53 protein-coding genes (2 of these 53 running past the window's edge) are annotated in these 57,671 nt (G+C 64.6%); 39 read left to right on the forward strand and 14 right to left on the reverse strand.

What is annotated here, in order from left to right; genetic code table 11:
• Positions 1–270, reverse strand: partial view of an Lrp/AsnC family transcriptional regulator gene (locus tag CH273_RS23095; RefSeq protein ID WP_032397594.1) — the 5' portion only. It extends 222 nt beyond the left edge of the window; only the first 270 of its 492 coding nucleotides appear in the window; it begins with the start codon at positions 268–270; its stop codon lies beyond the left edge, outside the window.
• A gap of 171 nt (positions 271–441) precedes the next feature.
• On the opposite strand from CH273_RS23095, the gene CH273_RS23100 reads away from it, so the two are divergent.
• The 3 genes from CH273_RS23100 to CH273_RS23110 are packed head-to-tail and all read left to right on the forward strand — an operon-like array spanning position 442 to position 2,351.
• Positions 442–1,014 carry an antibiotic biosynthesis monooxygenase gene (locus CH273_RS23100; protein WP_032397593.1) on the forward strand — a complete coding sequence of 191 codons (573 nt, stop codon included), beginning with the start codon at positions 442–444 and terminating at the stop codon, positions 1,012–1,014.
• A gap of 25 nt (positions 1,015–1,039) precedes the next feature.
• Positions 1,040–1,810, forward strand: a complete 771-nt coding sequence (locus CH273_RS23105) for a tyrosine-protein phosphatase (RefSeq protein ID WP_032397592.1) — start codon at positions 1,040–1,042, stop codon at positions 1,808–1,810.
• A gap of 16 nt (positions 1,811–1,826) precedes the next feature.
• Positions 1,827–2,351 (forward strand): peroxiredoxin, encoded by a 525-nt coding sequence (locus CH273_RS23110; protein ID WP_032397591.1) that lies wholly within the window; start codon positions 1,827–1,829, stop codon positions 2,349–2,351.
• 13 nt (positions 2,352–2,364) lie between these two features.
• Here CH273_RS23110 and CH273_RS28305 read toward each other — a convergent pair whose 3' ends face one another.
• A complete protein-coding gene (locus tag CH273_RS28305) occupies positions 2,365–2,487 on the reverse strand; it encodes a hypothetical protein (RefSeq protein WP_254923930.1) in 123 nt (40 codons plus the stop codon).
• Between the two features lie 82 nt (positions 2,488–2,569).
• Here CH273_RS28305 and CH273_RS23115 point away from each other — a divergent pair, with 82 nt between their 5' ends.
• Positions 2,570–3,697 (forward strand): class I SAM-dependent methyltransferase, encoded by a 1,128-nt coding sequence (locus tag CH273_RS23115; RefSeq protein WP_032397590.1) that lies wholly within the window; start codon positions 2,570–2,572, stop codon positions 3,695–3,697.
• A 4-nt stretch (positions 3,698–3,701) separates the two neighbouring features.
• Here CH273_RS23115 and CH273_RS23120 read toward each other — a convergent pair whose 3' ends face one another.
• Positions 3,702–4,127 (reverse strand): hypothetical protein, encoded by a 426-nt coding sequence (locus tag CH273_RS23120; RefSeq protein WP_032397589.1) that lies wholly within the window; start codon positions 4,125–4,127, stop codon positions 3,702–3,704.
• A gap of 197 nt (positions 4,128–4,324) precedes the next feature.
• Here CH273_RS23120 and CH273_RS23125 point away from each other — a divergent pair, with 197 nt between their 5' ends.
• Positions 4,325–5,173 carry a Bax inhibitor-1/YccA family protein gene (locus CH273_RS23125; protein ID WP_032397588.1) on the forward strand — a complete coding sequence of 283 codons (849 nt, stop codon included), beginning with the start codon at positions 4,325–4,327 and terminating at the stop codon, positions 5,171–5,173.
• A 67-nt stretch (positions 5,174–5,240) separates the two neighbouring features.
• Here the strand turns inward: CH273_RS23125 and CH273_RS23130 are convergent, their stop codons facing one another.
• Positions 5,241–6,461 carry an acetyl-CoA C-acetyltransferase gene (locus CH273_RS23130; protein WP_032397587.1) on the reverse strand — a complete coding sequence of 407 codons (1,221 nt, stop codon included), beginning with the start codon at positions 6,459–6,461 and terminating at the stop codon, positions 5,241–5,243.
• A gap of 71 nt (positions 6,462–6,532) precedes the next feature.
• On the reverse strand, positions 6,533–7,546 hold the full coding sequence (locus tag CH273_RS23135; protein WP_032397586.1) for an SGNH/GDSL hydrolase family protein: 1,014 nt from the start codon (positions 7,544–7,546) through the stop codon (positions 6,533–6,535).
• 96 nt (positions 7,547–7,642) lie between these two features.
• On the opposite strand from CH273_RS23135, the gene CH273_RS23140 reads away from it, so the two are divergent.
• The gene (locus CH273_RS23140; RefSeq protein ID WP_032397585.1) at positions 7,643–9,028 is read left to right on the forward strand and encodes a cystathionine beta-synthase; all 1,386 of its coding nucleotides are present in this window, start codon (positions 7,643–7,645) and stop codon (positions 9,026–9,028) included.
• A gap of 53 nt (positions 9,029–9,081) precedes the next feature.
• On the opposite strand, the gene CH273_RS23145 is transcribed toward CH273_RS23140, so the two are convergent.
• Positions 9,082–10,254, reverse strand: a complete 1,173-nt coding sequence (locus CH273_RS23145; RefSeq protein WP_032397584.1) for an acyl-CoA dehydrogenase family protein — start codon at positions 10,252–10,254, stop codon at positions 9,082–9,084.
• A gap of 81 nt (positions 10,255–10,335) precedes the next feature.
• Between CH273_RS23145 and CH273_RS23150 the strand changes: the two genes are divergently transcribed.
• From CH273_RS23150 to CH273_RS23205, 12 genes are all read left to right on the forward strand, one after another.
• Positions 10,336–11,508 carry a cystathionine gamma-synthase gene (locus CH273_RS23150; protein WP_032397583.1) on the forward strand — a complete coding sequence of 391 codons (1,173 nt, stop codon included), beginning with the start codon at positions 10,336–10,338 and terminating at the stop codon, positions 11,506–11,508.
• Entirely contained in the window at positions 11,505–12,281 is a 777-nt protein-coding gene (locus CH273_RS23155) for a glutamate racemase (RefSeq protein ID WP_032397582.1), read from the forward strand. The genes CH273_RS23150 and CH273_RS23155 overlap by 4 nt, the downstream gene beginning before the upstream one ends.
• Positions 12,282–12,356: 75 nt before the next feature.
• Positions 12,357–13,589, forward strand: a complete 1,233-nt coding sequence (locus CH273_RS23160) for an MFS transporter (protein WP_032397581.1) — start codon at positions 12,357–12,359, stop codon at positions 13,587–13,589.
• Positions 13,590–13,788: 199 nt separating this feature from the next.
• Positions 13,789–15,060, forward strand: a complete 1,272-nt coding sequence (gene mdo, locus CH273_RS23165; protein ID WP_032376592.1) for an NDMA-dependent methanol dehydrogenase — start codon at positions 13,789–13,791, stop codon at positions 15,058–15,060.
• Between the two features lie 82 nt (positions 15,061–15,142).
• Positions 15,143–16,180, forward strand: coding sequence for a MadB family AAA-type ATPase (locus CH273_RS23170; RefSeq protein WP_032397580.1), 1,038 nt, complete (start codon positions 15,143–15,145; stop codon positions 16,178–16,180).
• A complete protein-coding gene (madC, locus tag CH273_RS23175) occupies positions 16,177–17,694 on the forward strand; it encodes a MadC family VWA domain-containing protein (RefSeq protein ID WP_032397579.1) in 1,518 nt (505 codons plus the stop codon). Before CH273_RS23170 ends, madC begins: the two co-directional genes overlap by 4 nt.
• A gap of 197 nt (positions 17,695–17,891) precedes the next feature.
• The gene (locus CH273_RS23180; protein ID WP_052050417.1) at positions 17,892–19,079 is read left to right on the forward strand and encodes an iron-containing alcohol dehydrogenase; all 1,188 of its coding nucleotides are present in this window, start codon (positions 17,892–17,894) and stop codon (positions 19,077–19,079) included.
• On the forward strand, positions 19,076–20,464 hold the full coding sequence (locus CH273_RS23185; RefSeq protein ID WP_032397577.1) for a MadS family sensor histidine kinase: 1,389 nt from the start codon (positions 19,076–19,078) through the stop codon (positions 20,462–20,464). The genes CH273_RS23180 and CH273_RS23185 overlap by 4 nt, the downstream gene beginning before the upstream one ends.
• Positions 20,461–21,141 carry a MadR family response regulator transcription factor gene (locus tag CH273_RS23190; RefSeq protein WP_303396071.1) on the forward strand — a complete coding sequence of 227 codons (681 nt, stop codon included), beginning with the start codon at positions 20,461–20,463 and terminating at the stop codon, positions 21,139–21,141. Before CH273_RS23185 ends, CH273_RS23190 begins: the two co-directional genes overlap by 4 nt.
• A gap of 120 nt (positions 21,142–21,261) precedes the next feature.
• Positions 21,262–23,442 carry a molybdopterin-containing oxidoreductase family protein gene (locus tag CH273_RS23195; RefSeq protein ID WP_082322638.1) on the forward strand — a complete coding sequence of 727 codons (2,181 nt, stop codon included), beginning with the start codon at positions 21,262–21,264 and terminating at the stop codon, positions 23,440–23,442.
• Positions 23,443–23,478: 36 nt separating this feature from the next.
• Positions 23,479–23,793, forward strand: coding sequence for a ferredoxin (fdxA, locus tag CH273_RS27980; protein ID WP_032397576.1), 315 nt, complete (start codon positions 23,479–23,481; stop codon positions 23,791–23,793).
• Complete coding sequence (locus CH273_RS23205) at positions 23,790–24,779, forward strand: NAD(P)/FAD-dependent oxidoreductase (protein ID WP_032397575.1); 990 nt, start codon at positions 23,790–23,792, stop codon at positions 24,777–24,779. The genes fdxA and CH273_RS23205 overlap by 4 nt, the downstream gene beginning before the upstream one ends.
• 18 nt (positions 24,780–24,797) lie before the next feature.
• On the opposite strand, the gene CH273_RS23210 is transcribed toward CH273_RS23205, so the two are convergent.
• On the reverse strand, positions 24,798–25,823 hold the full coding sequence (locus CH273_RS23210) for an AraC-like ligand-binding domain-containing protein (protein WP_082322636.1): 1,026 nt from the start codon (positions 25,821–25,823) through the stop codon (positions 24,798–24,800).
• A gap of 247 nt (positions 25,824–26,070) precedes the next feature.
• Here CH273_RS23210 and CH273_RS23215 point away from each other — a divergent pair, with 247 nt between their 5' ends.
• The 8 genes from CH273_RS23215 to CH273_RS23245 all read left to right on the forward strand — a co-directional run bounded on the left by CH273_RS23215 (position 26,071) and on the right by CH273_RS23245 (position 34,833).
• The gene (locus CH273_RS23215; protein WP_052050208.1) at positions 26,071–26,631 is read left to right on the forward strand and encodes a molybdenum cofactor biosynthesis protein MoaE; all 561 of its coding nucleotides are present in this window, start codon (positions 26,071–26,073) and stop codon (positions 26,629–26,631) included.
• An 8-nt stretch (positions 26,632–26,639) separates the two neighbouring features.
• On the forward strand, positions 26,640–27,653 hold the full coding sequence (gene moaA, locus CH273_RS23220; protein ID WP_143546260.1) for a GTP 3',8-cyclase MoaA: 1,014 nt from the start codon (positions 26,640–26,642) through the stop codon (positions 27,651–27,653).
• An 18-nt stretch (positions 27,654–27,671) separates the two neighbouring features.
• Positions 27,672–27,914, forward strand: a complete 243-nt coding sequence (locus CH273_RS23225; protein WP_032397574.1) for a MoaD/ThiS family protein — start codon at positions 27,672–27,674, stop codon at positions 27,912–27,914.
• On the forward strand, positions 27,914–29,173 hold the full coding sequence (locus CH273_RS23230) for a molybdopterin molybdotransferase MoeA (protein ID WP_052050202.1): 1,260 nt from the start codon (positions 27,914–27,916) through the stop codon (positions 29,171–29,173). The genes CH273_RS23225 and CH273_RS23230 overlap by 1 nt, the downstream gene beginning before the upstream one ends.
• A 133-nt stretch (positions 29,174–29,306) precedes the next feature.
• Entirely contained in the window at positions 29,307–30,323 is a 1,017-nt protein-coding gene (locus tag CH273_RS23235; protein ID WP_082322633.1) for a helix-turn-helix domain-containing protein, read from the forward strand.
• Positions 30,324–30,474: 151 nt separating this feature from the next.
• Entirely contained in the window at positions 30,475–31,740 is a 1,266-nt protein-coding gene (locus CH273_RS23240; RefSeq protein WP_032398258.1) for an acyl-CoA dehydrogenase family protein, read from the forward strand.
• A 273-nt stretch (positions 31,741–32,013) separates the two neighbouring features.
• Complete coding sequence (locus tag CH273_RS27465) at positions 32,014–32,319, forward strand: hypothetical protein (protein WP_256991350.1); 306 nt, start codon at positions 32,014–32,016, stop codon at positions 32,317–32,319.
• Between the two features lie 105 nt (positions 32,320–32,424).
• Positions 32,425–34,833: an HNH endonuclease signature motif containing protein gene (locus CH273_RS23245; protein WP_094638071.1), complete on the forward strand. Its 2,409-nt coding sequence runs from the start codon at positions 32,425–32,427 to the stop codon at positions 34,831–34,833.
• 35 nt (positions 34,834–34,868) lie between these two features.
• On the opposite strand, the gene mftM is transcribed toward CH273_RS23245, so the two are convergent.
• Positions 34,869–35,696, reverse strand: coding sequence for a mycofactocin oligosaccharide methyltransferase MftM (gene mftM / locus CH273_RS23250; RefSeq protein ID WP_032398256.1), 828 nt, complete (start codon positions 35,694–35,696; stop codon positions 34,869–34,871).
• A gap of 291 nt (positions 35,697–35,987) precedes the next feature.
• Between mftM and mftA the strand changes: the two genes are divergently transcribed.
• Genes mftA through mftD (CH273_RS23275) form a run of 5 tightly spaced genes read left to right on the forward strand, consistent with a single transcriptional unit; the run spans position 35,988 to position 40,089 of the window.
• Entirely contained in the window at positions 35,988–36,101 is a 114-nt protein-coding gene (gene mftA, locus CH273_RS23255; RefSeq protein WP_080730438.1) for a mycofactocin precursor MftA, read from the forward strand.
• Between the two features lie 2 nt (positions 36,102–36,103).
• On the forward strand, positions 36,104–36,403 hold the full coding sequence (mftB, locus tag CH273_RS23260) for a mycofactocin biosynthesis chaperone MftB (RefSeq protein WP_032397573.1): 300 nt from the start codon (positions 36,104–36,106) through the stop codon (positions 36,401–36,403).
• Positions 36,404–36,437: 34 nt separating this feature from the next.
• Positions 36,438–37,670: a mycofactocin radical SAM maturase gene (gene mftC, locus CH273_RS23265; protein ID WP_032397572.1), complete on the forward strand. Its 1,233-nt coding sequence runs from the start codon at positions 36,438–36,440 to the stop codon at positions 37,668–37,670.
• On the forward strand, positions 37,670–38,848 hold the full coding sequence (mftD, locus tag CH273_RS23270; RefSeq protein WP_032397571.1) for a pre-mycofactocin synthase MftD: 1,179 nt from the start codon (positions 37,670–37,672) through the stop codon (positions 38,846–38,848). Before mftC ends, mftD (CH273_RS23270) begins: the two co-directional genes overlap by 1 nt.
• Before the next feature lie 8 nt (positions 38,849–38,856).
• On the forward strand, positions 38,857–40,089 hold the full coding sequence (gene mftD, locus CH273_RS23275; protein ID WP_032397570.1) for a pre-mycofactocin synthase MftD: 1,233 nt from the start codon (positions 38,857–38,859) through the stop codon (positions 40,087–40,089).
• A 43-nt stretch (positions 40,090–40,132) separates the two neighbouring features.
• Here mftD (CH273_RS23275) and CH273_RS28310 read toward each other — a convergent pair whose 3' ends face one another.
• Complete coding sequence (locus CH273_RS28310; protein WP_230596991.1) at positions 40,133–40,459, reverse strand: LuxR C-terminal-related transcriptional regulator; 327 nt, start codon at positions 40,457–40,459, stop codon at positions 40,133–40,135.
• A gap of 224 nt (positions 40,460–40,683) precedes the next feature.
• Here CH273_RS28310 and CH273_RS23285 point away from each other — a divergent pair, with 224 nt between their 5' ends.
• The gene (locus CH273_RS23285) at positions 40,684–44,457 is read left to right on the forward strand and encodes an nSTAND1 domain-containing NTPase (protein WP_032397569.1); all 3,774 of its coding nucleotides are present in this window, start codon (positions 40,684–40,686) and stop codon (positions 44,455–44,457) included.
• 27 nt (positions 44,458–44,484) lie between these two features.
• Positions 44,485–44,676 (forward strand): hypothetical protein, encoded by a 192-nt coding sequence (locus CH273_RS23290; protein WP_032397568.1) that lies wholly within the window; start codon positions 44,485–44,487, stop codon positions 44,674–44,676.
• A gap of 9 nt (positions 44,677–44,685) precedes the next feature.
• On the opposite strand, the gene CH273_RS23295 is transcribed toward CH273_RS23290, so the two are convergent.
• A complete protein-coding gene (locus CH273_RS23295; RefSeq protein WP_230596990.1) occupies positions 44,686–45,432 on the reverse strand; it encodes an IclR family transcriptional regulator in 747 nt (248 codons plus the stop codon).
• A gap of 2 nt (positions 45,433–45,434) precedes the next feature.
• Complete coding sequence (locus CH273_RS23300; protein ID WP_032397566.1) at positions 45,435–46,943, reverse strand: APC family permease; 1,509 nt, start codon at positions 46,941–46,943, stop codon at positions 45,435–45,437.
• A 250-nt stretch (positions 46,944–47,193) separates the two neighbouring features.
• Between CH273_RS23300 and CH273_RS23305 the strand changes: the two genes are divergently transcribed.
• Both CH273_RS23305 and CH273_RS23310 read left to right on the forward strand, forming a co-directional pair.
• Positions 47,194–48,771 carry a flavin monoamine oxidase family protein gene (locus CH273_RS23305; protein ID WP_032397565.1) on the forward strand — a complete coding sequence of 526 codons (1,578 nt, stop codon included), beginning with the start codon at positions 47,194–47,196 and terminating at the stop codon, positions 48,769–48,771.
• A gap of 32 nt (positions 48,772–48,803) precedes the next feature.
• Positions 48,804–49,454 carry a Rid family hydrolase gene (locus CH273_RS23310; protein ID WP_032397564.1) on the forward strand — a complete coding sequence of 217 codons (651 nt, stop codon included), beginning with the start codon at positions 48,804–48,806 and terminating at the stop codon, positions 49,452–49,454.
• Between the two features lie 62 nt (positions 49,455–49,516).
• Here CH273_RS23310 and CH273_RS23315 read toward each other — a convergent pair whose 3' ends face one another.
• The 3 genes from CH273_RS23315 to CH273_RS23325 all read right to left on the reverse strand — a co-directional run bounded on the left by CH273_RS23315 (position 49,517) and on the right by CH273_RS23325 (position 52,654).
• Positions 49,517–50,248 carry an aspartate/glutamate racemase family protein gene (locus tag CH273_RS23315; RefSeq protein WP_032397563.1) on the reverse strand — a complete coding sequence of 244 codons (732 nt, stop codon included), beginning with the start codon at positions 50,246–50,248 and terminating at the stop codon, positions 49,517–49,519.
• A 10-nt stretch (positions 50,249–50,258) separates the two neighbouring features.
• Entirely contained in the window at positions 50,259–51,812 is a 1,554-nt protein-coding gene (locus CH273_RS23320; RefSeq protein ID WP_032398254.1) for an NCS1 family nucleobase:cation symporter-1, read from the reverse strand.
• 125 nt (positions 51,813–51,937) lie between these two features.
• Positions 51,938–52,654, reverse strand: coding sequence for a GntR family transcriptional regulator (locus tag CH273_RS23325; protein ID WP_032398253.1), 717 nt, complete (start codon positions 52,652–52,654; stop codon positions 51,938–51,940).
• A 70-nt stretch (positions 52,655–52,724) separates the two neighbouring features.
• Between CH273_RS23325 and mftE the strand changes: the two genes are divergently transcribed.
• From mftE to CH273_RS23345, 4 genes are all read left to right on the forward strand, one after another.
• Positions 52,725–53,411 carry a mycofactocin biosynthesis peptidyl-dipeptidase MftE gene (gene mftE, locus CH273_RS23330; RefSeq protein WP_032397562.1) on the forward strand — a complete coding sequence of 229 codons (687 nt, stop codon included), beginning with the start codon at positions 52,725–52,727 and terminating at the stop codon, positions 53,409–53,411.
• A gap of 125 nt (positions 53,412–53,536) precedes the next feature.
• On the forward strand, positions 53,537–54,934 hold the full coding sequence (mftF, locus tag CH273_RS23335) for a mycofactocin biosynthesis glycosyltransferase MftF (protein WP_032398252.1): 1,398 nt from the start codon (positions 53,537–53,539) through the stop codon (positions 54,932–54,934).
• A gap of 33 nt (positions 54,935–54,967) precedes the next feature.
• Positions 54,968–56,461 (forward strand): mycofactocin dehydrogenase MftG, encoded by a 1,494-nt coding sequence (mftG, locus tag CH273_RS23340; protein ID WP_032397561.1) that lies wholly within the window; start codon positions 54,968–54,970, stop codon positions 56,459–56,461.
• Between the two features lie 297 nt (positions 56,462–56,758).
• A protein-coding gene (locus CH273_RS23345) for a sigma-54-dependent transcriptional regulator family protein (protein WP_032397560.1) crosses the window boundary here: on the forward strand, positions 56,759–57,671 show its 5' portion. 383 nt of this gene lie beyond the right edge of the window; 913 of the gene's 1,296 nt are visible here — the first part of the coding sequence; its start codon is at positions 56,759–56,761; the stop codon falls past the right edge of the window.

The raw sequence follows: 57,671 nt of genomic DNA on the forward strand, positions 1-57,671 counted from the left end.
CAGATCGTCGGCGACGGCGCGCCAGGAATCCTGCCGAATGGACAATGCCACATACGCCGACGCGCCGAACCCCGCTTTCTCGTAGGCGATGCGTGCGGTGAATCCTTCGATGACCCCTTCGTCGACGAGACGGTCGACGCGCACGTAGGCGTGTGCTCGCGAGATGTGGGTGGCCTCGGCCAGGGCGCGCATGGACATTCGGCCGTCACGGCTGAGCTCGGTGACGATACGTCGGTCCACATCGTCGAGCTCGTATTCCTTCTGTGCCATCCGTCCACTCCAGCCGGTTCGTCAGGGGTCTGTGTGGACGAATTGTCACATTATTTCCAGCATCGAGCCATCGATCTCTGATTCGGCTCCCGATTTGAATGTCGGTCCATATGGCCGCACTCTGTGTAGAACACATCGATCCGCGACGAACACGCGCAGGAGGGGTACCGCATGACCACGACCGACACGCTCGATCACGTCACGACCTCGGTCGCGCGACGCGTTCGTCAGGGATACGAAGCCGACTTCGTGGAGTGGACCGATCGCGGGATGGATCTCGTCCGAACCTTTCCCGGTTTTCTCGGTGGCGGTTGGCTGCGCAGTTCCGGCGATTCCAACGACTACCACGTGGTGTATCGCTTCGAGACACACGCCGACCTCGACGCCTGGCTGCGCTCGGATGTCAGGCGCACCTGGCTCGGCACCGGCCGTCCCATCGCCGACGACGTTGCGACACATCGACTCTCCGGTGTGGAGGGATGGTTCGAGCCGCAGTCCAACCTCACCGACGCCGTCCGGGTGATCGGTGGTCCGCCGCCGCGGTGGAAGCAGGCGGTCTCGATCGGGGTTGCCTTCTACGCCGTCAGTCTGCTCGTCAACATCGTTGTGACGCCACACCTGACCGACCTGAACGTGGCCCTGCGTACCGCGCTGGTAGTGCTGATGTGCACGCCGCTGATGGTGTACGTGGTGATGCCGTTCGTCACTGCCCGGCTGCGTCGCTGGCTGGTACCGCGCTCGTAGCCTCGCTTTCGATAGGGTCGAACCCATGCCCGATGCCCCGGTACACGATCAATTCGCCCTCGACGGTGCCTGGAACTTCCGTGATCTCGGCGGTGCGCGCACCACGGACGGGGCGACGGTTCGGCCTGGATTGTTCTATCGCGCTTCCGAATTGAGCGCGCTGTCCGAGAGCGGTCAGCGTTCTGTCGGTGACCTCGGGATCCGCACGGTGTTCGATTTTCGTAGCGGTTCGGAGATCGATCGCAGTGGCGCGGACCGAGTTCCGCCGGGCGTCGAGTCGATCTCGGTTCCCTTCGAGATCGTTCGAGGAGTGCGCGCCCCCCACGAAGCTCCCATGCAGGACGAGCGGAGCCAAGTCGAGTACATGATGCGGGCGTACGCGTCCTTCTCGGCTCTCGACGGGGCATCGCACGCGATCAAGCGGGTGGTCGACGCGATCGTCGAGGGGCGCGGTGGCGTCCTGGTGCACTGCGCAGCGGGCAAGGATCGGGCCGGGTGGACCGTCGCGACGGTGTTGCGGGCGGCCGGTGTCAGCGAGGACGACATCGTCGCGGACTACCTACGCAGCAACGACGGGATCGAGCCCCTACTCGCTCACGTGCGCCGAACCTGGGTGGGGGCGGCCGACACGGAGGTCCGACCCACCGAGGCGATACTGGGAGTTCGCGCGTCCTACCTGGAGCACGGGCTGGACGTCATGAAGTCGACACACGGATCGTTCGACGGGTACCTGACGCACCTGGGTATCGATCGGGACCTCCGGCATCGCCTGACCGCCGCCCTCGTGAACGACTGAGCGGTAGCCTCGCCCCATGCGTATCGGACATACCGCCCCGGATTTCGAGCTACCGGACCATTCCGGGGAACTGCGTGCGCTGACCGACCTGACTGCGTCGGGCCCGGTCGTTCTGTTCTTCTACCCGGCGGCCAACAGCCCCATCTGCACGGCCGAAGCGTGTCATTTCAGGGACTTGGGCACGGAATTCGAGAGATTCGGCGCGCAACGTGTCGGCATCAGTACCGACACCCGAGATCGCAACCAGCATTTCGCGCTGCAGAGGTCGTTCGACTATCCGTTGCTGTCCGACTCCGACGGTGCGGTGGCCGAGCAGTTCGGAGTGCGACGAGGCGGGTGGTTCACCCGGCGGCGTCGGCTTCGTGAGCTCGAACGCGGGCGGGCGCATGCAGCCAACCGTGGGTACCTGCGGCAGCTACTGTCCGTGAAGCGGACGACATTCGTGATCGATCGGAACCGAGTGGTGCGGATGGTGGTGCAGAGCGAACGCGGTCACGTACATGCGACCAAGGCGTTGGAGTACCTGCGCTACCTGTCGTGAAGGGCTGTTCTCGTTATTCGTTCGCGCCGCTGAACAGGGCGGTGTAGACGGCAGGCTTCGATGTTTCGGCGTGCGCATCGGTCGATGCGTCGTCGGGATGGCTGAAGAGCGCCTCGTTCTTGTCCTTGTGTTCCATTCCCCGAGCATGCCCCTGATTCGTGGCAATAGCCACTCGCCGCGCGGGCTGTCCGGGCTCGGCCGGGTGGGATACTGCTCGAGTGCCCGATGAATCCCTGTTCGACGCCCTTCGTCGCGAGCCCGACGCCGAGGCACCCAACCTTCATGCCGTCGACGCAGCGGACCGCCTCGTCCTCGATACCGTCGACGAACTGACCGGAATCGACAGGACCAGGCCGATCGCGGTGATCGGCGACCGGTACGGAGCCCTGACCCTCGGGGCCGCCTCTGTCGGGTTCTCCGCGATACGCGTGCATCAGGACGCCGTCACCGGAGTGCGCGCGCTCGAGCTGAACGCCGCGCGGGTCTCGATGGCCGGGACTTACACCCAGCACGCGCTCGGTGCCGAACTGCTCGACGGTGTCGGCGTGGTGCTGATGCAGTTGCCGCGAGGTCTGGCCGAACTCACCGAGATCGCCGAGCACATCGCCGCACACGCATCGTCGGACGTTCTCGTCCTCGCGGGGGGACGAGACAAGCACATGACCCCGGCGATGAACGACGTCCTGCGGAAGTCGTTCGAGACGGTGACGGCCGGCCGCGGACGACAGAAGGCCCGAGTGCTCACCGCACGCGGGGCGGTGGCGTCGGGAATGACGTATCCGGTGAGCAAGAGGATTGCCGACCTGGACTTGACGGTGGTGGCGCACGGGGCAGTGTTCGCGGGTGCGGGCCTCGACATCGGGACCAGGTATCTGCTCGAGTTCGTTCCGAAGATGCTCCCGCGAGCTCGGGTTGCCGTCGACTTGGGCTGTGGCACAGGAATTCTCGCCACCGAGCTGGCGCGCACCAGGCCCGACCTCGAGGTGATCGCCACCGACCGCTCGTCCGCAGCGATTGCGTCGGCGGCGGCCACGGCCGAGGCCAACGGGACGCGTGTGTCGGTGCTCGCCGACGATGCGATGTCCACGGTCGAATCGGAGTCGGTCGATCTGGTGGTGTGCAACCCGCCGTTCCACGAGGGTGCTGCGGTGCACACGGGCGGCGCGAGCAAGTTGTTTGCGGCGGCGGGCCGCGTGCTGAGGCCGGGAGGACAACTGTGGACGGTGTTCAACACCCATCTGAACTATCGGCGCGAACTGGCCGACGCCGTCGGCCCCACCGACCTGATGGGGCGCAACGGCAAGTTCACCGTTGCTCGCTCGGTGCGTCCGAGCGAGCAACGGTAGACGGTCAGGTGACCGGACCGCCGTCTTCGGGAGCTCCGTCGATCTGTCCTCGGTTGCGTCCGAGGTCCTCGACGAGAGTGCCTTCGACTATTTCGGCCTGACGCTGGCCTTCTGCGTAATCGACGTCCGGATCCTCGTCGGATTCCTCGATGACGTGGTCGACCAGTTCCTCGGTCAACTCGTCGTCGGGGGTCTCGGTGATCGGGCGGTCGAGATCGTCTTCGACGGCGATGTCGGGTTCTTCCTCGCTGAGCTTGAGGTCCAGACTCTCGCCCTCGGCTGCTTCGCGAGCAGTGGTGCCGAAGCTGTTGGCCTCGCTCCAGTGATCGGGGGGATCGACCACGGTGTCACCGTCGTCGTTGCGCACCTCGTCGGAGTCGACGCTCTCGCTGGGGTCCAAGGTCTGGTCGGGTCCGTCTTCGATTGCCATTTCCTCATAGTGCCCGTTTCGATTCGGTGTCACACACGCCGTCGTCTCCGCGTGTCGAGCCCCCACCCGGTAGAGTCCGATTTGTCCGTCGTAGAAGTTCTCCTCCTGGGAACTTTTGTCCGGATGTCAGACGTTCTACTGATGACCGACGGGGAGATCCCCGGTGGGGATCAGAACTTACGAAGGGAAGAGACACGGTGCGCACCTCCAGCAACCCGGTGTTCCGCAACCTGCCCAAGCAGCAGGGCGGCGGCTACGCCACATTCGGATCTGCGACGGCTGGAGCCTCGCAGGCCGCCACCTTCGGCCAGCATCCCGGAACGCAGGCCGACCCGTACACCACCCAGCCCGCACAGCGGGCCATGACCATCGACGACGTGGTCACCAAGACCGGCATCACCCTCGGTGTGCTGAGCGTCACGGCGATCATCTCGTACCTGCTGGTCTCCAACAACACCGCGTTGGCCGCTCCGTTCGTCATCGGCGGTGGCTTGATCGGCTTCGGCCTGGTCATGTTCGCGACCTTCGGTCGCAAGATGGACAACAAGGCCATCGTCCTCGCCTACGCCGCAGCGGAAGGCGTGTTCCTCGGCGCACTGTCGCTGATGTTCACCGGTGTCGCGTTCGGTGGGGTCGGCGGATCGGCCCTCATCGGTCAGGCCGTCCTCGGCACGTTCGGCGTGTTCTTCGGCATGCTGATCGTCTACAAAACCGGCGCGATTCGCGTCACCCCGCGCCTGACCCGCATGGTCGTCGGTGCCCTCATCGGTGTCGTCGTCCTCATGCTCGGAAACCTCGTCGCCAGCTTCTTCATGGAGGACGGTTTCGGTCTTCGTTCCGGCGGACCGCTGGCCATCATCTTCAGCCTCGTCTGCATCGGCATCGCCGCGTTCAGCTTCCTGCTCGACTTCGACCAGGCCGATCAGCTGATCCGCGCACAGGCACCGGAGAAGGCAGCCTGGGGCGTCGCCCTCGGTCTGACCATCACGTTGGTCTGGCTGTACGTCGAGATCCTGCGACTGCTGAGCTACTTCCAGAACGACTAGTACTCACGAGAAAAGCCCCGCCACTCCTTCGGGAGAGGCGGGGCTTTTCTCGTTGTGCTGTCTCGGATCAGCTGAGACGTTCCAGCACCATGGCCATGCCCATGCCGCCGCCGACGCACATGGTCTCGACGCCGAACGTCTTGTCGTGTGTCGTCAGGTTGTTGAGCAGCGTGGTGGTGATGCGTGCACCGGTCATACCGAACGGGTGCCCGATGGCGATGGCACCGCCGGAGACGTTGAGCTTGTCCTCTTCGATGCCGAGGTCGCGTGCCGATCCCAGGACCTGCACCGCGAAGGCCTCGTTGATCTCGAACAGGTCGATGTCGGAGATCGACATGCCCGCGATCTTCAGCGCCTTGCGGGTGGCCTCGATCGGTCCGAGGCCCATGATCTCGGGAGAGGTGCCGGTGACGCCGGTGGAGACGATGCGCGCCAGCGGGGTCAGGCCCAGTTCCTTGGCCTTGGTGTCGCTCATGATGACGAGCGCTGCTGCGCCGTCGTTCAGCGGGCAGGCGTTGCCGGCAGTGATCGTGCCGTTGGGTCGGAAGACCGGCTTGAGCTGGCTGATCTTCTCGTACGTGGTGCCGGCGCGAGGGCCGTCGTCGGTGCTGACCACGGTGCCGTCGGCGAGGGTCACCGGGGTGATCTCCCGCTCGAAGAATCCGGCGTTGATGGCCTCTTCGGCGCGGTTCTGGCTGCGCACGCCCCAGTGGTCCTGGTCCTCGCGGGTGATGCCGGTCAGAAGCGCGACGTTCTCGGCCGTCTGGCCCATCGCGATGTACGCGTCGGGCAGTTCGCCGTTCTCGCGGGGGTCGGTCCAGCTGTCCGCGCCCTCTTCCTGTGCCTTCTTGGTACGGGCCTCGGCGTCGGCGAAGATCGGGTTGTGGCTCTCGGGGAGCGAGTCGGAGCTGCCGTGAACGAAGCTGGACACGCTCTCGACACCGGCCGAGATGAACACGTCACCTTCGCCCGCCTTGATCGCGTGCAGCGCCATGCGGGTGGTCTGCAGCGAGGACGAACAGTATCGCGTGATCGTCGTTCCGGGCAGGGAGTCGTAGCCTAGCTGAACCGCGACGATGCGAGCGAGGTTGTTGCCCTGCATGCCGCCGGGCAGTCCGCAGCCCAGAAGCAGGTCGTCGATGTCCTTCGGGTCGAGCGAGGGCACCTTGGCCAGCGCAGCGGCGACCATCTGAGCGGTGAGGTCGTCGGGGCGAATGTCCTTGAGCGACCCCTTCATCGCCCTGCCGATCGGTGAGCGCGCGGTGGCGACGATGACTGCCTCTGGCATGAGATCTCCTTCGAATCGATACTGCGTACCTGCTTTGCTACCGCCGGGTAGGCGATATCTCCTGACCGAACTTACAACCCCGCCGAATCGGCGCTGCCGCGACGTACGAGATCCTCCGACGCAGTGGTGATCTCGGCGTCGAGTTCTGCTGTTCGCCGGCGCAGAAATCGGTCGAGGGCTGCGGTGGCACGGGGGATCGGCTTGCGCGATTCGACGGCAGCAGACACCGTCGGCAGTTCGGGCAGCGGACCACCGTGCCACACGCCGAGGGCGGAGGCGAGCACCGGCAGAATCTGCTGTGCGGCAAGCTCGTAGCCGGCCGCCGATGGATGGAAGCGGTCCGCCGAGAACATGGTGTCGGGGGCCGCCAGGAACTCGGGAGCCAGCAGATCGGCCAGGGCCACCGGATGCCCGCCCGCGCTGAGCGAGCGGGCAGTCTGGGCGTGGGCGAGGCGGCGACCCCAATTGCGGACGACGGTACGCAGCGGCTGCGGAATGGCCGTTACGACACCGAGATCGGGGCACGTACCCACGGCGACGACGCAGCCCTTGGCGGTGAGCCGCTCCACCGCGTCGCCCAGTCGGGCCGCCGAAGCCGGAATGGAGAACTTCTTGGTGACGTCGTTGGCACCGATGAAGATGACCGCGGCGTCGGGAGGGGGACCTGCGACGAACATGGCGTCGACCTGGCCTTCGAGTCCCTTGGATGTGGCACCGGCAATTGCCTTGGTGCTCAAGCGAATTCGTTGGCCTGTTTCCTCCGCCAATCCTCTGGCCAGCAGAACGCCGGGAACCTCGTCGGCGACGGTGCAGCCGACGCCTGCCGCGGTGGAGTCGCCGAAGATCATCAGATGAATATCTGCTGAACTTCCCAATCGCCACCGTTCCGGGGCCACGCAGCCCGCTGTGTAGACGCCGTCCGCCTCCGGTGGTTTGGCCGTGGTGCGCCCGATGACGCCACGCGCCGCAGCGGCCTGCGCCATCAGATGTCGGTACGCGGCCCAGGACGCCGTCCCTGCTCCCGAGCCTGCCAGCACTGTCGCGGCGCTCGCTTTCGCAGCGGTACGCCATCCGCTCGCCGTCACAGATCGATCCCTCTCCTCATGCCTTCCTCACCATCGTATGCGGGTGTCGACGGCCGTGACCGAGAGTCGAATACCTGCATCTGGGAAGATGGAGCAATGCGCATCGCACAGCACATCACCGAACTCATCGGCAACACCCCGTTGGTGAAGTTGTCCACCGTCATCGGCGACGGCGCCGGCACTGTCGCGGCCAAGATCGAATACCTCAACCCGGGTGGTTCGTCCAAGGACCGCATCGCCGTCAAGATGATCGACGCGGCCGAGGCGTCCGGCGAACTGAAGCCCGGCGGCACCATCGTCGAACCCACGTCCGGCAACACCGGCGTCGGTCTCGCACTGGTCGCGCAGCAGCGTGGCTACAAGTGTGTGTTCGTGTGCCCCGACAAGGTCGGTGAGGACAAGCGCAACGTGCTGCGCGCGTACGGAGCCGAGGTCGTCGTCTGCCCCACGGCCGTCGCGCCCGAGGACCCCAACAGCTACTACAGCGTCTCGGATCGACTCGTTCGCGAGATCGAGGGAGCCTGGAAGCCCAACCAGTACTCCAACCCGGCGGGCCCGGCCAGCCACTACGAGACCACCGGTCCCGAGATCTGGGCCGACACCGACGGCAAGATCACCCACTTCGTCGCAGGCGTCGGCACCGGCGGCACCATCTCCGGCACCGGCAAGTACCTCAAGGAGGTCTCCGGCGGCAAGGTCAAGGTCATCGGCGTCGACCCCGAGGGCTCGGTGTACTCCGGAGGTACGGGCCGCCCGTACCTCGTCGAGGGCGTCGGCGAGGACTTCTGGCCGACCGCCTACGACCCGTCCATCCCGGACGAGATCATCGCGGTCTCCGATGCCGATTCGTTCGACATGACCCGTCGCCTCGCACGGGAGGAGGGCCTGCTGGTCGGGGGCTCGTGCGGCATGGCTGCTGTCGCTGCTATCCAGGTCGCCGAGCGTGAAGGTCCCGACGCGCTGGTCGTCGTGCTGCTGCCCGACGGCGGACGCGGCTACCTGGCCAAGATCTTCAATGATTCCTGGATGTCCTCGTACGGATTCCTGCGTTCACGCCTGGACGGCACCACCGAGGAGACCTCCGTCGGTGCAGTGCTGCGCGGCAAGTCCGGCGCGCTCCCGGACCTGGTGCACACCCACCCGTCGGAAACCGTGCGTGACGCCATCGAGATCCTGCGCGAGTACGGCGTCTCGCAGATGCCCGTGGTCGGTGCCGAGCCGCCCGTCATGGCAGGCGAGGTTGCCGGCAGCGTCACCGAGCGCGACCTGCTGAGCGCCGTGTTCGAGGGACGGGCCGCGTTGGCCGACCCCGTCGCCAAGCACATGAGCGCGCCGTTCCCGCTGATCGGTGCCGGAGAGACTGTCTCCGACGCCACCAAGGCACTCGGCGAATCCGATGCGCTGATGGTCGTCGAGGAAGGCAAGCCCGTCGGCGTCATCACCCGCCACGATCTGCTCGGATTTCTCAGCAAGGGCGCATAGCGGCAGTGGTGCGGTCGAGCGCCCCAGGAGGCACTCGACCGCACCACTGCGCGTCAGCGCACCGCGCTGGTGCCGGTGAGCGCCTGTCCGATCACGAGCTGATGAACCTCGGACGTGCCCTCGTAGGTGAGGACCGATTCGAGGTTGTTGGCGTGTCGGAGCACCGGGTATTCCAGCGTGATTCCGTTGGCGGCCAGGATCGTTCGGCATTCACGAGCAATCTTGATCGCTTCGCGCACGTTGTTGAGCTTGCCGAGGGACACTCGCTCACCCGGTAGCTGACCCTTGTCCTTCAGTCGGCCCAGGTGCAGCGCGAGCAGCTGACCCTTGCCGAGTTCGAGGGCCATGTTGGCGAGCTTGGCCTGGGTGAGTTGGTACCCGGCCAGCGGCTTGTCGAACACCGCGCGGGTCTTCGAGTACTCGATCGCCGACTCGATGCAATCCCGCGCCGCGCCCATGGCACCGAAGACGATGCCGAAGCGGGCCTCGTTCAGGCAACTCAACGGGCCGCTCAGGCCGCGGGCTTCGGGCAGCATCGCGTCGGCAGGAAGCCGGACGTCGTCGAACACCAACTCGCCGGTTATCGACGCGCGGAGCGAGAGCTTCTTCTTGACCGTGTTGGCGGTGAATCCGGGGGTGTCCGTGGGGACGACGAAACCCCTGACCTTGTCGTCGGTCTGGGCCCATACGACGGCGACGTCGGCGACCGGCCCGTTGGTGATCCACATCTTGCTGCCGTTGAGGATCCAGTCGTCACCGTCGCGCTTGGCGCGGGTGAGCATGCCTCCTGGGTTCGATCCGAAGTCGGCCTCGGTGAGCCCGAAGCAACCGATCAGCGATCCCTCTGCCATGCCCGGTAGCCATTGCTGCTTCTGCTCCTCGGAGCCGTACTTCCAGATGGCGAACATCGCGAGTGAGCCCTGCACCGAGACCAGCGATCGAATGCCGGAGTCGATCGCCTCGAGCTCGAGGCAGGCCAGGCCGTACGCCGTCGCGGAGGTTCCGGCGCAGCCGTAGCCCTCGAGATGCATGCCCAGCAACCCGAGCGAGCCCAGTTCCTTGGCCAGTTCACGGGCCGGCACAGTGCCGTCGTCGAACCAGTCGGCGATGTGTGGACGGATGCGCTCGTTGCCGAACTTGCGGACGGTGTCTCGGATCTGACGCTCTTCGTCGTCGAGGAGTGAATCGATCGCGAACAGTTCGTCGACGCTCTGGGAGTTGGCCACGGTGCCTCTTTCCGCTGGGGGTTGTCTTCGCAGGTTACCCACGACCCCGCCGGGCGACGCAGGCCGATTAGGGTGGAGGGCATGAGTGAGCAGCGCAGCAAGGCAGACAACACCTCCTGGCAGGGCTTTTCCACGAAGGCGGTGCACGCAGGCTACGAGCCGGATCCGCTGACCGGCGCGGTGAACGTGCCGATCTACGCCAGCTCCACCTTCGCTCAGGACGGCGTCGGCGGTATGCGCAGCGGTTTCGAGTACGCGCGCACCGGCAACCCGACGCGTCGGCCGCTCGAAGCCAACCTGGCGGCCATCGAGTCCGGCACCTACGGGCGCGCGTTCTCCTCGGGCATGGCGGCGACGGACTGCCTGCTCCGCTCGGCTCTTCGCCCCGGTGACCACCTCGTCATCCCCAACGACGCCTACGGCGGCACGTACCGATTGATCGACAAGGTCTTCACCCAGTGGGGCATCGAGTACTCGGTGGCTGCGGTGTCGGATGTCGACGAGGTCCGCGCGGCGATGCGCCCGAACACCAAGCTGGTCTGGGTCGAGACGCCCACCAACCCGTTGCTCAACGTCGGTGACATCGAGGCGCTCTCGGGCGTCGCGCACGAGGGCGGGGCCAAGCTGGTCGTCGACAACACGTTCGCGTCCCCGTACCTGCAGCAGCCCCTGAGCCTCGGTGCCGACGTGGTGCTGCACTCGACCACCAAGTACATCGGCGGACACTCCGATGTCGTCGGCGGCGCACTGGTGACCGACAGTGAAGAGCTCGATACGGCGTTCGCGTTCCTGCAGAACGGCGCGGGCGGTGTTCCGGGACCGTTCGACGCGTTCCTGACCTTGCGCGGCATCAAGACTCTCGCGCTGCGGATGGAGCGACACAGCGACAACGCCGAGAAGATCGTGGAATTCCTCGAGGGGCATCCGGCCATTTCGCAGGTCATCTATCCCGGACTCGAATCGCACCCGTCTCATGCGGTCGCGGCGAAGCAGATGCGACGGTTCGGCGGCATGGTGTCGGTGCGGCTGGCCGGCGGCAAGCAGGCTGCACTCGACTTCTGCGCGAAGACCGAGATCTTCACCCTGGCGGAGTCCTTGGGCGGCGTCGAGTCGCTGATCGAACATCCCGGCGCGATGACCCACGCTTCGACGGCCGGTTCGTTGCTCGAGGTACCCGACGATCTCGTGCGGCTGTCGGTCGGTATCGAGGACGGCGCCGACCTGGTCGGCGACGTCGAGCAAGCATTGGCATGATCGTCGCACTGATCGACTCGGGCCTGGGGATGCTCCCTACGGCTGCGCGGCTTCGCCAGGTGCGTCCCGAGCTCGATCTGGTGCTGATGATGGATCCCGACAACGCTCCCTGGGGACCCAAACCGGATCGGTGGGTGATCGACCGGGTGGTCGCCACCGCCGAGCACGCCGTCGATCTCGGTGCCGAGGTGGTCGTGCTTCCGTGCAACACCGCCAGCGTGACGGCGCTGAGCCACGTTCGGGCCGCGCTCGGTGCCACGATCCCGGTGGTGGGTACCGTCCCGGCGATCAAACCCGCTGCGGCGCAGAGTGATCGGATTGCGATCTGGGCAACGGCAGCAACGACGGCCAGTGCCTATCAAGCGCGGTTGATCGAGGAGTTCGCCTCGCATCGGACGGTGACGAGCGTGGCCTGCCACGGTCTGGCGGATTCGATCGACCGCGGAGACGAGCGGGGGATCAGCGCTGCGATCGCCGCCGCCGTGGCTGCCACTCCCGACGACGTCCAGTCGGTCGTGCTGGGGTGCACGCACTACCCGCTGGTGCGGGGCGAGATCGTTGCGCAGCTGCCCACCGAGGTGACGATGTTCGACAGCGCCGAGGCCGTGGCCAATCAGACCGTCCGACGCGTCGACGAGGTCGGCTCGAGCGGTTCGGGTACCGGCCGCGTCTCGGTGTGGCTCAGCGGAATCGAGGGCGGGTTGCCTGCGAGCGCGCAGCGGTATCCCGAAGGAAAGCTGCTACTCGACGACCTGCGAGCAGAGCAGCACTGACCCGTCGGGGAATGCAGGACGCTCTCGAGCGTTGTCTTTCACTGAGCTAACGGTCACTGCGGTGAAGGGAAACACATGGTCGGCGTCGAAGTGCGCGGTAGCGCCGGAAGGACTGCGGCGAGGATGCCGCATCGATACGCCTTCTGGGTGGTGGGCGTTGCCTTCATCGTGCTGATGGCGTCGTCGGCAGCACCGTCTCCGCTGTATCCGGTGTACCAGCAGTCGTGGGGATTCAGCGCGATCACACTCACGCTCATCTTCGCCGTCTACGCGGTGGCGCTCCTGGCGACGCTGCTCACCGTCGGCAGCCTGTCGGACCACATCGGTCGTAAGCCGATTCTGATTGCGTCGCTGCTGATGCTCGTGGTGAGCCTGGTGCTGTTCATCGTCTCCGACAGCGTGCCGCTCCTCATCGCCGCTCGCGTGGTGCAGGGGATTGCTGCAGGCGCGGCCACGGGTGCGATGAGTGCGGCCATCATCGATCTTCAGCCCGACGTGTCCACCGGGCCGCTGCTCAACAGCGTGGCACCTTCGTTCGGACTGGCGGCAGGGGCGCTCGGTGCCGGGTTGCTGGTGCAGTTGGCTCCGGCACCGGAGATCCTCGTGTTCGTTCTGTTGATCGGCGCGGCGCTCGTCCTCGCGGTGGCGCTGCTGTTCGTCCCCGAGACATCGGCGTTGCGCGGCTTCGATTCCCGACGCCACCTCGCGTCGACCCTGCTGCCGAGAATGTCGATCCCGAAGTCGGTGCGGGCACCGTTCCTTCTCATCGCTCCCGCCCTGTTCGCCACGTGGTCTCTCGGTGGTTTCCACCTCTCGCTCGGTCCGTCCATCATCGGCACTGTCTTCGGTGTCGACAACCACATCGTGGGCGGATTGGAGATCTTCGCACTGTTCGGCTCCGGTTCGATAGCAGCTGCCGTGGTGCGCAACGGATTTCCTCGCAGGGTGATGATGATCGGCGCTTCCGTGCTCGCGATCGGTGTGGCGCTGACCTTGGTATCGGTCGAGATCGGCTCGATCGGGCTGTACTTCGTCGGGGCTGTCATCGCCGGGTCGGGTTGGGGAGCAACTTTTCTCGGCGCAATGCGCACGCTCGGTGCCCTGGTTCCCGCAGCGGAGCGAGGCGGGGTGTTCGCCACGACGTTCGTCATCAGCTACCTCGCCTTCAGCGTGCCCGCCGTGGTCGCCGGTCTGTCGGTGCATCGGCTGGGGTTGAGCACGACGGTGGAGGTGTACGGCGCGTTCGTCATCGCGATGGCGTTGTTCTCGGTTCTCGGATTCTCGCTGGCGCAGCGCCGAGATCGGTAGTGCGCCAGAGTCTGTGGTTCTTCCTCTGCCGAGGGTGAGCGAGTACTCCTACCCGATCGGGTAGTTCGGTCGGGTCGTTGGCAGGGTTCCCGCCTCGAGGTGTTCCCAACGCGGTGTGCGGCGGTGGAGTGTGGTCATCAGTGAGACGCCGATCACAGCAGAAGGCGTCTTGTCACTCACACTCACCGAGGAGACACCGATGGTTATCGAGCTCAATCAGATCTGGGAATTCCCCATCAAGGAGTTTCATCCGCTGCCGCGCGCCAAGCTGGGAGTCGGTGCCCACGACATGATCGGTGTCGAGGCCAAGGAACTCGGGTTCAAGCGCTCGCTGCTCGTCACGACCGGTCTGCGCGGTTCCGGAATCATCGAGGAACTGATCGGCAAGATCGAGTACCAGGGCGTCGAGGTGGTCCTCTACGACAAGGTCGAGTCCAATCCCAAGGACTACAACGTCATGGACGGTGCCGCGCTGTACCAGAAGGAGAAGTGCGACAGCGTCATCTCCGTCGGTGGTGGTTCGAGCCACGACGCGGCCAAGGGCATTCGCGTCGTCGTCGCGCACGACGGACGCAACATCAACGAGTTCGAGGGATTCTCCAAGTCCACCAACAAGCAGAATCCACCCCACATCGCCGTATCGACCACTGCAGGAACGGGTTCGGAGACGTCCTGGGCCTACGTCATCACCGACACCTCGGACATGGAGAAGCCGCACAAGTGGCTGGCTTTCGACGAAGCGTCGACACCGACTCTGGCACTGGACGATCCGCTGCTCTACTACACCTGCCCGCAGCAGTGGACCGCGTTCTGCGGCTTCGACGTTCTCGCCCACGGTGCCGAGCCGTACGTCTCGCGTCTCGATTTCGCGCCGTCGCTCGGCAACGCCATCTACTCGATCGGCCTGGTGTCCAAGCACCTTCGTGAAGCGGTGTACGACCCGGGCAACCTGAAGGCTCGCGAGGGCATGATGAACGCCCAGTACATCGCCACGCAGGCGTTCAACTCCGGCGGACTCGGTGTCATCCACTCGATCTCGCACGCGATAAGCGCGTTCTACGACAGCGCTCACGGCCTCAACAACGCCATCGCGCTGCCGCGCGTGTGGGAGTACAACCTGCCCTCACGCTACGAGCGTTACGCCGAGATCGCCGTGGCCATGGGCGTCGATACCAAGAACATGACCACCGTGCAGGCGGCCGATGCTGCCGTCGAAGCCGCCATCAGGCTCGCCAAGGACGTCGGAATTCCCGACAACTTCGGCTCCATCCGTTCGGCGACGTACGACAAGAACCGGATGAACACCGGCAAGTACGCGGGCAAGGGCGACGTGATCAAGGGCGACGAGAAGTCGGTGCTGAAGATCTCCGAGCACATCCAGGAGGACTGGTGCACACCGGGCAACCCCCGTGAGGTGACCGTGGAATCGATGATCCCCGTCGTCTCGCACGCGATCAACGAGTCGTACTGATGCTGCGCAGTGGTGCGGTTATGTGCCCAGGGCGGCGCATGACCGCACCACTGCGGCTCCGCCGCACCACGAAGGGAAACACATGACCTCGCTGTCGACAGTGCGTAGCGACGACACCGGCACCGTTCGATTCACCGACGCCGCCGATCTGCAACGCGCGCTCGGTGAGCAGGACTACATCGCCGACGACGACCTCGCCACCGTGGTACATCTGGCGACAGAACTCGATCGCCCACTGTTGCTCGAAGGCCCTGCGGGCGTGGGCAAGACCGAGTTGGCCAAGTCTCTCGCTGCGGCGAGCGGACGGAAGCTGGTTCGGTTGCAGTGCTACGAGGGCCTCGACGACAACCGAGCCCTCTACGAGTGGGACTACGCCAAGCAACTGCTGCACGTGCAGATGCTGCGCGAACACATCGGCGCGCTCACCCAGCACGTCACCGATATCGACGATGCCTCGAAGTTGCTCGCCGCCAAGGACTTCGGCCTGTACTCCGAGCCCTTCCTCGCCGTACGCCCATTGCTCGAATCGGTGCTGTCCGAGGAGCCGGTGGTGCTGCTGGTCGACGAGGTCGATCGCACCGAGGAGTCGATGGAGGCACTGTTGCTCGAAGTGCTCGCCGAGAAGCAGGTCACTATCCCCGAGGTCGGCACCTTCACGGCGCGCAGCGATCCGTGGGTGATATTGACCTCCAACGACACTCGTGAGCTGTCCTCGGCGCTCAAGCGACGCTGCCTGCACTTCCATCTCGATTACCCGACGGCTGCGCGGGAGCGCGAGATCGTCACCGCTCGTGCGCCCGAGGTGCCCGCGCACATCGTGGCCGAGATCGTCGATTTGGCAACCGAACTGCGCGAACTACCGCTGCGCAAGAGCCCGTCGATCTCGGAAGTGATCGACGCGGCTCGTATCGCGTCGGTTCTCGGACACTCCGAGGACACCCGCAAGTATCTGCTCGCCGCGCTGGTCAAGTACTCCTCGGACATGAAGATCGCCTTGGCCGGGCCGGTCGCCGAAACAACCTCTGCCGCAACGTCACTGGGAACGATCGTCAACACGACCGCGACGGCCTTTCGCGGACACGGTGGACGCGACAAGGGCGGCATCGGAATACGACGATGACCGGGCACGAATCGTTCTCGGCATCGGTGGTGCTCGACGTGCTGGCCGCTGTCTTCGGGCGGACGCTGCGGCGCTTCGGAGTAGCGGCGTCGCCGGCCGAGGTGATCGAGGTACGACGCGTCCTCGGTCTCCTCGGGGGCCGGGACCTCACGATTCTGCGTGCGGCCCTGCGCGCGACGTGCGCCAAGTACGACCACGAACAGCACGGCTTCGATCTCGCGTTCGAGTCGATGTTCGAGGCCGCCATCGACAGTGCCGTGGACGAGCATCGATCGCCGTTGGGTGCGCAGGTCGCCGGCGGACTTCCGACGGACCTCGAGGTGGGAGCGGACCAGGAGGCCGCCAAGTACGCCGAGTACAACGAACGGGCCGTGGAGATCGGGGATCTGCTCGACGCGCCCGAAGCCGACAAGGGCTTCAACCCGCACAAGGACGACGACGACATCAGCCTCTCGTCCGAGGATCATGATCTGTCGATCGACACCGACGGCGACATGGGCCGTCGCGGGGTCACCTACACCGTCGACCTGGAGCGGTCCGGATCGACGGCGGCAGGGGAGTTGGCGTCGAGTACCAGCGGAGCGGTTGCGGGACAGCTGAATTGGGAAGATCCGGCGAGCGTGCTGGCGTGGTTCGACGCCTACGATCCGCGGAGCGTCTACGGCGACGGCGGTGATTCGGGTCCACTGAGTGCCGCGATGCTGGATCGGATCACCGATGCCGTCGAGGCTTTCGTCGCGGCATTGGGTGAGCTGACCGGAACCATGCCCTCACCGATACCGATCGACGGTGCGGCGCAGGTGATCGGCAGGCACGCCGAGATCGAGCGCGCGAGTCACGAACTACTGCGGCACATGCGCGGCACCCCGCGCCCTCGGCCGCGCGAGCACTCGCGCGGGCCACTGGACATGAGGCGCACCGTCCGGTCGAGTCTGCGAACCGACGGAATTCCGTTTCGCTTGGTGACGAAGACACCGGTACCGGACAAGGTCCGACTCCTCGTGCTCGCCGACGTTTCGCTGTCGGTTCGGCCGATCACAGCGTTCACCCTGCGACTGGCACAGGCCATGCATGCGCGCGCGCACCGATGCACGGTGATGGGGTTCGTCGATGCTCCGGTGGACGTGACGACCACCTTGCTCGCCAGTACGGGGGACGGCGCGCTGGCGGCGGTGCTCGCGGATGCGCGTCTGGACCTCGAAGCCAGTAGCGACTACGGCAGCATGTTCGCCGCTCTGTTGGACTCGCATGCCGACGTGCTGAACAAGCGCACCGCGGTGATCATCGTCGGCGACGGCCGGTGCAACGGCCGCCCGTCGGGACTCGATGCGCTGGAAAGGATTCGGTCCAAGGTGCACCGCGTCGCGTGGATCACCCCCGAGGCGCGCCGCTACTGGGCTCAGGCTGCGTGTTCGATGGAGGACTACGAGCAGGTCTGCGACCGGGTCGTGGTGGCAAGGGACGGGGACCAGCTGACGGCGCAGGCGGCCGAACTGGGGCACGCGCTGTCCTGAGCAGCGTCCGACCCTGACCGTCGGGGTTCGGGTACCTACCCGATCGGGTAGGTGGGAACCTGGTCCGGTGCTGGTGGGATTCGACGGGCCCCCCTCGTAGGGTTGTAACCTGAATCACATGCCCGGATGTCTCGGGCCGATGGACAGCGAGGGTGTGAACGGTGGACCAGGCAGCTACTGCGAACGTAGGCAAGGCGCTGCACGACCTCGATGATCGACGCAGCCGCCCGGAGGCACCGCGCGTGCTCAAGTTCCATGCCCCGGAGATCGTGTTCGGTCAGGATTCGTTGGGTGAAGTGGCGCACGCGACGCTTCGGCTGGGCGGAGTGCGTCCGCTCGTGGTCACCGATGCCGGTCTTTTCGACAGCGGGTGGGCGGGTCAGCTGATCGATCTGCTCACTGCACAGGGCCTGTTTCCCCAGGTGTGGAGCGAGCTGACGCCCAATCCCAAGGATGTCGAGATCGAAGCCGGGTATGCGGTCTACACCGAGTCGGTCTGCGATGTGCTGGTGGCCATCGGCGGGGGATCGGTGATGGATGCGGCCAAAGGCATTGCGATCCTGGCCGGTAACGGCGGCAGAATCCTCGACTACGAAGGTGTCGATCAGGCCACGCGCCCGATTCCACCCTTGGTCATGGTGCCGACGACGTCCGGTACGGGTGCCGACGTGTCCCAGTTCTGCATCGTCACCGATACGGCGCGCTCGACGAAGATCACCATTCTCGGCAGAGCTCTGGTCCCCGATATCACCGTGATCGACCCGCGGCTGCTCACCACGATGCCCGAATGGCTCAACGCAGCAACGGGTTTGGATGCCCTGACTCACGGTATCGAGGCCTTCGTCTCGCTCGGACACAACCAACTCACCGATCACCATGCGCTACGGGCCATCACCATGGTGATGTCGCAGCTGGCACGCACCATCGACGAACCCGCCGACATGGTTGCACGCGGATCGATGGCCCAGGCGAGCCTCGAAGCCGGCCTGGCTTTCACCAACGCGATCCTCGGTGCAACGCACGCGATGAGCCATCAGGTGGGTGGACTGCTCGACCTGCCGCACGGAGTGATCAACGGCGTACTGCTGCCTCATGTCATCCGCTTCAATGCAGCCGAGGATCCGCTGCCGTACGTGGCCATCGCGACGAGCCTCGGACTTCCCGAGGGCAGAGCCCGGCCGGAGGAGGCCGCGATGGCCGTGGCAGACCGCGTCGACCGCCTCGCGCGACAGGTCGGTGTCCCGTCCGGCCTCGCACAGATCGGAGTCAGTGAGTTGGATCTCGATGTGTTGGCCACCAACGCTCTGCACGATGCCTGCATGTCCACCAATCCGCGCTCGGCGACGCACCTCGAGATGGTCGAGCTGTTCCGGAGTGCGCTGTGACGTCGGGACCCGATGTGACGTCGGGCCCCGATCTGTCGCTGCTGACGGGACTGCGCTCGGGCAAGAACACGTTCTATCCCCAGTATCGCGGCGCGGCCGAACGGCTCGAACGCGTCGTCTATGCGCTGGAGCTGATTTCGCGGGCTCTGGTGCGGACGGTCGACGGCCCCGAGACGCTGGTGTGCGCGGTCGCGGAAGCCGCTCGTGCCCATCTGAGCGCGCAGTGGGTCGTGTTCGCGCTCGCCGACGGTGCGCTCCCCGATGCCGGTCCCCGGCGGCTGGTGCTCGGACCGGACGCGACGCCGTTCCTGGTCGACAACGTCGAGGGTCCGCCGCTGCCGGACGACGTCATCGACTGCCTTGAGTCGATTCGAACGGATACGTGCGGTGACGGGCAGAGCCCGGTCATCTCGGCCCATCACGCATTCGTGCCGATCGCGTTCGACGGTGGCGTCGTCGGCGCGTTCGCGGCGTGGACCGGCGACCACCGGGTGCTCGACGCGACCGACGCGGCTGTGTTGAGCATTCTGGCGAGTCAAACGGCTGTGGCACTGCAGAATTCGGCTCTGTTCCAGAGTCGTCGACAGTTGCTCGAACGCACCGAGAATGCGTACGCGCAGGCCCACCGCACAGCAGCGGATCTGGCGGCCCGCAACGCCGAACTCGAGGTGACTCAGCGGCAGCTGGGCGCAGCGCATCGACATCAGGTGCTCGACGACGAACGCCATCGCATCGCCCGCGAACTGCACGACAGCGTGACGCAGGCGGTGTTGTCGGCGGGTATGCAGATCGAGGTGTGCCGCAGCGACATTCCGGCCGAGGAGCGCGGTGAACGGCTCGATCTGGCCAAGGAGTTGACGCGTCGAGCCGTCGAACAGTTGCGGTCTGCGATCTATGCGCTCAACCATCCGCAGGATGCCGATCGAACGTCCCTGCCCGAGATGCTCGAGCAACTGTCGGTGGTACACATGCCCGACGAGTTGCAGGTGTCGTTGCGAGTGGAGGGAACTCCGGTCGAGCTGAGCAGCGAATGCGAGCACGCTCTGCTGCGCATCGCCGGTGAGGCACTGTTCAACACCGCGGTGCACGCCCATGCGTCGCGGGCAATTCTGAGACTGACCTACTCGCCCGATCAGGTGCAGTTGTCGATCGCCGACGACGGGGACGGCGATCCGGCCCATCTGCGGATGATGCTGCATCTGTCCGAGTCCACCGACGTCGACGGCAGGCATCGAGGGTTGGCGAACATGGCGGCCCGGACCCGCGAGCACGGTGGCGTCTTCGAGATCAGGCGTGCCCGTACCGGAGGAGTGCGAGTGACCGTGCGAATCCCCCTCGGGAGCGATCCCCTCGGTATTACATCGGAGAAGGGCGACACCCTGTGAGCGTACCGACGATCCGCGACGGCCAAGGGCATGTGGCTGCACCCACGGTGCGCATCGTGCTGGTCGACGATCACGCGATCCTGCGCGAAGGGCTACGGTCGGTGCTCGAACGCGAGGCGGATCTGACGATCGTGGGGGAGGCGTCGACGCGGGAGGAGGGACTGGCCGTCGTCGCGCGGGTGGAGCCCGACATCGTGCTGATGGATCTCAAGCTGTCGGCCAGTTCGGATTACGAGGGTCTTGCCTTGTGTGCGCAGTTGGCGAAGGCGCACAACGGAATCGGACTGTTGGTGCTCACGACCTTCCTCGACGACCGGCTCGTGGTGGAGGCCGTGCATGCGGGTGCGCGGGGATACGTGGTCAAGGACGTCGACACCACCGAGTTGGTACGCGCGATCCGCGCCGTCTCGCGCGGCGAGAGTGCCTTCGACTCGCGGAGCGCCTCGGCTGTCGTTCGCTCTCTCAACGGCACACCGAGCAGCATCGAGCGCTTGACCGAGCGTGAACTCGAGGTCCTCAGGCTGCTCGCGACGGGCCTGTCCAACAACATGATCGGAGCGCGCCTGTTCATCTCGGCGACGACGGTGAAATTCCACGTCAGCAACATCATGCGCAAGCTCGCGGTATCCAGACGAGCCGAGGCCGTGTACGCGGCGAGTAAGCAAGGCTTGATCTGACTGCAGAGCCTTCGGGCGCAGAGTGCAAAGTAGACGGCGCTCGGTGTCCTGTCGAGAGCGTCTGGGCGGTGCAGGCTTCGGATAACACATACCAGTGATATCCATGCCGAGGAGCACCCCATGACGACTGTTCAAGAAGGCACACGCCAAGACGACGCTCCCGCAGACCGCCCCGCGGAGCTGACCGTTCTCGGAGCCTGCGGCCAGGACTGTCCGGATTCGTGCTCGATGGTGGTCACCGTCGCGGACGGTGTGGCGACCAGCGTCAGCGGTAGCAAGACCAACCCGTACACCAACGGTGGATTGTGCGTGAAGGTGGACAACTACCTGGACAAGGTCTACAGCCCCGATCGAGTCCTGTACCCGCTCAAGCGATCCGGACCCAAAGGCTCCGGTCGCTTCGAGCGAATCTCGTGGGACGAGGCCGTTGCGACCATCGCGGAGAAGTTCACCGCCATCGCCGAGGAATTCGGCCCGGAAGCGATCATGCCGTGCAACTACCTCGGCACCCAGGGGATCACGCAGGGGCTCAACGTCGGTGACGCATTCTTCAACCGTCTCGGGGCAACGGTTGCCGAGCGCACCTACTGCGATGCAGGGTCGTGCACTGCGTACGCGATGACGGTCGGCGATACGGCGGGAGTCGACCCGGAAAGCTTCGTCCATTCGAAGTTCATTCTGATCTGGGCGTCGAACATCATGAGCACCAACCTGCACCTGTGGCCGTATGTGGCCGAGGCCAAGAAGCGCGGGGCCAAGGTCGTCGTGATCGACCCGGTCAAAACGAGGACCGCTAAGGCTGCGAGTTGGTACATCCCGATCCGGCCGGGCACCGACGGCGCGCTCGCGCTGGCGATGATGCACGTCATCATCGACGAGGGGTTGACGGACGCGGACTACATCGAGCGTCACACCATCGGTTTCGACGAGCTGGCCGAGCGGGTGAAGCAGTACACCCCGCAGTGGGCATCGGAGGAGACGGGCATCCCCGTCGAGGACATCTACACCCTGGCGCGGGAATACGCGCAGAGCCAGCCGGCCGTGATTCGCATCGGTGTCGCGATCGAACGGAGCGCCGGTGGCGGGCAGAGCGTCCGAGCCATTTCCTGCCTGCCGTCGTTGGTGGGTGCCTGGCGCAAGCCAGGAGGAGGGATCCTGCAGCTACCCCTGTGGGCTTTCCCGGTGAACTGGCCCGAGTTCCTGCAGACGGATCTGCAGACGCCAGGCACGCGGGTGATCAACCTGTATCAACTCGGCGAAGCGCTGACCGGCGGGCTGAATCTGGACACGCCCCTCAAGGCCCTGATGGTCTACAACTCGAATCCGGTGGTGGTGTGCCCCGATCAGAAACGAATGATCGACGGGCTCAGCCGCGAGGATCTGTTCACCGTCGTCAGTGACCATTTCATCACCGACACAGCCGATTACGCGGACATCATCCTGCCGGCGACCACACAGCTCGAGCAGGACGACATCAACTTCTCGTGGGGGCACCTGTTCGTCACCTACAACAATCGGTCGATCGAGCCGATGGGAGAAGCGGTCCCCAACACCGAGCTCTTCCGGCGACTGGCCAAGGCCATGGGCTTCACCGAGCCGGTGTTCTCCCGAACCGACGAGGAACTCATAGCCCTGTCGTACGACTGGAATGCGCCTGCCATGGAGGGCATCTCGATCGACTCGCTCAAACAGCTCGGGTGGCAGCGGCTCAACCTTCCCGGTCCCGACGAGTACGCACCCCACGCCGAGGGCAATTTCCGGACGCCGTCCGGCAAGACCGAGTTCCTGTCCTCGGCAGCGGCGGGCGGCAACTTCGTTCTGCCCCTCTTCCGGCAGGGATCGAACGATCACCAGCCGGGCCAACCGGTGGATCCGCTTCCGCACTACATTGCGCCGCGCGAATCGTCTCGCACCAACCCCGAACTGGCGCAGAAGTATCCGCTCAACCTGCTGACGCCCAAGTCGCACGCCTACCTGAATTCGAGCTTCGGAAATCTCGACATGCATCGCAAGGTGCAGAAGGAGCCGACCCTGCTGATCAACCCAGCCGACGCCGAGCGGCGGGGTGTCGCCTCCGGTGATGTGGTTCGAGTGTTCAACGACCGCGGTGAGTTCACCGTCCTGGCCAAGCTGGACAAGTCGGTCATGGAGGGCGTGACGGTGTGCGCGATGGGCGCGTGGCGCAAGAACATGCTCTCCCTCTCGACCCCGGCCTCGCTCAACCCGACGGCATTCGCGGACCTCGGGAATGCCCCGACGTTCTCGGACACTCTGGTCGACGTGCGACCGCTCGACGCCTGACAACACCTTCCCTACTACGAGAACGAGGATTTCGAGATGGCCTACGTCGTCACCGAACCGTGCATCGACCTGCTGGACAAGGCATGCACCGAGGAGTGCCCCGTCGACTGCATCTACGAGGGTGCTCGGATGATGTACATCAATCCCGACGAGTGCGTCGACTGCGGCAAATGCATGCCCGCGTGCCCCAACGACGCGATCTTCTGGGAACACAAGATCCCGGACGAGCAGAAGCGGTTCGTCGACATCGCAGTGGAGTTCTGCGAGGATGCCGATGCGTCGGGTGGCGCGGAGGATCTCGGTCCGGTCGGACACGACCACCCGGCGATCGACGAAGTGGCGAAGAAGTGAGTGCCGCAACCGATTTCGAGTGTGACCTGATCATCGTCGGCGCGGGCCCGGCCGGCCTCTACGGTGCGTACTACGCGGGCTTTCGTGGGCTGACGGTCACCGTCGTCGACGCCCTACCGCATCCCGGTGGTCAGCTGGCCGCGCTGTACCCGGAGAAGAAGATCTTCGACGTCGCCGGCTTTCCGGCAATCAAGGCGCAGCATCTGGTCGACGCCTTGGTGGAGCAGGCCGAGCAGGCGAAACCGACGTATCTGATGGGACACGTCGCGACCGAGCTCGAAGAATCCGAGGAGGCCGTCCGGATCACGACGGACAAGGGTGTCACCGTCGTCGGGAAGGCGGTTCTCGTGGCAGCGGGGATCGGCAAATTCACGCCGAGACCGCTGCCGGCGGGTTCGGAGTTCCACGATCGTGGGCTTCGCTACTTCGTGCCGAGACTGAACGAGTTGGCCGGCGAACACGTGATGATCGTCGGGGGCGGTGATTCGGCGGTGGACTGGGCTCTGAGTTTGGAGCCGATCGCGAAGTCGGTGGTACTGGTGCACCGCCGCAACGAGTTCCGGGCTCATGCTCACAGCTTGGGACTGCTGGAGCGGTCGAGTGTCGATGTACTCACCCCGTACGAGGTCGAGGAGATCGCGGGTTCGGACGCCGTCGAATCGGTGACGATCGTCGACGGAGCCGGAACCGAACGCCGTCGACTCGCAGTGTCGAGTGTCGTTGCCGCACTGGGCTTCAAAGCGGCATTGGGTCCCATCGGGACGTGGGGTCTGGACAAGCACCAGCGCGATATCGCCGTCGACCGGACGATGCGGACCAATCGTCGGCGAGTATTCGCGGTGGGTGATGTTGCCGGACATCAGGACAAGGTCAAGCTGATCGCGGTCGGATTCGCCGAGGCCGCCACGGCGGTCAACCACATCGCACCACTCGTCGACGGTTCGGCACCGATCGTGCCGGGCCATTCGAGCGACTCGATCCACTGACTCGAGTCGCTCGTCGCGTCAGTACCTCTGTTCTCGGTCGGTCGGCCGTGTCGAGCGCGTCACCGCACGCGGGTCGTCCGACCGGGCACAGACGCTGGCGCGGTACTGCCGCGGACTCATGCCGTACTGCTCACGAAAGGCGCGGCTGAAGACGGCGAGGTCCGCGAAGCCCCATCTCCGGCTGATCTGCCCGAGCGACTTGTCCAGAGTGATGCTGCCGACGATCTCGCGGCGGCAGCGCTCGAGCCGTTTGGTTCTGATGGTGCGGGCCACCGTCGTGCCGCTCGAGGCGAACACACGATGCAACTGTCGCGTCGAGACCAACATCGCCGACGCCACCGAGGTGGGTGAGAGCTCGGTATCTGCGAGGTGGTCCTCGATGTACCGCTGCGCTGACCGAACCAGAGCTGCGCTGGGCGAGTCGACGGTCGAGTTCGTGGTGGTGTTGCGGGCGATCACGCTGACGAGATCGCCGACCTCGTCCGCTATCGCCTGCGCTCCGGTGATGTCCAGTGACGAGCGCGTCGAACTCAGATCGTGAAGAAACCGGCCCAGTAGCCCACTGAATCCGGCGGATCCGTCGAATGCCATCGCCGTCATGTCGCTGGACTCACGGGCGTCGAGCCGAAGCATGTGACGGGGCCAGGTGAAGACCTCCAGTTCCCATTGATCGTCGTCGGGGTGGCCGTCGATGATCCAGTCGAACGGGCGTGAGGTGTCGTAGATCGCGAAGTCGCCCCGCGTCAGAGTGCATTCGCGGCCGTCCTGCACGACGATGGCCGAGCCGCGTCTGATCATTCCGATCTGGACGTACTCGATGCGATCCCGATCGATCAACGAGTCGGTACGCGCGATGTGCTGCGTGGTGGATCTGACACTCGAAACCTGAAGGTGTGCAAGCGACATCGACCGGACGGCCCCGGTGAATCGGCTGTCGGCCACGTCCGCGACGTCCAGTGCGACGAAATGCTCGCTGAGCATGTCGCACCAGTCACTGCGGCTGGTCGTCCGAGTCGGGATCGAGAATCCGGATCTGGACAGCATGGGAACCCCTTTTCGTCGAAGCCCACCGTCGTCGGTCCTGGTGACCGTGTCGTCACTGCGATGCAGGAGCTTTGTTCGAGGTTAGCGCGCAATGTTTCCGGTTGATTCGCTGTTCGTAACATTGCCGGAAAGTCCGATCCGGACGGCGTGGCGAGGTCTCTGCAGGTCAACTAACGGTCGCTGGCGGTCAAATGCACTGCACCCCTCTGGACCAAGCTGGAACCGAATTCGACGAAAGGGGTGCACCATGGGCGACGTCGACACAGTCGTGCAGCTGTACGGGAACGACAGTGAATCCTGCGCAAGCGGGGTGCGAGTCGCAGTCACCTCCGACGCGTTGTCGGTCGAGGCGGCGACCGCCTGGGCCACCATGCCCCAGTGCGGGGCCGTTGTCACCTTCACCGGGGTTGTGCGCGAGTATTCGAGGGACTCCGCAGGTCGACGGACCGACGGGGTCGTGTCGATCGACTATCAGTCCTACGAGTCGGTCGCGCGCGGACGCCTGTTCGAGATTGCAGAGACGGCGCAACAGCGTTGGCCCGACATCGGCCGTATCGCCCTGCTGCACCGGACCGGATCCGTCGCGGTGGGTGAAGCGAGTGTCCTGGTCTGTGTGTCCGCGGGTCATCGCGTCGCCGCGTTTCTGGCTGCTCAGTTCTGCATCGACATCGTCAAGGCATCGGTTCCGGTGTGGAAGCTCGAACAGCGGGACGCCGCGCAATCCTGGGTGGAGACCGGTGTGCAGATCGAGAACGTCCACCATGCAGCCTCGCAGTGGTCGCCGCTCACCTGCGGTGCCGCCTCGTGAGGGATGTCGTGGCCGACGCGAGAGACGTTCGGGGCCGGCCACTTCGGGACCTGCGTATCTCCGTCACCGACCGGTGCAACTTCCGGTGCGTCTATTGCATGCCGCGGTCCGAATTCGGTCCCGACCACGAATTCTTGAAGACCGCGAAACTGCTGTCGTTCGAGGAGATCGACAGAGTCGCCCGAGCTGCTGCCGACATCGGTATTCGCAAGGTGCGCCTGACCGGTGGAGAACCGCTGCTGCGAACCGGAATTGTCTCCCTCGTCGAGCGACTGAGCGCCATCGACGGTATCGATCTGGCGATGACCACCAACGGTTCTCTGCTCGGCGCACATGCTGCGAAGTTGGTCGACGCGGGGTTGGGGCGGGTGACCGTCAGCCTCGATTCGACGGATCCGGCAACGTTCGCTCGCATGAGTGACACTCGGGTGCCCGTGCAGACGGTACTCGACGGTATCGACGCGGCGGTGGACGCGGGCATGTCTCCGGTGAAGGTCAATGTCGTGGTGCGTCGCGGGGTGAACGAGGATTCGATTCTGACTCTGGCGGAGCGGTTCAAGGGGACCGGCGTCGTGGTGCGCTTCATCGAGTACATGGACGTCGGTGCCACGAATCGGTGGGAATTGTCCCAGGTCATGGACGTGCAAGCGATCGTGGAGACGATCGGCCGCGTCCACCCGCTGGTGCGGGTCGAGGCGGTGTACGCCGGTGAGGTGGCGACTCGATATCGATACCTCGACGGCAGTGGAGAGATCGGCGTGATCGGGTCGGTGTCCGAGCCGTTCTGCGGAACGTGCACGCGCGCGAGGCTGTCTGCCGACGGCAAGGTGTACACCTGTCTGTTCTCGTCGACCGGAACGGACCTGCGCGCGTTGCTGCGCTCGGGGGCGTCGCAGGACGAACTCGTATCCCGCCTCACGGCGTTGTGGGTGCGACGGGACGATCGGTACTCGGAACTTCGAGCGGAAACGAACGAGGATCCGGTGCGAGATCGGATCGAAATGTCCTACATCGGTGGATGATCGAAGGGGGCTGATCGTATGGCCGAGTTGGTGATGTTCGCTGCGGCACGACAGATTGCTGGGGAGGCGTCGAACAGCATGTCGGGATCGACCGTCAGAGAGGTGCTCGATACTGCGGTCGAACGATACGGTGCGTCGTTCGCGGAGGTATTGGCGGTGTCGCGCATCTGGATGAATGGACGATCGCTGGCACGCGACGAGGATTCGCCGTGCTCCGACAGGGACGAGATCGCGGTCCTGCCTCCGATCTCCGGCGGATGATGTCGACGACAGTGGACAGCGTCCAGGTCCATCTCCGAACGGTGGACCAACACCGTTGCGCGATAAGAAAACTGGGAGCATCGGCGTCGGTGCGTTCGGTGCCGATCGGCAATGCGGTAGGGGCAACGCTCGCCGAGGATGTCGTTGCCGACCACGCGCTGCCGGCCTTCGACAATTCGGCGGTCGACGGATTCGCCGTTCGCGCTGCCGATGTCATCGGTCCGGAACATCTGCCCGTACGTCTGCTCGTCTCCGCGCGCAGTGTCGCAGGTGGACAACCGGCACCGCTGCACCTTCATCCGGGTGAGTCGGTACAGGTCATGACCGGTGCCGCAGTTCCGTACGGCGCAGACATGGTGATTCCGGTCGAGGGAACCAGCGGGTTCGTCGAGACATTCGGTATCGAGGAGGTGACGATCCACTCGGTCGGCTCGAAGAGCAACATCCGCAGTCGTGCCTCGGACTTCGAGGTCGGCGACGTCGCCGTCCGGGCAGGCACATCGGTCACGCCGGCACAGGTCGGTGTTCTGGCGGCGCTCGGTCGCACCCATGTGCTGATCGAGTCGGCTCCGATCGTGGCGGTGCTGTCGACAGGATCCGAGGTTCGGCCGGTCGGGACCGAACTCGCACGCGGCGAGTGTTACGACGCGAACTCGGCGATGATCGTCGCGGATCTGCTACGGTGCGGTGCCGACGTTCACCTCGAACCGGCCGTCGCCGACGACGTCGATGAGTGTCGGGCGGCACTGGCCCGATGCGCGGCGGTTGCCGACCTCGTCGTCACGACCGGTGGGATCAGCGCGGGCACCGAGGAGGTGATCCGGCTTGCGCTTGCAGACCAGGACGTCGAATTCGTCTCGGTTGCAGTCAAACCGGGCAAACCGCAGGGATGCGGAAAGGTCGAGGGAACTCCGATCGTCTGTCTGCCCGGAAACCCTGTCAGCGCGTTGATCTCGTACGAACTGTTCGTCCGGCCGATCATCGTTGCGGCACTACGAAACCCGCAAGCCGAGCGAACGATCAGAACGGTCAGGGTAGCGGGGGAGGCCGTTTCTGCCTCACCGGTACCCCGGGTCATGCTGGGCATCGTCGACGGTGAAGGGGCCAGAATCATCCGATCGCATTCTGTCGGTGCGCTCGCCGACGCCAACTGTGTGATCGTGATCCCGCCCTCCGACGGCGACCTCGGGCCGTCCGGTGAGTACCCCGCGTGGATGCTCGACTCTCTCGCCTCGTCGCGGCGAGGCACGTGCATCTGAAGATCCGAGAAATTCTCTCGGCGCACCACTCGTCGATGTGAGGAGAGTGCACGCATTTCGTAACGCAAACGCCTCGGATGGCTTACGCCAAGGGCCTACCGTTGGTGCACTCGAATCTATCGCGGAGTGCATCATGACGTCATTTTGGACAACCCGGGGACTCGGCCATGCCGATCAGATGAGCTACTGGGCCGACGTCCTGTGTCAGGCATTCACCCCACTGGCACCGTGGCGATCCCGCGATCACGTCGAACGCAGTTCGTCCCGGTCCGGACTGCCCGGGTGGGTGCGCTCTGCGGCTGTCGGAGGTGGCAATGCCGCGGAGATCGCCTCCTGCACCCAGCGAATCGACCACGGAAAGCGCGAAGTCGCCCGCGCGGACGAGGACGTCGTCTTCGTCAACCTCCAACTGGATGGGCACTGTACGACCACCCAGGACGGGCGGCAGTGCACCGTCTCCCGAGGCGAATTCGCCGTCGTCGATTCGACCCGCCCGTACCGCCTCGAGTTCGTCGAACCGGGCAACGACGAACTGTGGCGGGTCCTGTCGTTCCGGCTGCCACGGCCATTGCTGGCAGACGTCGTCGCACCGTCGGCGGGGACCACTGCTCGGCGCTTTTCGAGCTCGTCGGGCTCGGCTCGCTTGCTCGGCTCACTGATGGTCGAGACCTGGCGGAGCGATTCCTCACTGCACCCCACCGAGCGGCAGATGATCGGTGCCGCCCATGTCGATCTGCTCCGCGCGGTGCTGGGAGCAACGGCCGAGCGGGACACCGCGTGCTCGTTGCAGACCGACGAAGCACTCCGGGTGTCCGCGGTTCGGTTCATCGACTCCCGGCTTCCCTTCGGCCGAGTTCCCGCCACCGAGGCAGCCCGCCACGTAGGGGTATCGGTTCGCACTCTCCATGCACTGTTCGAGAGGGCGGGAACGACTTTCGGTGCCGTGGTACGTGAGCATCGAGTCGAGGCGTGTCGTCGTGAGCTTGCCGATTCGCGCGACGATCGGTCGATCGGAACGATCGCTGCAGCGTGGGGATTCTCGGATTCGGCGCAGCTGGCCAAGTCGTTTCGATCGCACTTCGGATGCAGTCCGGTCGAATACCGAGCGTCGGTGAAGACCAGGGAACTGCCGCAGCTGGTGCAGCGGTAGCGAAACGCTCTGTCCGAGTGTGCAGAACGGTACCGATCACGGCGCAGTCCGGTACAAGACCAGGACGACTCACCCGATGAAACTGGTGTGCAGGGCAGCGTCGCCCGATTCCGTTCTTCACCCCACCAGGACAGACATCGAGGAGTCCCACATGACCCTGAGTTTCAGGCTCAGCCCCGAGCAGATGGCCGTGCGCATGCAGGCGCGGCAAGTGGCAGACGAGATCCTGAGCGAAGTAGCAGCCGCCATTTCGCCCTTGCCCCGGCCGGAGGATCGCTTCTACGCATTGCAGCCGGTATACAAGCAGCTGGCCGGGCTCGGATTCGTCAAGGGACTGGTTCCCGATCAATACGGCGGCGCGTACTTCGACAACCTGACGTTCGCCCTTGCGGCCGAGGAACTCGCTCGGGTCGACATCAACACTCCGACAGCGTTGCTCGGCACCGGATTGGGACTGAATCCGATCATCAATTTCGGCACCGAGGAACAGAAGAACCGCTGGCTCCCGCTGTTCTGCGACGGCGAGCCTCGGCTGGCTGCGATCGCATACACCGAGGTGACCGGTGGGGCCAACTACGACTCGGAGGACCCGACCGTCGGAATTCGGACCTTCGCGCGACGCGAAGGCGACGAGTGGGTCATCAACGGCGCCAAGCACTACACCACCAATGCTTCGGGCTGGGACGGTCAGGGTGCCGACCTGATCAGCGTGGTGTGCCGCACCGATCCTGCGCTCCCGCCGTCGGAGTCGCTCGCGGTCATCGTCGTGGAGAAGGGGACGCCGGGGGTCGAGATCACCGACATGATCGACACCATCGGACACCGCGCCACCAACTCGCCGCGAGTCGAATTCCGCGACGTGCGAGTGCCGGTCGGCAACCTCATCGGTAAGCCGGGCGACGGGTTGGACATCGTCGCCACCGCCTTCTCCTGGACCTGCTCGTCCATCGCCGCCGCGTGCGTGGGCAGGATGAGGGCTGCATTCGACTACTCTCTGCAGTTCGCCAAGACCGACCACCGGTCCGGTCCGGTACCCGTCATCGAGTACCAGAACGCGGGATACATGTTGGTGGACATCAAGACTCGGATCGAGGCGGTCCGCTACTTCGCATGGAAGGCTGCCGATCACTTCGATCGCACCGGTGGACGCGACCGTGAATTGGCCAACGAAGCAAAGATATTCGCGTCCGAGACGGCCGTGCAGGTGGTGTACGACGCCATGCGTCTCGTCGGCGTCGATGCGTACACGAACCTGACCCCGATCGCTGCGATCATGGAAGACGTCCTCTGCTTCCCGGTGTACGACGGCGGAAACATGGGCGTTCGCCGGCGCAACGTCCACAATCTGCTCAAGGCAGACGGATTCGACTCCCTCGCCGCGGCAGAGAATCGACTGTCGGTACCCGAGACCGCCTAGGCCGATGGCGCTCGTGGTGTCAGGATCCGATCGATCCTGACACCACGAGCGGGCTCGCGCGCTGATCCGGCTCGTACTCACTGGCGAAAGTGCAACGAGACCAATGGATCTCGGTCGTTTGGCCGGATGATTCTAAGAATGTTGCGATGCTGACCGATTGTCGGGTCGTCACGGACCGTGAGGTAGTCGGGCACGTGCGGAATCACGTCTTCGACGCTGCGCTGGACGATATGGCCGCGGGTTTCGAGACGGAGAGATCTACGACATGTACGCATTCGGCTCGCGTACCCGGTACACCGGGCTGCTGACTTCTTGTTCTGCACGGCAGACGTGGTACCCGTCGGCAAGGATGTTCCACACGTCGACGTTTCCAGGGTCATCGCGCGGCGATTCAACGACCGTTACGGCGCAGTGTTGGAGAAACCGCACGCCCTTCTGACGTCGAGACATCTCCTATGGTCGGGCTCCACAAGGCCAGGGTATCGGCACTGCTCACTGTGGTCGGCACCGCACGACCGCGGCTCAGATCACGACATTCCGAGTTCGAGCTCGGCTGATTTGTGCTGGTCGGGGTGGTGAGCACGAGCTGCCGAGTCTGCGCTTTCGTTTCTTGTCGGTGGCCCGGGTTAGTCTTCTTTCAGTTCGAACGCACGTTCTGAAATGTTGCTCACCGGGGGGTGAAAGATGGGTGCTGTACCGATCGTGTCACTGGAGGCGTTGACCGCTGCTGCGCGTGCGGAGAATCGGCAGGCGGCCCGCAAGATCACCGCCTGTTACGAGGTTCATCGGAGCTGGATCACCCTCGACGCCGAACACAAGCATTACAGCCGGTACGGGCGCACCGAAATGGCAGTAGCGTTGGGGTGCTCGGCGACGGTCGCCGAATCGTATATCTCGGTCGGCGTCGCCTTGCACACGCGATTGCCCCTGCTGCGGAAAGCATTCGAGGGCGGGGAGGTCGACCTGCCGCGGGTGCGCACGGTGTGCCGGATCCTCGACAACCTCTCCGACGACATCGTCACCTCCGTCGAAGCCGAGGTCGTCGAGGCGGCCCACCGGTTGTCACCGGGTCCGCTCGAGAAGGAGATCTGGGACATCCTGTTCCGGGTCGCCCCGGAAGAAGCAGCGGCACTGCGGGAGTTCGCGAAGAGGTTCCGGACCGTCACCTACACCCCGGCCGGGGAACTGGCGCGGATCCGGGCGGAGTTGACCGCTCCGGAAGCTGCCGCTGCGTGGCAGTTGCTCGAGGAGATGGCCGACACCTTGTGCCCGAAAGATCCGCGTGGGAAGAAGGAACGCTTGTGTGATGCGTTCATGGCCCGGATGCACGGTGAACCCCGCTTGGCGTGCCTGTGCCGACGGGAGGACTGCCCCAAGGCGGGTGCGGTGTTGCCCGATCGGCGGGTGCCGTTGACGATGGTCACCGTCGACATAGCCACCCTGATCGGGTTGCTTGCGAACCCTGCGTATCTGGCCGGGCACGGTTCCATCGATCCTGATCTCGCTCGGGAGTTGGCGCGCAGCAGTCAGTGGCAGATCCTGCTCACCGAAGCGGTCACCCTCGCCGAGAAACTCGGGCTGGCTGTGCAGAACCCGGAGACCGGGGAATGGGAACGAACACCGAAAACCCGAGCTCGGGAACAGGACTCAGGGTCGGGAGCGACAGCGGACACGGACACTGACACGGACACGGACTCAGGGACGAACACTGCGTCGGGAAGACGCGCTACCGAGACCCACCGCCGCACCGACAGCAACCCAGAACCCGAGATCGACGCCGAGTCGGAACCCGAGACCGAGACCGAGGCGGAACCCGAGTCCGAGACCGAGTCCTGCTTGACCACAGGTGCTTCCGTCGACGTCGTCACCGATGCGACCACTGCCCCGGAGGTGGAACCGGCGAACGGATCCGTCACCGCTGCATCGCCCACACCCTCGCCATCTCCGACCAGCACGCCGGTAACGAACACGACCACCTCGCCCTCACTCTCACCTTCGCCCTCGCCGACCACCGTGACAGCCACCGCATCAGCACCGCCGGCGACAACTGCAGAATCTGCCTCCGACCAAAGGGCAGATCCCGACCGTGACTCCGATCCAGCACCATCGCCGGAGTTGGGCACTGCACCGGACCGAACCGAAACAGGCTCTGCTCCACAGCGACCCGAGCGAACCGGGACGGTCCCGCCGACACCAGTATCACCACCGACAACAAGCCCCACGCCAGGAACAGTTATCCCGCCGGAACCGGGGACGGCGACATCACCGATTTCGAAGCACGATCAAACGGAGAATCATCAGACGGAGGATCCCGCGGGGGACACCTCTGCCCGTTCAGCGGCCGATCCAGCTCTTTCCGAGACCGGGGCAGGCGCGGACGGGCAACGGCGGACGCAATCACTGGCCTCCGCCGCAGCGCTGTTCTGTACCCACACTCCTGTCGGCCGGGGCACACGGCACAGCTCTGCCCTCGACCTGCCCTTCGCAATCCGGCCCAACAACCGCACGATCCACATATCGGTAACCCGCACATCCGGCGGCCTCTATCTCGGCACCGCATCCCTTGCTGCCGCACTCGAAGCCGCCATCGCCGCCGACACCACCCTCGGAAAGTCGGTACCCCGCGACCCCCTGACCGACCGGGCCCTGATCTACCGCCCCGATGCCCTCACCGCCGCAGCCGTCCGCCTTCGCGACAAACACTGCCGCTTCCCCGGCTGCCACCGCCCCGCCGCCCGCTGCCAACTCGACCACGTGAACCCGTTCGACCACAGCAACCCCCTCGGCGGAGGCTGGACCACGGTCAACAATCTGCAGTGCCTGTGCGACTACCACCACTGCGTCAAAACCGCCGGCTACTGGAAAGCCGTCATGCTCCCCGGCGGAGCGATCCTGTGGACCTCGACCTCGAAGACCACCCGAATCACCCTGCCCGCCAACAGCACCGCCGTCCCGATCCTCGGAAACGACCTCAGACCACACATCCCCACCCAACCGAGAAGATCCGGCATCATCGCCTACCCCGACCTACCGGACAACCATGAGTCGATAACAGAACCGACCGCCGAAGACACCGGCGAGCCGCCGTTCTAGGTGTGCTGGGGTAACGCCTCGGATGCGAAACCTGTTCAGGTGAACTGGCGTGCCCTGGTCTTGTCGATCACGAGCCACCCGCCGTGGTGCTCCGAGGTCTCGAACATCGAACCCGTCGACCGACCCAGTTCCACCAGCGATGATTCGTCGAACGTGCGAACGTGTCCGTGGCAGGCGGTGGTCTCGGTCTCGAAGGGCACTGCAACAACGACACGGGTGCGCGCGATGCGTAATGCCTCTCTCACGATGCGAGATCCTGTCTCTGCGTCGACGTGTTCGAGGAGATGCAGTGCAGTCACCGTGTCGACGCTGCTGTCTGCGACGGGAACGTTCGCAGCGTCGCACACCACGGTGTCGAGTGTGATCCCGAGATGCGGGGCCACGACGGCGAGCAACCGCATGGTGCCGGCGGAGAGGTCCGTCGCGGTCACCGAGTGCCCCTTCATTGCCAGTCGGAGCGGAAAGAAGCCGAAACACGATCCCATATCGAGCACCGATCCGACGATCAGGTTTTCTGCGTGATCGTGGACGGGAGCGAAATCGGCAGTGCCGGATAGTAGTTCGTCCAGCGAATTGCGATAGTAGGTGGCCCAGGCGTCGACCGGATCGGCGACGGTGGTGCGGACGATCCCGACCAACACCAACTCGAATTCCCGCTGAGAAAGACCCACATGACGTGCCTGTGCGGTCACGATCGGAACGAGGCGCTCACCGATCTGGGCCGACGTCAGGCCATGACAGACCTGCACGGTCGATCCGGTTCGGACCGCGTCGAACTCGAGTCCATGCAGGTGTCGGACCACCACGTTCTCGTGCGCCCAGACTCCATCGGGGCTCGGTGCGAGTGCATCCAGTTCGGTCATCGATGTCATTTCTGTTCGTCGCACGTCCACTCGGCGTGGCCGCCCCTCCGGTGAGGTCGAGCGTTCCACACATCGGTCGACGAATCGGCCACTCCCTGTCAGGTCGGGCCGCTCGGACGATGCTGGCCCCGCACGCCGGACGGGACGATACCTACCCATATGGACGGTTGATCGCGACGGCCGACCAGTTCTGCTCTCACGCCGCTTCCGAGTCGTGATCGGCCGCTAGCGTGGTGATCCGAGACACAACCAATCGGATTGTGACCGAGCATATTTCGCAGGAGGTTCCAGATGTCGAAGAAGAACGAGAACGCTGTGGTCGGTACGGCCGTGGTCGAATCCGATCTCGTCGAGGAGTCGTTGGTCGAGGAAGTGTCGATCGACGGCATGTGCGGCGTGTACTGATCATGACCACTGCAGTGCGCGACGACCTCGATGCGGTCGGGCTGGATCTGGATTCGCGTTGGGTGTTGCATCCACAGGTGGCGTTGCGTCCGGAGTCTTTCGGGGCTCTGCTCTATCACTTCGGAACTCGCAAGCTCTCGTTTCTGAAGAACCGCACGATCGTGGCGATCATCACCTCGTTTCCCGATCATCCGGACATGCGGTCGGCGATCGAGGCCGCAGGGATCACCGAAGAGCAGTCGGCCCCATACGTGAAGGCCCTCGCAACGTTGGCCGACTCGAGCATGATCACTCGCCCGTAGAGCCTGACCCATTAGTAGAAGAGGACTTCCGCCCATGACCTCCACCCTCGAAAGGCCCGCTCCGGTAGGCAAATTGGTCGACCAGTTCGAACTCGGACTCGACGCGCCGATCTGCTTGACCTGGGAGCTGACCTACGCCTGCAATCTGTCGTGTGTGCACTGTCTGAGCTCGTCGGGTCGCCGTGACCCGCGCGAACTGAGCACCGAACAGTGCAAGTCGATCATCGACGAGCTGCAGAAGATGCAGGTCTTCTACGTCAATATCGGTGGTGGGGAGCCGACGGTGCGCTCGGACTTCTGGGAGCTCGTCGATTATGCGACCGCGCACCAGGTGGGTGTGAAGTTCTCCACCAACGGGGTCAAGATCGACAAGAAGGTGGCCGCGCGGTTGGCCGCGTCGGATTACGTCGATGTCCAGATCTCCATCGACGGCGCAACCGCCGAGGTCAACGATGCGGTCCGCGGACCCGGTTCGTTCGACATGGCGTGCCGGGCGTTGGAGAACCTGAAGGAGGCCGGCTTTCGGGACGCGAAGATCTCCGTCGTCGTCACCCGACACAACGTGAGTCAGCTCGACGACTTCAAAGCTCTCGCCGACAAATACGCTGCGACACTGCGGATCACCCGGTTGCGGCCATCCGGCCGGGGCGCGGATGTATGGGACGATCTTCACCCGACGGCCGGTCAGCAGCGCGAGCTGTACAACTGGCTCGTCGCCAACGGTGAGGGTGTGTTGACCGGGGATTCGTTCTTCCACCTCTCGGCATTCGGTGACGCTCTGCCCGGGCTCAACCTCTGTGGTGCCGGGCGCGTGGTGTGCCTGATCGATCCGATCGGCGACGTGTACGCCTGCCCGTTCGCCATTCACGAGAACTTCCTCGCCGGCAACATCGTCCGTGACGCGAAAGATGGCATGGGCGGGTTCCAATCCGTATGGCAGACATCGGAGTTGTTCCAGGATCTGCGCTCGCCGCAGACCTCGGGCGCGTGCACCAAGTGCGCCCACTTCGACGCGTGCCGTGGCGGATGTATGGCGGCGAAATTCTTCACCGGTCTGCCGATGGACGGCCCGGATCCCGAATGCGTCATCGGGAACGGTGAAATGGCGTTGGCGGCGGCGGGGGAGATCCCCAAATCCAGTGTCGACCATTCCCGGACCGGTCAGCGCAAGACCCCACGAAAGTCGGTGCCGCTCACGTTGATGATGCGTCCGCCGGCGAAGATCTGTGACGAGAACCCGCTCGCAGGAATGGAACAGGAAAGCTGATGGCGAAGAGTGCGTGGTTCGAGACCGTTGCCGAAGCGCAACGGCGTGCGAAGAAGCGGCTACCGAAGTCCGTGTACGCCGCCCTGGTGGCAGGCTCGGAGCGCGGACTGACGATCGATGACAACATGGCGGCGTTCGGTGAACTCGGCTTCGCCCCGCACGTGGCCGGGCTATCGGACAAGCGTGACCTGTCGACGACGGTGATGGGGCAAACGCTGTCGTTCCCGGTGATGATCTCGCCGACGGGCGTGCAGGCGGTGCATCCCGACGGTGAGGTCGCTGTCGCGAGAGCTGCTGCGGCGCGTGGGATTCCGATCGGTTTGTCCTCGTTCGCGAGCAAGTCCGTCGAGGAGGTCGCGGCGGCGAACCCGCAGACGTTCTTCCAGATGTACTGGGTCGGATCGCGCGAGATACTGCTGCAACGGATGGAGCGCGCACGCGCAGCCGGGGCGGTCGGGCTGATCATGACCCTGGACTGGTCGTTTTCCAACGGCCGCGACTGGGGTAGCCCGTCGATCCCGGAGAAGATGGACCTCAAGGCGATGGTGCAGTTCGCTCCCGAGGGCATCATGCGGCCGAAGTGGTTGTGGGAGTTCGCGAAGACCGGCAAGATCCCCGATCTGACGACCCCCAACCTGACGCCGCCCACGGGCGGTCCGGCCCCGACGTTCTTCGGTGCGTACGGCGAATGGATGGGCACCCCGTTGCCGACGTGGGAGGACGTGGCGTGGCTGCGTGAGCAGTGGGGTGGGCCGTTCATGCTCAAGGGCGTGATGCGCGTCGACGATGCGAAGAGGGCTGTCGGCGCCGGGTGCACGGCAATCTCGGTCTCCAACCACGGAGGTAACAATCTCGACGGCACCCCGGCTCCGATCCGGGCGCTGCCCGCGATTGCCGAGGCGGTGGGCGATCAGGTCGAGATCACCCTCGACGGCGGGATTCGGCGCGGCAGCGACGTGGTGAAGGCGCTGGCGTTGGGTGCGCGAGCGGTGCTGATCGGGCGGGCATATCTGTGGGGTCTGTCGGCGAACGGTCAGGCGGGCGTCGAGAACGTACTCGACATCCTGCGCGGCGGAGTCGATTCCGCTGTCCTCGGGCTCGGGCACACCTCGGTACAGGACCTCTCGCCGTCGGATGTGGTGATGCCGGCCGGGTTCGACCGCAGGCTCGGCGTCTAGAGCGCTGCGTGCTCACCGAGTCCGGTTGGTTCGAGTCCGTTGCGCAGGCCCAGCGGCGCGCGCAGAAGCGTCTTCCGAAGTCCGTCTACTCGGCGTTGGTGGCGGGATCGGAACGCGGAATCACTGCGTCGGACAACACCGCTGCGTTCGCCGAACTCGGGTTCGCCCCGCACGTGGCAGGGCTGTCGAACGAACGTGAGTTGTCGACGACGCTGATGTGGCAACCGCTGTCGTTTCCGGTGATGATCTCCCCGACGGGCGTGCAAGCGGTGCACCCCGACGGCGAGGTTGCCGTCGCGAGGGCGGCAGCGGCACGCGGTGTGGCGATGGGTTTGTCGTTGTTCGCGAGCAAACCCATCGAGGAGGTCGTCGCAGCGAACCCGCAGACGTTCTTTCAGCTTCACTGGGTCGGATCACGGGAGTTGTTGCTGCACATGCTCGATCGGGCACGCAATGCGGGTGCCGTCGGGTTGATCGTGACGATGGACTGGTCGTTCTCCGAGGGGCGAGACTGGGGGAGTCCGGTGATTCCCGATCGCCTCGATCCGAGGGCGATGCTCCGGTTCGCACCGGAAGCACTCGCGCATCCGCGATGGCTTGCGCGGTGGGCACGCACGGGCACCCTCCCGGATCTGACGGCACCCAACCTCGCTCCGCCCGGAAAGCCCGCGCCGACGTTTTTCGCCGCATATCGCGAGTGGAAGTCCACGCCGCTACCCACGTGGGAGGACATCGCCTGGCTACGTCAGCAGTGGGACGGTCCGTTCATGCTCAAGGGCATCTCGCGGGTCGACGACGCGTTACGGGCCGTCGACGCCGGTGTCACCGCGATCTCGGTGTCCAACCACGGTGGCAACAATCTCGACGGTTCCCCGGCGTCGATTCGGGTTTTGCCGTCCATCGCCGAGGCAGTGGGAGAGCAGGTCGAGATCACCCTCGACGGTGGCGTCCGGCGGGGAAGCGACGTGGCGAAAGCGCTCGCGCTGGGTGCGCAGGCAGTGCTGATCGGTCGGGCCTACCTATGGGGGTTGGCCGCGAACGGTCGAGCAGGAGTGGAGAACGTGCTCGACATCCTCCGCGGCGGACTGGATTCCGCGGTGCTCGGTCTCGGGCATGCATCGGTGCACACGCTCGGACCATCCGATGTCGTACTACCGACCGACTTCGCTCGCGCCGATCGACTCCCCGTTCCGGAATACCCGACGCCGATGCGAACAAGGACGGCACAACCCATCCGGTGATTCGCGCCCGGCCATCCCGCGCGAGGGGCAGCCGCATCGGCGGTCACCAATCGGACAGTTGAGTGTGACCGTCCTGCAGGGCGCGGGCGAACAGGGCCGCCTTCGTCGGCGCGCTGCGGCCCACTGCCGCATACTTCTGTCGGACCCGGGTGATGTGTGTGTTGATCGTGCCCACCGATATGTAGACGGACCGAGCTGCGACCGTTTTCGAGTCGGAGGCGAACCAGGCCAGCATGACCTCGATCTCGCGCGCGCTCAACGCAGGCTTGGGGCGACGAGTGTCGGTCGGTGTCGGGAGTGCAGTGGGTGCCGACTCTCTCGGCCTTCGAAACGGGTGATGTACCGCCGATGCCGACGTCTGCTCGAGCACGAAAATTCTCCCCCTCGTGTATCCATCCATCCCCGACCTCAGCGTCCATCGTCGAAGCAATGGCGTCGCGGATCCAGCTCTGCGCGCAAGTCCATACAAGGTCAATACGGACGACTCCGGGTTCCACGTATGCGTCATTCAAACGCAGCAATTTGCTGTTTGTCCTGCTCAGTGGGCTGTTCGAGGCATCGGTGCATGATCTGCCGGCTCTATAGTTTTCGCCCATGACCTCCGATCGCCCGGATCCCTCGTCGATCTCGGATCGCACCGAATTCGCCGCGGCGTTGCGTGCGATCAGGATCCAGGCGAATGCCACGGTCCGCGACATCGTCGAGCGTTCCGGTGGCCTGCACGGCACGATCAGCGGCTGGTTCTCCGGTCACCACGTACCCACGAAGGCCAGCGCCGAGATGTTCGCCGCGGTCCTGGTCGCCTGCGGAGTCGACGACGAGGACGAGCGGGCGCGGTGGTGGGACGCGGTGTCGAGGGTGCGGTCCGTCTCGGGCAGGCGCACGGTCGACCCGGCGAAGGGCAGCCCACCGTACAAGGGGCTGGAGGCGTTCGGGACCGCCGATTCGGAGTGGTTCTTCGGCCGCGACGACGTCGTCGACCGTCTGAGCACGCGCGTCCGCGGTGTTCTCGACAACGGTGGAGGCATCGTCTTCGTCGTCGGTGCATCGGGCTCGGGAAAGTCCTCGCTGCTGCGCGCCGGCCTGGCATCGAGGGTCGCCGGTTCGGAAATCTGTTCGGGCGTGGGCGATATCCGTGCCTTTCCCGAGCGAGTCGGGTCGTTCGCGTCGGGATCGGTCGTCGTTCTGGATCAGGCCGAGGAGTTGTGGACGCTGGCGACAGCGCGCGAGCGCGAGAACTTTCTTCGTGCGGCCTCCGCCTCGACCGACTCCGGGTCGGTCCTCGTCTTCGGTCTGCGGGCCGACTTCTACCAGAATGCCGTGTCGGAGGATGCTCTGCTGGCCGGACTGTCCGACAACCCTGTGGTCGTCGGCCGCCTCACCGAATCGCAGTTGCGGGAAGTCATCGTCTCGCCTGCAGCGAAGGCGGGAGTCACCGTCGACGATGCCCTCGTACAGGTACTGGTCGGGGAGTTGGGTCCGCGTGGATCGCAGTTCGCCCACGACTCGGGTGCCCTGCCGTTGCTCTCGCATGCATTGCTGACGACGTGGCAGGTCTCGAGCGGAAGGACGCTGACCGTCGCGGACTATCTCGCAACCGGCGGAATCGGCGGAGCGGTCGGCCAGAGCGCCGAGGAAGTGTTCTCCGCCTTGACGTTCGAGCAGCAGCGCGAAGCACGCCGCATCTTCATGCGTCTGGTCAATCTCGACGACGACGTGGTCACTCGTCGCCGCGTCGATCGTGTCGAGCTGTTCCACGGAGACGACGACATGGACGTGGTCACCGACGTCGATGTCGTCATCGAACGGTTCGCCGCGCGCAGACTGCTGACCGTCGACGAAGAGACGGTCCAGGTGACGCACGAGGCGTTGCTCACGGCATGGAAGCGGCTGCGTGAGTGGCTCGACGACGACCGTCAGTGGCTGGTCGAACACCGTCGGCTCACCCAGGCGGCCGAACTGTGGGAGAACAACGACCGCGACGAGGGCTCGCTGTTGCCGGAGTCCAGGCTGCTGGTGGTACAGGAATCCGTCGGACCGGTGCGTCGGCGCGACCTCAACTCCACCGAGAAGCTCTACCTCGAAGCGAGCGCGAATCGAGTCGAGCAACAGTACAGAAACGACCGACGTCGACGACGCACCCTGGAAACGCTCGTCACCGCACTGGCGATGCTGACCGTACTGTCGGTGACACTGGCCGTGACGGCGTTCGTCGCCCGATCGGACGCGAACGCCGGGCGGGTCGAGGCCGAACACGCTGAGGCCGAGGCCGTCTCGCGTCAGATCGCCGGCGTCACGCAGCAATTACGAACGCAGGATCCCGGGCTGGCGGCCTACTTCGCGCTGGCGTCCTACGAGGTGGACCGAACGTCCGAGGCGCGATCGGCACTGCTCGATTCCTCGGCGATTCATACTCCGGTGCGGCTGCTCGGTGTCGAGGGCACTGCCGTGACCGCGGTCGACCCACGCGGAGTCATGGTGGCAACAGGCGGTTCCGACGGGCACGTACGGATGTGGTCGCTCGCCGACGGCCATGCGCGGCTCGGTGAGATAGTCACGCGTGACTCGCGGGTGCTGACGTTCGATCCGCGCGGAGGCGTCATCGCTGTCGGTGGAACCTTCGGTGTCGAGCTGTGGGATGTATCCGACCCGGCGACACCGACGAAGTTGTCGAGCACGGATGTGGTCGGTGTGGGGAACCTGTCGTTCTCGCCGGACGGACGATTTCTGCTCGTCGGCACCCAGGACGACAGATTGCCTCTTCTCGACGTGGCAGAACCCGCCACGCCCCGCACGGTCGGTGAAATCGCCCAACCAGGTTCGCCGTCGGCCACGGAATTCAGCCCGGACGGCCGGTTTCTGGTGACGGTCGGTGCCGGCCGCGCGATGCGATTGTGGGACGCGAGGCAGCTGACCTCGTCTCCGGCAGCCCCCACCGTGCCGTTGATCGACGTCCCCTCGGACGGATCCACCTACACCGCACTGCAGTTGGCATTTTCTCCCGACAGCAGGACGTTGACAGCGGGTACCACCGGTCGTGAGGTTCTGCGGTGGGCCGTCGACGCGGGCGGACTTTCTCCTCTGCCTGCGTTGACGGGATTCACCAGCTACGTCAACGATGTCGCGTTCAGCGGCGACGGAGTCCAGATCGCTGCGGCGAGCTCGGACAATTCGTCCAAGGTATGGGACGCCGCATCGGGGACGCTGCAGCTCACGCTTCCCGGTCCGATCGAGGTGAGTTCGCTGGCATTCACGCCGGATCGCTCGTCGATCGTGACCGCCAGTGGTGATGGCACAACCCGAATCTGGCCGCTTCCGGGTCCGGCCCTCGCGGACGCCGGAGACACGATCTTCCAGAATCCTGTCGGTGCAGCGGGCACCCGGCTACTGGTCGGTGCAGGTCGTCGCGCGTCCGCAACAACCCTCTGGGATGTCGAGGACGTGGAGCATCCGGTGCCGTCGAAGCCGTTGGTCCTCGGTGACGGAATGGCGCAGACGGGTGCGGTGGCGCTCACGGCCGACGGCACTCTGGCCGCGGTCGGCACCGCAACTGGGGGATTTCAGCTCTGGGACACAACCGATCTCGACGATCCGGTGGCCCTGGGTTTCGTCCGGGAGGCGACCGGCAGCCTGACCGCGGTGCTGGCGTTCGATCGCTCGGGGACGATGTTGGTCGCGTCCGGTCAGAACTCGAACGACGCGTCGGTGTGGTCGCTCGAGGATCCGGCTGCCCCGATGAAGATGTCGACCCCGCAGGCCGGGAACTATCCGGCGGGCATGGCGCTGTCTCCCGACGGTTCGGTACTGGCCATCGCCAGTGTCGGGGGCGTGGTCGAACTGTGGGATATCAGTAACCCGACCGACCCGCGCCGCACGACCACACTCGGCGGATTCGGAGGCTCCGTTCAGGCCGTGGCCATCTCACCGGATGGGCGAACTCTCGCCGCCGGCGGTGCGGATCGTTCCATTCGACTGTGGGACATGACGAATACGGCTGCCCCGCAACACCTATCTCGCATCGTCGGACCCTCCAGCCCGATCTACTCGCTCTCGTTCGATCGGTCCGGCACGCGGTTGGCCGCGGGCGACGGGGGATCCTCGGTGTGGCTGTGGAATGTCACGGACCGTGCCGCGCCATCGCAGTACGCTGCCCTCACCGCGTATGGCATGCGCGTCAACGATGCTGTGTTCGCCGCGGACGGACGAGTGCTGTTCGGCGGTGGCACGGCTCGCGATGTCCGCATCTGGCGGACCGACCCCGACGAGGTTCGTACTCAGCTGTGCGAATCCGGGGGGTCGGTGGTGACGGAAACCGAATGGGCACAGTACCTACCCGGTGTTCCCTATCGGAGGTTGTGCGAGACCTGATGGACTCGGAGATGGTGTACTGGCACCATGACCGACAAGTCTCCGAAGGTCCCCCCGACACTGTCTGCTCTCATCGCGATCGTTGCGTCCTGTGTCGTGGTCTACGTAGCGTGGTTCGAGGACTCGATGTCGACTGCTCTGCAGGTTGTGTTGCTGCTCGTCGGCGTGCTGGTCGCCGGCGGAGCGATCGGCTACACGATCGCGTCCGTTCGTCGCTGAATTGGACTGTCATGGGCGCAGCCTCCCCGCTGACGCTCGGAGCAGATCGATCAGATCGGAGTCGTCCGTCCGTAGTCGTCCGGTCTTGCCGATCGCTGCCAGACATCCACTGACCGAGCCCGATTCGTCTCGAAGTGGAACCGCAATGGCCGAACGCCCGATTCTCATCTCGTCGGTTTCGGTGGCGAGGTCCGACGTGCGAACTCGGGTCAGCTCCGCGGACAGTGCGTTGCTGTCGGCGATGGTGTGTGACGTGAAAACCCGCAGTTTCCCGGTCGGGAGGGTCTCGGAGCGACGTGCCAGCATCATTTTTCCGATGGCCGATGCATGGGGATGTATCAAGATGGCGCTCTCTGCGACCAAATCGTGGTCCGGATCTCGATCCACCAGACTGATGCGGCCGCCTTCGTACGACGCGAGGTACACACCGAATCGAATGTGGGATCGCAGACTGTCCAACACGTCGCGGCGAATGGAATCGGGATCGTGACCGGGATCGGGTCCCGCGAGTTCGCGCGTACGTCGACCGAGCGCGAACCCGGAAAGGTCGTCGATGCGTACGAGGTACCCGTCTGCGACCAACAGATTGAGCAGCCTGTATGCAGTTGCGGGCGCAACCCCTGTTGCCTGTGCGATCTCCTTGGCGCTCGCCCCTGGTCCGATGTGTGCGACGGCTTCGAGGAGAGCGAGCGCTTTCTGTACTGCGCGCGGCTCGTGACCCGAGACCTCGGCGACCCGCGGTGTACGCACGGCCACTGTCATCGCTCCCTGCGCGGCTGCTTGACCAAAGCGACAGCGCCACGGGAGTTCTCACCGTAGGACGCGGAACCGGGCAGCACGTCCGTGGTTTCCGCGCTGTCGAACACACCGATGGATCGAAGGCCGAGAGGTGAGCGCGTACGCAGCCACGAGGCCCATATCGTTCCGGACAGTGCAATGACCGAGAACACCGAGATCAGAACGAGGTTGTCGGTGATCCCGTCGGTGAACAACAGCAGCATCAGGACCCCGACGCCGCAGCCCGAGGCGAGCGCGGCTGCGACGACAACAGGTGTCTCGAGTTCACCGATGCGGCGCAGGAACAATACGGCGGCGACCGCGACGAGTACGTATCCGACGATCAGGGCGGCGCGGGCAGCAAGTTTCACGTTGTCGATCAGCGGCCCTTCCGACACGACCGAGAACAGGATACTGGCCGAAGCGAAGCCGACGACAACACAGACCAGCGCCACGGACGGAGTGCGGAATCGTCGGTGAACAGAGCCGAATATTCGGGGTATCACCCTTTCGATCCCCAGCGTGTAGACCAAGCGAGACGCCGCATTGGAGGAGGCCATCGAGGAGGCCAGCCACGAGCAACTCAGTCCTACGTTCACCGCGATCACGAGCGACGGATCGATGCCGGTGGACGAACCGTGCAGGTACGCCTCGATGAGAGTGCTGCCTCGGCCGGACCACACAGCCCACGCAGCGAAGGTGAACAGTGTTCCGCAGATGATGGGGGTGAGCATCACAGTGCGAGTGACGTTGACGAGCGGGCGACGTGCCTCGGGAGCAAAGAACGTGGCGCTCTCGAAGCCTGCCAGTGAGAACATCGCCGCCAGCGCGACCAGCAGTAGCCCGTGTGACGACTCTGCGGTCTCCACATCGACTGCGCGGCCCGCACCATCGGGAATCATCAGCAGTACGAGGATGAAAACCAGTGAACATACTTCGACGACGAGTATCGCCGTTGCGGCGAACCTGACACCGCGCAGCAGACAGGCCAGGATCGATGCGGCGATCAGCAGGTAGATGGTGATCGTAGGAATGCCTCCGCGCGCATCGATGTGGAACTGGTCGAGCACAGTCATGACGGCCTGGCCGCCGCTGTAGAGAGTCAGCGCTCCACTGGCGCAGTACTTCACGAGCATGGCAGTACCGACGGTGAGCGCAGCGCGAGCTCGCGCGCCGTGGAAGGTGAAGCTGTACAGCCCTCCGGATGCGGCGAGCCTGCGGGTGAACTGCGAAATACAGAATGCGATGAGCGATACGACGATCGTCGCGGCAGCGATCGTCAACACACCTCCGAGCATTGTGTCGTTCGTCAGCATGGCGATGGGCAGCACCACCATCGATGCAGCGGGTGCAGTAGTGGCGATCGACTGGGCGAGTACCTCGACCCCGGACAGCTGTCGCCTTCCGAGCGCGCGGAGAGGTGACAGTGCGGGCTGCGCCGGCTCACCGGCAGAGAACGACCTGGCGATCGCGTGCTCGAGTGCGGACATGGTTGCCGAAAATAGTGGGCGCATGTTGCACGGGCATTGCGAACATGAATCAGCTGGAACCGTACGAGTGGGAATGCCTCGTCCGAAATCCTGTCCGTTCTCACTCGCGCTTTCTCGATGGTTTCCCGAGGTTGATCTTCCCGAATTACCTGCCGTTCAGGATTGCACTCGAAACTTTTCGATCCCGGACCACCGAGGCACCGGGCAGCACGAATGGGAGCATGAATTGCCAGTAACACGGAGATCGTTCATGCGAGGTCTCGGAGTCACGGGAGGGGCCGGGCTCGCCTATGGAGCGATGTCGACGATCGGCCTCGCTCCATCCGCTCAGGCGGTGCCCACACGGTTCAGACCGCCGGCGAGGTCCGACCTGATCGGGAGGGTCGAGGGAAGTCCTTCGGTGGTCGTGCTCGGCGGTGGTCCTGCAGGACTGTGTGCGAGTTACGAGCTCCGCAAAGCGGGATACTCCGTGACGATTCTCGAAGCGAGGAACCGGCCGGGCGGCCGTGTGTGGTCTGTTCGCGGTGGTGCCGAGGAGACGGATCTGAACGGGGAAACTCAAACGTGCACGTTCTCCGACGGCCACTTCTACAACGTCGGCGCGACCCGAATACCGCAGAGCCACATCACGATGGACTACTGCAAGGAGCTCGGTGTCGAGCTCCAGACATTCGGCAATCAAAATGCCAACACCGTAGTCAACTACAAGAGCGACACGGCGCTCAATCAGCAGTCGGTGAGCTACCGAGCGGCGAAAGCAGACACGTACGGATACATGTCGGAACTGCTTCAGAAAGCCGCAAACCGGGGTGCTCTGGACGACGTGCTCAGCCGCGACGACAAGGACGCCCTGTCCGAGTTCCTCAGCGATTTCGGTGACCTGTCCGATGACGGGCGGTATCTCGGATCGACGCGGCGCGGCTATTCGTCCGAACCGGGCGCAGGTGTCGACTTCGGTGCCGAAACGAAGCCGCACAGCATGTCCGACGTCATTCGCAGCGGGATAGGCCGCAACTTCAGCTTCGAGTTCGGTTACGACCAAGCGATGTTGATGTTCTCACCTGTCGGTGGCATGGACCGAATCTACTACGCCTTCGAGGAGTCGATCGGCGTCGACAACATCGTCTACGGAGCCGAGGTCACGTCGATGAAGAACGCCGGCGAGCGCGTCGCCGTCGAATACACGAAAGACGGAAAAGCGGAATCGATCGACGCCGACTACCTGATCTGCACGATTCCACCCAACCTGATCGGACGCCTCGATACGAATCTACCCGCAGACGTGTTGGCGGCGAACAGAGCGGCCAAGCCGTTCTCGTCGGGCAAGCTCGGGATCGAGTACTCACGCCGATGGTGGGAGACCGACGAGCGCATCTACGGCGGTGCCAGCAACACCGACCTCGACATTTCGCAAATCATGTTCCCGTACGACCACTACAACTCCGATCGCGGTGTCGTCGTCGGGTACTACAACAGCGGCAAGAGGCATCAGGCCTTCGAATCCCTCACTCACAAGCAAAGGTTGGCGAAAGCAATCGCCGAAGGATCCATGATTCACGGCGACAAATACACCCGCGATATCGTGAGTTCCTTCTCCGGCAGTTGGCGTCGTACCAAGTATTCGGAGAGTGCGTGGGCCAATTGGGAGGGGTCGGGTGGTTCGCACGGCGGTGCCGCCACGCCGGAATACGAGAAACTGCTCGCACCTGTCGAACGAATCTATTTCGCAGGCGATCACCTCTCCAATGCAATTGCCTGGCAGCACGGTGCCTTCACATCGGCTCGCCAGGTCGTCACCGCGCTGCACGAGCGCGTCACCACGTCCTGATCGAAATCCCATACCTGTCGAAAGGCACCACGTTGTCACACGTCACTCGCTCACTCATCGCCGCTGCAGCAGCGGGAACCATTCTGTTCACCGCAGCGTGCTCCTCGGATTCCGAGGCCTCGGGCGACACAACCGAAACCACCGCGGGCGCACGGTCGGTGATCGAACCCGGCGAGGACAACCCGATGATCGCGCAAGGCGTCGAGATATCCGGCGATGCAACTGTATACAAGACCAGCGGTATCGGAGGTACAGCCATGAACGACGTTGCTGCGACCGGTACCCCCGAGTCCTACATCGACACCGAAGAGTTCCCGGGTGGCACGTTGCCTCCAGGTGTCACAGTCACCGAAGCACAAGGCATCAACGCACTGAAGAAGATCCGCGACAACCTCGAACAAGAGGGCTACACACTCGAGGACGTCGTGACGATGCGCGTGTTTCTCGACAACGCGCCCGGCACCGACATCGCCGATTATGCGGGCTGGAACCGTGCTTATCGGCAGTTCTTCGCAAATACGAATCTCGATACGGATGAGACAGAACTCGTTCCGCTCGGTAGCGCGGAGCCTGCGGCACCGCTGGAACGCAACTCCGCGCGACCTTCCCGATTCGCGTTGGAGGTCGCCTCGCTTCCGGTTCCGGGCTGGCTCGTCGAGGTAGAAGTGGACGCGGTCAAGTAGTTGTTCGAGTGCATCGATCTTGCGATCGGATCGAGAAATTGCACTCCGGTGGATTTCGGGCGCTACTGCCTACTGAATCCCTCGAGCATTCCTGTGTAGAGCTTGGCCGGTGGCGTAGCGAACTCGCCGCGCTTTCCGGTACCCAGTCCCAGCGAGACCAGGGACTGCACGAACAACGTGCCCGCGGCCACACCGTCGACCACAGGTACTCCGATCTCGGCCGAAATCTGTTGGCACAGATCGGCCATACCCGCGCAGCCGAGAACCACAGCATCGCTACCGTCCGTCTCGACGGCGACGCGGCACGCCTCGGTGACGATCTTGCGGGCGTCGGGATCGGTCTCGAGATCGAGGACCGGCAGTTCGCACGCATGAATGCCGAGGCAGTGGCGTCCGAAGCCGTAGTGGTTCGCCAGATCCTGGGCACGTCCGATGGTGCGTCCGAGTGTGGTGACGACGCTGAAACCTCGACCCAGGAAACTCGCGGCGTGCATGGCCGCCTCGGCGATACCGACGACCGGCCCGGCCGCCAGCTCGCGGGCCGCGTCGATACCGGGATCTCCGAAGCAGGCGATGACGTAACCGTCGACCCCAGCGGCCTCGCCCCGGGCGATCTCGGCGAGAATGCCTGGGACACTGAGTGCTTCGTCGACATGACTTTCGATGGACACGGGCCCCATCGAGGGGCTGACCGCATCGACGACCGTGCCCGGGCCGACCACGGCCCGGGCACAGTCAGCGATCGTTGCGGTCATCGAACTGGTGGTGTTCGGATTGATGACCTTGATGAGCACGGAAGAAATCCTAAGCCTTCGCTGGGACGTCGAAGTTGGTGACAGCCAGCTTGGTTCGTGTCGCCAGGTAGAAGTACATGACGAATCCGATACCGCAGCCGATGAACCAGCTGTACTTCGACGCCGTCGACATGCCGGCGATCTCCATGCCGTCGATGGCCCCGTTGAAGAGGACGGTGAACATCGCGACCAGCGCGCCGACGACGGTGGAGTACACCGCCGCCGGGTTGTAACCCTTGGAGTACCAGTACAGCCCGGTGGACGACATCGAGAACAGCTCGTCGACGACGACCTTCTGCTTGCGGACGAGGTAGTAGTCGGCGATGAGGATGCCGAACAGTGGTCCGATGAATGCACCGAGGGTCTCGAGCGTCAGGTGGATGACGTCGGGGTTGTTGTAGAGGTTCCACGGCGTGATCAGCACCGAGCCGATGGCGGCGATCATTCCGCCCGCGCGCCAGCTGATGCGCTGGGGGCTGACGTTCGAGAAATCGAATGCAGGGGAGATGAAGTTGGCGACGATGTTGATACCGATGGTGGCGATCGTGAAGGTCAGCGCGCCCAGGACGATGGCGAACGTGCTGTCGATCCGTGCCACGGTCTCGACCGGGTCGGTGATCAGTTCACCGAACACCGGAAGCGTCAACGACGCAGTGACGACGACGAGTATCGAGAAGACCAGGAAGTTCACCGGCAGACCGAGGAAGTTGCCCTTCTTCACGGCGGCGTAGGACTTTCCGTAACGCGAGAAGTCGCCGAAGTTGAGCATGGGGCCCGAGAAGTAGGACACCACGAGAGCGATCGCACCGAGCATGACCGGAATGGAGCTCAGACCCGTGTGCTCGACTTCTCCGAGGTTCAGATCGATTGCGCCCCAGCCGGCTTTCCAGATGAGGTAGCCGCACAGCATGAACATCACGACGTAGACAGCGGGGCCGCAGAAGTCGATGAACTTGCGAATGGACTCCATGCCCCGCCAGAACACCGCCGCTTGGACGACCCAGAGAAACAGGAAGCTCGCCCAGCCGAGCAGCGAGAGTCCGGCGAAACCGTAGTCGGCGGTGACGGCATACGGAGCGAGAGACGGGAACAGCTTGATCAACACGATGTCGAGAGCGGCCGAGGCCAGGAATGTCTGAATTCCGTACCAGGCCACGGCGATCAAGCCACGAATGATCGCCGGAATGTTGGCACCGAGAACACCGAAGACACTGCGGCAGATGACCGGATACGGAACTCCGGACACCTGGCTCGGCTTGGCGACGAGGTTGCAGAAGAAGTACACGATCGTGATGCCGACGAGCAGCGCGATCAGCACCTGCCAACTGGCCAAGCCGAGCGCGAACAGGCTGCCCGCGGTCACGTAGCCACCGACCGAGTGCACGTCGGACATCCAGAAGGCGAAGAGATTGTACGAGGTCCACGTCTGCTTCTTCAGCGGAGCGAGATCCTCGTTGGTCAGCCGCGGGTCGTAGCTGTCCTTGATCAGGCCACCGCCGACGGGGTGGCCCGCGGCTTCCACGAGATCTCCCGTTTGAGCGGGACCGTGCGCTGTATCTGTCATCGATGCTCCTGACGGCATGGCATTGAGGTGAACGAAGGAGGTGAACGAGCGAATGAGGAAAAGCTAGCGGCGCAGTGTTGCGCACTCGTGACGCGAGCGATATATCTTTCGGATTCGCTCCTCGGCTATTCCGACGGCGGATCGGCAAACAATCCATGGTCGTTCGACAGTGTCGAAATGACCGAATTGAGACGCGTGTGGTGATGTTGTGCTGCGCCGAGCAGTCCCGCGGAATCACCGTCCAGGAATGCCGTGAGCATATCGGCGTGGTCGCTGTGCAGTGATGCCCTGTCGGAACCGGCGACATGCACCATCGGCTGTACGGGTTCGGTGATGTTCCAGGCGGATTCGAGCATGTGCAGCAACCGGTGCATCCGAGAAGGCCGCGTCAGGGACAGATGGAATTCACGTGAGAGTCGGTGATACTCCCGCGAGTCGTCGCGAGCCAGTGACGCTTCGAGTTGCCGATTGATCTCGATGAGGTGCTCACGGTCGGCATCGGTGGCGAATTCGACGGCGATCGGCAGCGCCGCAGTCTCCAGAACCTCTCGGACGATGTACATTTCGCGTAGTTCGGCCGCGGTCAATTGGGCGACCGTGTAGCCGAGATTCGGCCGATGATCGACCAAGCCCTCGCCGATCAGCGTCTTGAGCGACTCGCGCACCGGTATTCTGCTCACCCCGAACAGTTCCGCCACTTCGTTGAGCGGAATAGGGGTATTCGGTGGAGCGTCGCCCGCGAGAATTACCCGACGCAATTCGCGCAGAATCGACGGCTGCGGGCCACCGGGTGCCGATATCGACAATTGCGAGAGCAATATGGACCGACGGCGGGGTGGCACGAATGGAAGATTAGCGACCGTGTGTTTCGGCGGCGTGACGGCTTCGTTCCATCCGATATCATCTGCATCCATGTCCAGGGACTCACTCGGTGCTCAGTACTGGCCGGACGTCGACCGGTCGAGGACCCTCGTCGTGCCGGTCGGTTCGATCGAGCAGCACGGACCGCACCTTCCCCTCGACACCGACACTCGTATCGCCGACGCCGTGGCGCGAACCGTCCCGCATGCAACCGTTGCCCCGCCGATCGCGTACGGAGCCAGTGGTGAGCACGAAGGATTTCCCGGCACCGTCTCGATCGGTGCGGCCGCGCTCGAAACGCTTCTGGTGGAGTACGGACGCTCCGCCTGCCGGTGGGCCGAGCGGGTGGTGTTCGTCAACGGCCACGGCGGAAACGCACCGACGGTGCGGACCGCAGTGCTGCAGCTCCGGTACGAGGGCCGCGATGTCGTGTGGTTTCCGTGCGCGATACCCGGAGCAGATGCTCACGCCGGCCGGACCGAAACGTCGTTGCTGCTGCATCTTTCGCCCGAGGCGGTGGACATGACGAAGGCGCAGGTGGGAAATGTGACCGATATCGCCGCCCTGCTCCCGGCACTTCGCGACGGTGGATTGGCTCCGATCACCGCCAACGGCGTGCTCGGCGATCCGACCGGGGCCGATGCGGAGGAAGGGCGTCGCGCCTTCGAGCAGATGTGCACCCGAGCAGCCGATGCAGTCGGGCGATGGAGTCCCTCCGAGCAGGGCGTGATCTCATGACCGAACCCGGTGAAACGCCTGGTCGCGACCCCGAGCAGAAGCTGCGGAAAACGGGGAACAGGTATGTTCCGTCCGATTTCTCGGGTGGCCGACACTCCGGCGGCTTGTCCGCTTACGATCTCCTGATGGGTGAAGGTCGGTTGCCTGACGGCTTCGGGGTGCGAGTCGATCCACGCGTACGTACATTCTCCGAAGGGCGTGTCCTGATCGGTGGTTCACCGACCCGCATGCTCAAGCTGGCACCGACCGCTGCCGCCATGATCGGCGACGGGTTCATCGAAGTGACCGACTCGCAGTCCGCGCTCGTGGCCCGCAAATTGCTCGACTCCGGAGTCGGGAATCCGCGGCCGATGTCGATTCCCGCGCCGAGCGACGTCACCGTCGTCGTGCCGCTCAAGAACAACGAAGCGGGGTTGGAGCGCTTGATCGCGTCGCTCCACGGGCTGCACGTCATCATCGTCGACGACGGCTCGGACGTGCCGGTCGCCGTACCGCGGATCTCCTGGAGCGTGGGCAGCATGACGGTGCTGCGGCACGAGCGCTCACGTGGACCTGCTGCCGCACGAAACACTGGCTTGCGATGTGCAACAACGGATTTCGTAGCGTTCTTGGACTCCGACGTCGTGCCACGTAAGGGGTGGCTGGAGGTGATGCTCGGCCACTTCTCGGATCCGGCGGTCGCCCTGGTGGCCCCCCGCATCGTCGCACTCGAGCCCGAGGGCAGTGCGCTGGCCAGATACGAACATGCCCGCTCGTCGCTCGACCTGGGTCGCAAGGAAGCGGCGGTACGGGCAGGCAGTTCGGTGTCCTACGTCCCAAGCGCCGCGATGTTGATGCGTCGATCGGTGGCGATGGACTGCGACGGATTCGACGAGTCGATGCACGTGGCCGAAGACGTGGACCTGTGCTGGCGATTGCAGGAAGCGGGGTGGAGGCTGCGCTACGAACCCGTCGCCCACGTCGCGCACGAGCATCGCGTCACCTTCGCCGAATGGTTCGCCCGCAAGCTGTTCTACGGCACCGGTGCCACACCGTTGTCGGCACGTCATCCGGGAATGGTGCCGCCCATCGCGATGTCCCCGTGGACGTTGGTTGCATGTCTGCTCGCCGCGAGTCTGACGCGGATCGGTCTCGTCGGCGCTGCCGCCACACTCGGCGTGACGATCGTTCGTCTGCGCAGGATGTTCGTCGGTCTGGACCAGCCCACTCGGATCGCGGCCATCCTCGCGGCCGAGGGTTTCGTGGCGGGGTTGTGGCAACTGGCGTCGGCCCTGTGTCGGCACTATTGGCCGATCACCCTGCTCGCCGTACTGCTGTCGAGTCGTATTCGTAGAATTGCACTGGGATTGGCTGTGGCAGAGGCGTTCTCGGATTGGTACAAGCACAGGGAGCCCGGCGGTCTCGATCCGGTGCGTTACGCCCTCTACAAACGAGCCGATGACGTCGCCTACGGAGCGGGGCTGTGGCACGGTGCACTGTCCGCCCGCAGCGTCGACGCCCTCAAGCCCCGCCTCGACGGCTGACGTGGTGCCACCCCGGTCTGCTCCGTCGACGGTGTGAACCCGATCGAGTTCGCCGACGTCATCGTCGTCGGAGGTGGTTCCTGCGGCTGCGTTCTCGCATCGAGGCTCAGTGAGAACCCCGATCGGTCGGTGCTGTTGCTCGAGGCCGGGCCTGCGTTCCACAGCGTCGCCGACGTTCCGGCGGCCGTGCTCGACGCGGCGACACTTCCCATCGGCCCCGGTAGCGAATGGGTGGGAACCTATACGGCCGAACTCGCGGCCGGTGTGTCCCGGACGATCGCGCGAGGCCGGGTGCTGGGAGGCTCCGGCGCAGTGAACGGCGGCTACTTCGTCCGCGCCACGCCGGGTGACTTCGATGCCTGGCCGCAGTCTTTGTGGTCGTTCGATCAGGTGCTGCCGTTCTACATCGGCTCCGAAACCGATCTAGATGCCGACGCGGTCGATCGGTGGCACGGTTCCCGCGGGCCGATGCCGGTCTCGCGCACGTCGGAGCAGGACCGACATCCGCTGACCGCATCGTTCGTGCAGGCGGCCGCGAACGCAGGTTTTCGATTCCACGAGGACATGAACGCACCCGACGCGGCCGTGGGAGGAGTGGGCGCAGTTCCGTCGAACATCCGAAACGGTATCCGTGTAAGTGCCGCTCTGGCATACCTTCTGCCGGTCATCGATCGAAAGAACATACGGGTACAAGGGAATACGACGGTGTCGTCGTTGATGTTCGAGAAAAACAGGGTGGCCGGGGTCGAGATCATTGTCGACGGTGTACGCAGTATCGTGAAGTCCGACAAGGTGATTCTGTCTGCTGGTGCTGTGCACACCCCCGCGTTGCTGCTTCGATCCGGCATCGGGCCGGCCGAAAGCAGTGTTGCGCTGGGGATTCCGGTGATCTCCGACAGTCCGGGCGTCGGCCGTGGCTTCAGCGACCACCCCGAGGTTGCCGTTCCGGTAGCGACGACCGAAGAATTCTCGACGGTATCTCGTGCTCTGGAAGCGGTGTTGCACGCGGGCGATGTCGAGATCAGGCCGTACACCGGGAGATTCGATCGATTGATCTCCGGTCTTTCTCGTGGGCCGCATGTGTTCGGTGTCGGCCTCATGCGTTCGACGGCACGAGGGAGCATCACGCTGCGAAGCACGGATCCGTTCGAGTCCCCGGACGTGCGATACCGCTATCTCGAATCGGAGGTCGACCGGCTCGCTATGCGCGAGGGCGTCGAACTCGCGCGCGATCTACTGGCGTCGCCGATCATGTCGGAGATCGTCGATGTGCCCGCGATCGACGACCCCCTCGCGGTACTCGGTACCTCCCTGCATCTGTCCGGCAGCGCCAAGATGGGCCCGGAATCGGACCCGGAGGCGGTGCTCGACGACCACTGCCGGGTGCGCGGTGTCGACGGTGTCCTCGTCGTCGACACCTCGGCGTTTCCGGTGGTGCCCAGCCGCGGCCCGCATGCGACGGCGATCATGTTCGCCGAGCGTGCAGCGGCCTTGATTGCAGACCACGGTAGGGGTGTCGAGGCGTAGCGTTCATGGTCTGGGGACCGTTCGGGTTCCCCGATAGATGGGTTACTGCCATGTCGGACAAATCGCCCCGCAACACTATGACCAAGAAATCCGGCAAATCGCTCAAGGACAAGCGCGCGGACAAGCGGGCCAAGTCGAGTGGTGACACCAGCAACGACATCATCACGTCGAGCGCCAAGAAGAAGTAGGCAACCGGGGTCGGCGCGACCGGCCACAGCCGCGCGCGCCGGCCACGGCTGTATCCTGGTCTGTGAGCTGGGTAACAACGATGTGGACAGGTCACGGAGGAAGCGTCGAATGGCAAGCCGATCGGACAGTGGCGGCAACCCCTGGGTCGCAGTGCGTCCCGGCGAGGACGTCGCTGTGCTCGCGCGCCAGATGTCCAGTGCCCACCAATCTTTCGTGGACGACCTCCGTACTCACGGTTCGACGGTGAGGTCCGTCGTACTCGACTCGTGGATGCGCAGTCGCACCAAGGGGGTCGATCCCGACGGCGGAAACGACACCCCCGCATTGACCGGGCCGGATCTCGAGCGCTACCGCAACGGGCATCCGATGGCGATCATTCGTCCGGTCATCCGAAAGCTGCTGGTCGAGGACGCGGCGGACACCGGCTTGCTCGTCGCCATCTCCGATGCCGAAGGCCGGCTGCTGTGGGTCGAGGGTGACTCCGCAGCCAAGGACCGAGCGCTCACGATGGACTTCGCCGAGGGCGTCGATTGGAGCGAGGAGAACAAGGGCACCAATGCCCCCGGTACCGCTCTTGCGGTCGACCACAGTGTGCAGATCTTCGCGTCCGAGCATTTCTCTCGGTCGGTGCACGAGTGGAGCTGCTCGGCAGCACCGGTTCACCACCCCACCAGTGGCCACATCCTGGGGGCGATCGACATCACCGGTGGCCCGCGCGTGGCGGTGCCCGAGGTGCTCTCGCTGGTGCGTGCCACCGTCGCCGCCGCCGAGTCCGAATTGCGCCTGCATCTGATGAACTCGCCGAAATCGTTGGGCGACACTGCTCCTCGGCTCGAGGTTCTCGGATCCGGACGGCCGGGAGTGGTGCGTGGTTCCGGCCGGATACCGCTCTCCCAGCGACACGCGGAGATACTCCTCCTACTCGGTGAGCATCCCGAAGGGCTCAGCTCCGACCACCTCGCCGTGCTGCTCGACGAGCAGGAGCTGGACTCGGTGACGATTCGCGCCGAGATGTCGAGAT

Origin of the sequence: Rhodococcus sp. 05-339-2 (assembly GCF_002258965.1) — a bacterium.
Taxonomy (GTDB): domain Bacteria; phylum Actinomycetota; class Actinomycetes; order Mycobacteriales; family Mycobacteriaceae; genus Rhodococcoides.

Excerpts from the sequence above, each read along its gene's own strand:
- CH273_RS23100 (WP_032397593.1), top strand. The coding sequence starts at position 442 with ATGACCACGACCGACACGCTCGATCACGTCACGACCTCGGTCGCGCGA.
- CH273_RS23105 (WP_032397592.1), top strand. The coding sequence starts at position 1,040 with ATGCCCGATGCCCCGGTACACGATCAATTCGCCCTCGACGGTGCCTGG.
- CH273_RS23110 (WP_032397591.1), top strand. The coding sequence starts at position 1,827 with ATGCGTATCGGACATACCGCCCCGGATTTCGAGCTACCGGACCATTCC.
- CH273_RS28305 (WP_254923930.1), bottom strand. The coding sequence starts at position 2,487 with ATGGAACACAAGGACAAGAACGAGGCGCTCTTCAGCCATCCCGACGAC.
- CH273_RS23120 (WP_032397589.1), bottom strand. The coding sequence starts at position 4,127 with ATGGCAATCGAAGACGGACCCGACCAGACCTTGGACCCCAGCGAGAGC.
- CH273_RS23130 (WP_032397587.1), bottom strand. The coding sequence starts at position 6,461 with ATGCCAGAGGCAGTCATCGTCGCCACCGCGCGCTCACCGATCGGCAGG.
- CH273_RS23140 (WP_032397585.1), top strand. The coding sequence starts at position 7,643 with ATGCGCATCGCACAGCACATCACCGAACTCATCGGCAACACCCCGTTG.
- CH273_RS23150 (WP_032397583.1), top strand. The coding sequence starts at position 10,336 with ATGAGTGAGCAGCGCAGCAAGGCAGACAACACCTCCTGGCAGGGCTTT.
- CH273_RS23155 (WP_032397582.1), top strand. The coding sequence starts at position 11,505 with ATGATCGTCGCACTGATCGACTCGGGCCTGGGGATGCTCCCTACGGCT.
- CH273_RS23160 (WP_032397581.1), top strand. The coding sequence starts at position 12,357 with ATGGTCGGCGTCGAAGTGCGCGGTAGCGCCGGAAGGACTGCGGCGAGG.
- mdo (WP_032376592.1), top strand. The coding sequence starts at position 13,789 with ATGGTTATCGAGCTCAATCAGATCTGGGAATTCCCCATCAAGGAGTTT.
- CH273_RS23170 (WP_032397580.1), top strand. The coding sequence starts at position 15,143 with ATGACCTCGCTGTCGACAGTGCGTAGCGACGACACCGGCACCGTTCGA.
- madC (WP_032397579.1), top strand. The coding sequence starts at position 16,177 with ATGACCGGGCACGAATCGTTCTCGGCATCGGTGGTGCTCGACGTGCTG.
- CH273_RS23195 (WP_082322638.1), top strand. The coding sequence starts at position 21,262 with ATGACGACTGTTCAAGAAGGCACACGCCAAGACGACGCTCCCGCAGAC.
- fdxA (WP_032397576.1), top strand. The coding sequence starts at position 23,479 with ATGGCCTACGTCGTCACCGAACCGTGCATCGACCTGCTGGACAAGGCA.
- CH273_RS23210 (WP_082322636.1), bottom strand. The coding sequence starts at position 25,823 with ATGCTGTCCAGATCCGGATTCTCGATCCCGACTCGGACGACCAGCCGC.
- CH273_RS23215 (WP_052050208.1), top strand. The coding sequence starts at position 26,071 with ATGGGCGACGTCGACACAGTCGTGCAGCTGTACGGGAACGACAGTGAA.
- CH273_RS23225 (WP_032397574.1), top strand. The coding sequence starts at position 27,672 with ATGGCCGAGTTGGTGATGTTCGCTGCGGCACGACAGATTGCTGGGGAG.
- CH273_RS23230 (WP_052050202.1), top strand. The coding sequence starts at position 27,914 with ATGTCGACGACAGTGGACAGCGTCCAGGTCCATCTCCGAACGGTGGAC.
- CH273_RS23235 (WP_082322633.1), top strand. The coding sequence starts at position 29,307 with ATGACGTCATTTTGGACAACCCGGGGACTCGGCCATGCCGATCAGATG.
- CH273_RS23240 (WP_032398258.1), top strand. The coding sequence starts at position 30,475 with ATGACCCTGAGTTTCAGGCTCAGCCCCGAGCAGATGGCCGTGCGCATG.
- CH273_RS23245 (WP_094638071.1), top strand. The coding sequence starts at position 32,425 with ATGGGTGCTGTACCGATCGTGTCACTGGAGGCGTTGACCGCTGCTGCG.
- mftM (WP_032398256.1), bottom strand. The coding sequence starts at position 35,696 with ATGACCGAACTGGATGCACTCGCACCGAGCCCCGATGGAGTCTGGGCG.
- mftA (WP_080730438.1), top strand. The coding sequence starts at position 35,988 with ATGTCGAAGAAGAACGAGAACGCTGTGGTCGGTACGGCCGTGGTCGAA.
- mftB (WP_032397573.1), top strand. The coding sequence starts at position 36,104 with ATGACCACTGCAGTGCGCGACGACCTCGATGCGGTCGGGCTGGATCTG.
- mftC (WP_032397572.1), top strand. The coding sequence starts at position 36,438 with ATGACCTCCACCCTCGAAAGGCCCGCTCCGGTAGGCAAATTGGTCGAC.
- mftD (WP_032397571.1), top strand. The coding sequence starts at position 37,670 with ATGGCGAAGAGTGCGTGGTTCGAGACCGTTGCCGAAGCGCAACGGCGT.
- CH273_RS23285 (WP_032397569.1), top strand. The coding sequence starts at position 40,684 with ATGACCTCCGATCGCCCGGATCCCTCGTCGATCTCGGATCGCACCGAA.
- CH273_RS23290 (WP_032397568.1), top strand. The coding sequence starts at position 44,485 with ATGACCGACAAGTCTCCGAAGGTCCCCCCGACACTGTCTGCTCTCATC.
- CH273_RS23300 (WP_032397566.1), bottom strand. The coding sequence starts at position 46,943 with ATGTCCGCACTCGAGCACGCGATCGCCAGGTCGTTCTCTGCCGGTGAG.
- CH273_RS23305 (WP_032397565.1), top strand. The coding sequence starts at position 47,194 with ATGCGAGGTCTCGGAGTCACGGGAGGGGCCGGGCTCGCCTATGGAGCG.
- CH273_RS23320 (WP_032398254.1), bottom strand. The coding sequence starts at position 51,812 with ATGACAGATACAGCGCACGGTCCCGCTCAAACGGGAGATCTCGTGGAA.
- mftE (WP_032397562.1), top strand. The coding sequence starts at position 52,725 with ATGTCCAGGGACTCACTCGGTGCTCAGTACTGGCCGGACGTCGACCGG.
- mftF (WP_032398252.1), top strand. The coding sequence starts at position 53,537 with ATGGGTGAAGGTCGGTTGCCTGACGGCTTCGGGGTGCGAGTCGATCCA.